Raw genomic sequence first — 57,671 nt, forward strand, 5'->3', positions numbered from 1 at the left:
GCACATCGGCGCCCTGGAAGGAGCGGAATCCGGCGCCCTGTGGATCGCGGGAGAGAAAGACGGCCATCCCGCGCTTGCCCGATGGACCGGCCGTGAATGGAGGCCGGTTCCCCGGCCGCCCATTCCGCGCGTGTACAAGGACCAAGGCGAGACGAGCGTGAGCGACATCGCCGTCGGCGACCAAGGGGAGGTGTGGGTGCTCGGCACGATGTACTGGATCTGCGGTGAAGAGGAGATGACGTGCATCAGACCGGTGCTGATGAAATGGGACGGCGTCCGATGGACGGTCAAGGTCATGCCCGAACGGTCCCCCATTAGAAGCATCGTCTCTGACGGCGCCGGCGGCCTCTGGGCAACCACCCCTCGTAACCTGGCCCACTTCACCGGCGGGGAGTGGGAAAACCACCCGATCACCCGTGGACCCTTGGGCGGCCGGACGGTGGCACAGCTCGCCCGTCGTCCCGGAGCATCGACGGTATGGGCCGTCGGCCAGGACGGGACCGAGGACGAGAAGATGCCGTTCTCAAACGGCGCCATCTGGAAAATGGACCCATAGGCTTTGCTCCCGCGTACCCAACCCCGACGGCTCGCCACCATGTCTCTCGTCGGGCGCCACAGGATTCAGGCTGTCCCCTAAGACTCAGGCAAGCTACTGCGTCACAGCCATGTTCGGCAGTCCGACAGATCCCACTTCAAGATCGAACGTAACTTATCTATTCGCTTTTAAAGGCGATCCGCCTGCGGCGTCTCGCCGCGCGTTGGGCGATCGCTGGCCGCGCTGCGGCTCTTCGGCCGGTCGCGACCAGCGCCACCCACGCGCTAACGACTACCAAGCGCACGAAACAAACGAAGTACCCGGAGCACTGCCACTGCCTTTTGCTTCCCGCGTCGAGCCTTGCCGGCCTTCGAACACTCTCAAGAGGCGTCCAGAAGGCCCTGACGATCGCTCACTTCGCTGCTGTCATATGTGGTTGGGGCGATCGCTGCCGCGGCCTTCGTTCCTCAGGCCTTGCCACCGGGCAAGGGGGTGCGGTTGACGACAATATTCACAAATCCGCGCATCAGGCAGCGTCGACATTCTCTACCCCCAGCTCCCAGGAGTTGGACGGAGAGATAGTCACATCCGAAAAGTGCGAGGTCAGCGGTCGATTTCACCATGGGCCACTTCACCCGGACCGCCGCGAGACAGGGGCGATGCTGGGCCGTGTGCAGGATTTTCCAGACCGTGGAAGCGCCCACGTTCCGACCCAGACCGGCCAGTTCCCCAGCGATTCCGCGGTAACCCAGGTTGGGTTCTCCGCCGCCAGGCGCAGCACCAGCGCGCGGATTGTCGGCCGGGTCGGCGGGCGACCGGGTGTCGTGCGCTTGTAGGTCCAGCGCCGCTTCACCAGATCGGCATGCCAGCGAAGCAACGTGCCAGGTGTGAACAGTAGCCCGATCCGGCGCGGTTTCGGAAGCAGGCGGGCTAGCGCCGAGATCAGGGCCCAGTCGGCCCGCGATGGTTTGGCCCGTGCGACCTGACGACGAAGCACCAGGATCTCGGCTTCCTTGGAGACATCCGAGCGTACGAGGAGAGCAAGGGCACCGAAGAACCGGATGAAGATCAGATAAATCAGTCGCAGAGCCACAAACCCAAATCCTGCCGGTCCCAAAGCCGGGCCTGCACGCCGAACGAAAAACCCCAGGTCACACCCAGCGGCTGAATTCTGGGCACCCACAAGCTCGCGTGGAGGGGCGATCATCTCCTCGTCGGCCACCCCGAAGGGATTCCAGACCGGACGCCTGGGGTCAAGCTGTCGAGTGCGGGCAGGATAACCAGCCGGAGAGGAAGGTCAGCGGGAAGCATGTACACAGTGAACGACGGCTTGACCCCAGGCGTCCGGCCCGGCATGACTGCGTCCGCCCGACGAGGAGATCACCAACGGAACGCACTGGTTGAAGACGGATCAACAAATAGCCATTGCATGCTTACCGACTATTCCATGGGTTCGTAAGCCTTCCAGATCACATGGATATCCTCCAAATGTGGATAGTCCACGTTCATCCTTACCGCCTTCTCCGACTCGATTGCTGCAACCGGGAAGCCTCTTGATATAAATATCTCGGGCCACTTACTTGACTTTCGGATTTTCTCAACCACTTCAAGCTCACATGACAAATAGTTGGTCAGCTTAAAGCCGCAGGCATCCCCAACATGCATGTAGATCTCTCCCTGGCTCTCTACCCATGAGATGATGGAGTGTTTTGCAGTATTGGACACGACTGGAGTCCAAATGATTGCCCTTTTGGTGGCTAGCTTCGTAACATCGACAGTGACCCATTGAAGTCCGAACCCTTGTAACGCGGACTGATTCTGTCCTATCGATGCCAGCCAAAAAGCGGTGTTTCTGGATTCCTTGGCATCGAATTCTTGAAGCGGGATAGGACCTTCATCCCATCCATCTAGAGTCCCAGCCAAATTCAATGCTCTAGCGAAATCGACGCACTTTCCTATGTCTCGGAAGTAGTCAACCTCAATTTCGAATTCAGCAGGCTCTCCGAAGGAGATCCGAGCACCCGGCATACACTTGCTGAGGAATTCAGCGAGTTCCGGCCAGTCTTCGAGATAGCAGGCGGCGTCTGGATCTACAAGAACATCCATCTTGTGAACCCATACACCTTTGCTCTTTTTTCGTCGGGATATAGTAAGGGAAAAGCCCGCTTGGTGGACCAAGCCAAAATGATGAGCATTTGACGTTCTCAAGAACTCACAGCTAGACGCACCTGCCGGACCTTCAACCCTCACGATAATTGGCTCATCAACCGTGAACCCTCGAAGCACGTATGGTCGAGGCAGCTGAGAAAGGCTGCCTAGAAGCTTAGCTTTAACGGCAAGCTTGCTTATCCTCTCCGTACGGAAATCCGGTGCACCAAACGTCGCTAGATAGAGTGCCCTCCGCTCTTCCTTTGTGCCTTGCTCAAAATAGGCGTACAGGTCGATCGCAGTTACTAGTGTAGTCTGCCTTTCGGGCGTTCTTCGTACTTCGATTTGAGCATCACCCAGCAAGGATGAGACCGATCTTTCGGCAACTATAGCTTTGATTCTCTCAACGTAGCCAGGGGCGATAGCGGCCCCTAGGTCATTCTTGAACGACTGTGCTGTTTTAAATCGATCAGACGTAAAAGAGGTCGACGTCTTCTCGGAGGCCAGGAGTTCTGATAACTGAATAGCAAATTCCTGATCAACAAACCTGTAGTAGACATCAGCATTACTGATGCCATCCAGCTTGACCATAATTACAAGCATTGGAAATTGGGCAAGGAGTAACGCTTCAGCATCCGCCCTGGATAGCTTTATTCGGCCATCCGGGTTATCGACCGCTCGCACACAAGCACCAATTATCGAACCTCCAATAATCCCCGTCTCCCTGTAATTTGTGGCATTGTCGACCTGACAAAGGAAGTCGATCCCAAAATCCTCTTCCAGTTTATTGGGAACGATAAGGTTCTGCTGGCAAAATATGCGGAAGGCGTTCTCTCCCGCGGTTCCCAACCTTTGGGAGTAGCTTCTCTTCTTTGGCAATTCCTACTCCTCCCTTGAGCAGCAGCCCGCCATGATGCGTTCTACCTAGGACAACTCCTAGGTTTGATCTCCCGCATTTGTGGGCCGAGCTTCACACAACGCCGGGCGACGGCCTTGCGCTCACCGTGGACCAACAGGTATGAGCCCACTATTGGCACCGTGCCGAATGATTGAGCCCGCCAGCTCTTCCACCGCGGCAAGCAGTTCCGTAGGCGGCAACGTCAGATCGAGAGCGTGCTGCATGATCTCGATCCCGGCTCGGCGCACCACATGCAGGTACGGCTCTGCGTCCCCTTTGGCGTAAACGAGATGGCCGCGCCGCAGGCCTAGCACGGTGCAGTAGGCGAGCATCTGGTAGAGATCGCCGTTGTGCCCGTCCGGCCCGGTAGAGATCTTGTACTTGGCGTCCACTACAGCGGCAGGCCGTTCGACGCCATCGGGGTCGATGGCGTACCAGACTAGGTCAGGCCGGAGCGGCACTCTCTTTCCGTGGTCGAGATGATGGCGCCAGTCCTGCAGAGCCGTTCGCCCGCCGTACGGCTGGAAGGCCTCCGACAGCGCCACGGTGACGAAGCCTTCGAAGATCCGCCACATCTCAATCAGCAATCCGTCCACACGTATCGCCGTGCCGTCGTCAAGCTCGTAGGAGCGGCCGCGCAGTACTAACTCCGCAAGCCGCAGCATTGTGTGGTAGCGCCCGTTCAACCGACTGGCATGCCATACCGGCAGCGGCATGCCCCGCACCAGCGCCGACACTCCGGCCAGCCGCGCCAGCACGTGCCGCAGCATTCTCCGGGTCGAGACGGCAAGGCCGGGGAGGCGCAGCAGACGAGACGCGGCCGCCAGGAGCAACTGGTTCTCCGCGATGTCCACCGTGAACTCGTCATAGCGCACCTCGACCGGGAGCGGCAGGCCGTACCTGCGCCGGACCTGGTCCGCCTCGCGCATCCGCCCCCGGACCACCTGCGACGACTCCTCGATCTCGAGGTATCCCTGCAGGACGCCCTGCCCCAGCGCCTGGTGGGCGGCACGGGCGAAGGCATGCGCGAGCGCGGGCAGCAGGTCCTGATGCTCGCCAGCGTCCACCTCCTCCTGCCGCCAGCCCCGCACCGACCGGCTGTACCCTAAGAGGAAGAGCAGCCGGTCGATCGGCATCTTCGGCCTGATCCGCACCTCGACGCCGCCGATCGTCGCGGCGCCGACATACCCGTTGTCGCGGATCCGCCACAGCCCGGCACGCGGTCCGGGAGAGATCCGTACGGCTCCCGCCGCGACCAGGGCCGCCGCCTGCTCCGCCGTCAACTCGAACTCGCGCGGCGGGCCACCCTCCACGAGAGAAATCACGACAGCCGCCGCCGCAGCGTCTCCAGCCCGTAGCGCTCAGCCACACCGATGCCGTCGCCGTAGTGGTGCTCTTCGAGCAGCGGCAGGATCTGCGTGCGCCACACCCGCGCGAACCCCTTCGGGTCCTGGTAGATCCCCGGGCGCATCAGATACGACGGGCCGATCTTAAAGTCGCGGTCCTCGATCCTGGCGTTCAGCTCGTCTAGCAGCCGCGCCGCCTCATCCGAGAACTCATGGCGGACAAGCCAGCGACGAAGCACGTCCCGGGTCGGGGTCTCCTCCGGGTGAAGCTCAACGAAGGCGAATCGGCGTCGCATGGCCGCGTCGACCAAAGCGATCGACCGGTCGGCCGTGTTCATCGTGCCCAGAATGACCAGGTTTTCTGGCAGCGTGAACGGGGTACCGGTCTCGTCGGCCGAGGAGTAGAGCAGGTCGATGGCCTTCTTCCGGTATTCCAGCAGGAAGTAGAGCTCGCCGAAGATCTTGGCGAGGTTGCCCCGGTTGATCTCGTCGATGATGAGGACGAACGGCTCCTCCGGACGCTGCCGGGCGGCATCCACTAGCCGCAGCAGCGGACCGGGCAACGGCTTGAACATCACCCCCTGCCCATCGGGCGTCTGGACGGGGCGGAAGCCTTCGAAAAAGTCCTCATAGGAGTATGCGGGGTGGAACTGGACCAGTTTCACGTTCTCGCGCTTGCCCATGGAAAGGTGCTGGGCGAGATGCTGCGCGATGTACGTCTTCCCCGTGCCCGGCGGGCCGTACAGGATCAATTGTGGCCGGTCTCGGAGCAGCTCGACGCATTCTTGCAGCCATTCTTGGTCGACCAGCAGCTCGACGGCCAGCTCCGCTGTGACGTCCGGAAGGGCGAACTCTCGAGCCCTGGCTGATCCCGGCCCGATGAGCCGCTCCAGGTCGTCGACGAACTCGGTGAGGTCGAGCACGTCATGCTGGGTGGCCAGCTTGGCGGACATCTCATCCGGCAAATCGCCGAAGTCGAGCGGGGCGTCCGCGTTCAACCAGGTGACCGGCCGCTGCAGGTTCGCCCGGTTTCCCACGCTGGCCCGGAACGCCGGCTCGCCGCGGAGATGTCCGACGTAGATTTTTCCGCCATCGTTGCTGAGGGCCAGGTCGCCGTCGCGCATTCGCGTGAGGAACGCGTAGAACTCAGCGGTCTTCTTCAGCTTGTCGTTATACGACCCGTGCGCGTAGTCCTCATCCACCACCGCTCGGATGACGTCTTGAGAAGACCCTGCCGGCAGCTCCCGCAGCTTCGACGCGGGAAGCGAGCAGTATCTATCCGCAAGCCAATCGCCTATCAAACTCTCGCCGCGCACGTTCGAGCCGCGCACCAGCCAGGCCCTCCGGGGGCGTTCGGGCCCCTCTCCGCCGTCCGGATCGTCTATCACGATCTGCTGCAGGTCCGCCCCCAGAATCTGGCGCGCAGGCGGGACTCGGCCGAGCACAACATGAAGGCCCTCGTCTTCGAGCAGCCGCTGCCACTTCGTCCGCAGTTCTTCATCGGCATGGGCAGCGTCCGGCACGCCACCGTCGGCATCCAGGATTCGGTGCCAGCCCTCGGGACGCTCACCCTGAAGCAACGCCACCAGGCGTGTTTCATCCAACCCGGCCTGCGTCGCGAGATCCCTCGCAGCGACCCAGCTGCCCTCCGGTACGGCTTCCACCAACCGCTTGGCCGTCTCGAACCCCGTCTTGTGCTGGTCCCAGTACTGATAGCCGGCGTGGGAAGCCGCAATGAACGACGGCACACCGGGATGCTTATTGAGTGCGATCCGGCCGAGCGCGGTCAGGTACCAGCGGCCGTGTGACTTGATCACCCAGCCGGACTTGACCAGGCCGCCGCTCTTAAAACGGAGTGCGATCTCAGGGGTGTTGCTGTCGACGCCACCGTGCTTCCACTGCTCCGCCACCTCTGGTAAACGCGCGTTGATCAGGGGCCACAGCTCGGAGACGGGTATGCCTTCGGGATGCTCCGCCAGCACCTGGGCCGCTTCGAACAGGATCTTCCTGGTGAGTTCCGTCCTTGAAGCCATAGGCGCTGTCATGCGTCCCGTCCCTCGTGGCGGGGGCCGTGGCCGGGGGGTGGGTCGAGCAGCGTCTGGTATGGCTTACGTCCGTCGACAGCGTCCTGCATGGCGTCGTAGATCTCAAGGATCAGCCGCTTGGTGCGGTATTCGCCATACGTAGCCTCGTCCTTGCGCTTGACGATTGGGAACGTGTCTATGATGTAGTCCACGTCGTCCCGGCTGACACCGTAGAGGTGAAAGAATGCGGCGTCGAGTTCAGCCCGGAGCAATGCTCGCCGCTCCTCCTCCCAAACGAATGGCGCTCGCTTATCTCCCATATCCCGGGCGAATGATTCCATACCATAAGCCGTATAGGAGAGCTCTAGCACTCGAACTCTTACCCAGTGGTCTAGTCGGGATTCTAGTTGCCATGGGCATTGCTGTTCATACGAGGCGGGCGGTAGTACGGCGAGTTGGGTTACGTAGTTGAAAGTGATGTTGGTTCCAGCCACTTTCTGGCGTGCTACGAAATCCAAGACCAGAGATGCTAGGTTGGCGTAGAGCATCGCTGCCATATCATGACGTGCGAGGGCGAGTAAAAAACTGTCTCCTGCTCCAGCAACGGGAAGTAGGCTGCAAATAAAAGTTCGAATGTTTGCACTTCGAGAAATTTTTCTCCAGCCGAGAAGCCAGCCCTTGTGCCATGACTTAGCGGCAAGTCTGGAAGCAACAGCCTTTTCGGGAACCCAGTATTGCGGGAGTACGGAGTAGGTTGGGTCGCTTTTCTGTTCAGGGGAGGATCGGGGAAGAGTCCCGACGTTGAGCTCTGCCTGAGTGGCATTCAGATAAGTGCTGAACCGATGGTCGAAATGGTGCACCATCTTCGCTTCGTAAAGCGGAAGCAGTCGCTCGCCGTCTCGTATAAGGGAGTTACCTTCAAGCCCCCACCCGTCGGCAAGCATTGACTCTAATGTTTCGCCCTCACCCGCATTAGGGCGGAAGAGATCTGAGTCGCTAGCCATATTGAAAACGCCTTGCATGAACGACAGGTTCCAAGGGTCGCCCCTCTCCCCACTGCTGTGTTCCTGTCGCAGCACCGGAACTCGCCGGTAGATGCCGAGCGTAATGTCAGCGTTCCTCTGATGTTCGAATACCGGACAGGTGCCTGTGTTGGGGTTGATCAGATTGATCTCGTCGGGCGTGAGAGTAAACTGCCGGTTGTCGATATGCGCGATTTTCCGCAGCCGGAATGCCAAGTTGATTCGCTCTTGAGGGGAACGTTTGCCAGCACCGGTCAAAAGGCAGAATCGGAATGAATGGTGGACGTTCGAAAAAAGCTTTTCTTCATTTTCGAAGTCGTACAGCGAGGCAAGCGTATTGGTTGCCACGAGGTTACCGAAGAAGAATTGGGTAGTGGCGTCGGTCGCGATCCCTGTAGGAAGCACCATGCCAATTCGGCCGGTCGGGGAGATCAGTATCCGGCCAGCCTCTGCGAAGACCGCATAGGTGTTGAGGCGGCCCATGCCCGTCAGTGGATAGCGAGCCGATGACTTGAGGAAACTTGTCAATGCTGATGGTGTGCGCAGTTCGCGTAGGAACTCGGCATGAAGTTGCCGGTCTACCTCTTCCTCGCTGGTCGCTAGTTCCGTGATGGCTTTCTTCCTTGCGGCGGCGTTTTTGGCAGTCGCAATCTTTTTGTTACGAGGCGCGAAAAACTCTCGCTCCTTGAACTCGACCTTTTCCCACGGGGGATTACCCAGAATGCAGGTGAAGCCGCCTTCCCAGCCGGTGTCGGGGTTGAGGTCGGGGCCGGAGCCGCCCATGCGGAAGACGTCGGGGAACTCCAGGTGCCAGTGGAAGAAGCGGTACTGCTCGGTCAGCCGCCGCAGTTCCTCGGCCCGCCCCGGCACCAGGGGGGCGCCGGCCTCCAGGCCGCGAACGGTGGCGGTGGTGATGGCTTCAGGAGCCTCGGCATGCTTGCGCCACACGAACGCCGCACACCACGCGTCGGCGGCCAGGCGAGCCCGTCTGAGATCATCCGAATTCTCCAACTCCTGGAAGCGCCGCTCCTGCTCCCTCACATCAGCGACGCTGGAGACCGGCGTGGCGGCCAGCGCGCGTGCCTGTTCCGCGAGCTTCTCGTTGCTGGCGGACTCGTCGAACAGCGCCTCCTGCTCTGCGCGCCGGGCCTGGCCGGACTCCCGTGAAGCGCGCTGAACCTCCCAGGCGTTTTGCTTCTTGAGCTCACTCGCGACGCTTTTGTCGTCGCCCTCGATCGGCTTGAAGGCGCCGTCGGGGATACCGGCGGCGACGAGCCTCGGGGTGGTCCCCAGCAGGGCGTTGCCGACCTTGACGTGGGCGTCGAGGAACGCCAGCGGCTTGCCGGGCTCCAGCGACTCGATCCACAGCGACACTTTGGCCAGTTCGGCGGCGAGGGGGTTGATGTCCACGCCATAGATACATTTCGCGACGACCTTCCGCATGGCCTCGCGCACAGCCGACGGCACCGGCTCGTCCTCTCCGGTCACCATCGCCGTGTAGCGCTTGGCGATCCGCCGGGCGGCGGCGACGAGGAAGTGGCCGGAGCCACAAGCGGGGTCACAGACCGTAATCTTGAGGAGGTCGTCGGCCACGCCGGACCTAGCGTGCTCATCGATGACCGGGTCGAGCGCGGTGTCGAGCAGTGACTCGATGAGCGAGCTGGGCGTGTAGTACGACCCGGTAAGTTTACGGTCGTTGCCGGATACCTTCTCTCGCAGCTCGAACCTCGGCCCCATGCCGTTCGACTCGGCATACGGCACGAGCTCGAGCAGCGACTCATAGATGCTGCCGAGCTCCTCGGCCCCGAGGTGCTGGTAGTCGACGTCGCGCGGGCGGCCGTCCTTGGCCCGGACTGTCGACATCGTCCGCACTGCGGTGAGCAGCGCCTCGTTGGGCAGATCGCACCACAGCAGCTGGTCGGGCAGCGGTTCATCGGTCAAGCTCTGCGATGCGCCGGCCGTACGGAAGAACAGGCCGCCGAGACCGGGAAGGCCGAGCTCAGGTAAGCCATCATCGGCACCCAGGGCCTTGATGACCATGACTGCCGTTTTCCAGAGGTCCCCGTGCCGGTCGCCCGAGCGGCGTACTGCCAGGCGGCGCAGGCGGCGGCTGGAGAAATAGTCGGCGTAGCGGTCCTTGGCGTCCTGTTGCGCGTCCGGGTCGAGCAGGGCGCCGCGGTCCTCGGCGACGAAGATGAAGATGAGCTGGTAGACCAGACGCAGCAGCTCGTGATGGAGTTCTTCCCGGCTGAGCCTGCCGGAGGAGAGCTGCTCCCGGAGCTTGGGGTTGGCGATCAGGAAGCCGGTGCCGAGCGCCTCCAGTGCCTCCTTGACGCCGTCGCGGAGCTGGTCGCGGGCGCGCAGGCCGGTTTCCGCGGCGAACGCGCGCCATTTCTCCAGCCAGCAGTCCGCGTAGGTGGGTGTGGAGTCGTCTCCTGCGATCAGCTCGAAGCGTGAGGCGTGGAGCAGCGTGTAGAGCAGCACGAATTCCGAGTACAGCTCGCCGTCGAAGATTACTTCGAGGTCGAACTCGACGTACGCGGAGCCGACGAGCGCAGTGGAGTCACGGAGGATGCGGAGCTGCCGACCGTTGGAGAGCACGCCCCACAGGTGGTCGTCCGAGAGGTTGAGGAACTCCTGCAGCATCGACTGCGGGGCGCGCTTGGCGACTCCGGTGGTGCCCCGGTCGAGCGGAGTGTTCCACCCGAGCAGGTGCATGGGCACGCTGCGCCAGAGGTGTGAGACGGGGAATTCCTTCTCCCCTGCGCTGATGCTCCCACGGTTGAACGGAACTCGGCCGAAGCCGAATTCGTTCAGGAGGATGAGCAGCCAGCGGTCCCGAGTGACCGACGTGGCGGGGTCGCTCTCGGGGAGCTTGTCCATGCGCTCACGGAAGGCGCGGTAGGCGCCGAGCAGGTACTCCCAGCGGCGGCTGGCGGCATCGCCGAGGCGTTCGGCCGCCGCGAGGTGGTAGTCCTCGGATCGCATACCGGGGAGATCCCGGTCGGCGGCGGCGATGCGGGAGAGCACGTCCTGCGGGATGAGGCTGCCCGCTACGTCGACGGCGAGATAGGCGCTCCTCATCGCGCACCGCCAGCCGGAAGGTAGACGTAGACGCCGAGAACGTCGGCGGGGTGGTTGGCGGTCACCTTCAGTCCTCTCGTGCCCGCGCCGACGGCGCCGCGGACCCGCTGGTGGGATTCTGCGAGTTTTGTGGCGAGCACGTCGCCGCGGGCGCCCAGCTCGGCGGCGAACTCCGGGGACAGTTCCCGGCTGGCCTCGCCGGTTTCCTCGCCCACGGTCTCGGTGACGAGCTCAGCGATGGCCCGTTCGGCTGTGCGCCGGACTAGTTCGGGCAGAGTGTTGGCGGGTCTCGCAGTGAGCAGTTCGGTGACCTCGTCGTCGGTCAGCCACTCCCGTCCATCGGCTCCGGCCCGGTAGCCGACGACCTGGGCATCCTCGGCGACCAGGGTGCGGGTTCCGGTACGGCCGGGCAGTGTGACGTGGAAGCGGTAGCGGACGAGGAGCAGTGTGGTGCGCGCGCTGACAGAGTCCGTACGAATCACTCCGCAGCGGCGGGCCGGCCCTTCCGCGTCAAGTGCCGAGTCCAGGACCGTCCGGGCCAGGTTGCGGACCATGGGGTCGGTGCGGACCAGCGCGTGCGTGCCCACCGGGGCGGGGATATCCAGGTGGAAGTCCAGGTTCGCGGTCTTACCGTTGGCGGTGAGGCCGAGCGCGTGGCGTACCGAGATCGGGAACTGGCGAGTGTCGGCGTGGAAGCCGTCGGCGCGGGGTTCGATGATCGCCCCGAAGCCGGAGAGTGAGTCACGGGCGAAGCGCGAGACGTCTGCGGAGCTGCCGAGGGCCGCGCGGATCTCCACGACCTCCCGTTGGACCTCGTCGAGTTTGACACCGGAGTGGGCGTACTTGGTGAGGGCCTTGGACTCGCGGTCCGCGGCGCTCTCCCAGGCCCGGTGCATCTGATCGCGCGTCTTGGTCACTCCGAAGTCGAGGTCGAGCTGGTCCTGGTTCTCCTCATTCCGTAGAAGCAGGCCCTCGATCAGCGACTTCACAACGTCTTCACTGCCGGTCGGGACGGGTACGGCGACACCGGTGCGGCGGGCGATGGTGCGGTGCTTGCGGATAAGCACGTCGAGCACGACTCCGTCGATGCCGTTGTCCTGGCCGTAGAGAGTGACCGCGCGCACCAGGGGGCTGCGCTGGCCGAACCGGTCGACGCGACCCTCGCGCTGCTCGTGCCGGGTCGGGTTCCACGCCAGGTCGTAGTGGATGACCGCCTGGAAGCTCTCCTGGAGGTTGACCCCCTCAGAGAGGCAGTCGGTCGCGACGAGGACGTGCCTGCCGGGTTCCTCGGCGAGCTCGCTGATGACCTTCTGCCGCGCCTCCGGAGGAAGCTGCCCGGTGACGTGGCGGACGTGGGCCTTCTTGCCGAGCGCCTTGGCCAGGTGTTCGGCGACGTACTGGGCGGTGGGGATGAAGCGGCAGAACACGATCGGGTCGTAGCCGTCGGCGAGCAGCGCCTTGACCTCGTTGATCAGCGCGGCGAGCTTCGCGTCGTCCTGCGGGCCTTCGATCTTGAGGAATGCGCGGGCCATGCGTCGCAAGCGTTCGGTGTCCGGCGACGCCGAGTCGTCCTCGTCCTCGGTCTCGGTGAGCGCGCCGGCGGCGGCGTCGAGGCCCTCGAGGGCCTCCTCGTCGGTGAGGTCGAGGACGCTGGAGCGGCCGAGCTCGTCGGCCTCGGTGTCGTTTTCGGCGGCGACAGTGGCCGAACGGGTCTTCAGGGTCTCGGCGGCGGCCCGAGGGGACGAGGCCACCGAGCGCAGCATGGCCAGTGCCGACCACCAGGAGACCCGCTGGCGCAGACCCGCGCCAGGCTTGCGGACGGTCTCCCGGGCGTAGGCGAGTACCTGGCGGGCGAGCTTGCCGTACTCGCCGGTGAGCGAGTACGAGACGTCGCGGACCTGACGGTCCTGCGGGAAGGGCGTCTCCTCATCCAGGTAACGACGGATGTCGCGGCGACGGCGCTGGACGAAGTGCCGGGCAAGCGCCTCGCGGCCCTTGACGCTGTCAAGGTCCACAGAGGCCAACGCCGGGTCAAGCAGAGCGATGAGGTCGCGGAAGGCTTCCTCCTTGCCGCTGTGCGGCGTCGCGGTGACCAGGAGCAGGTGCCGGAGCGGGTCGGCCGCGAGCTCTTGCAGCAGCCGGTAGCGGAGCTGGCTCTGCTTGCTGGACGACCCCGCGGAGACGCAAGTATGGGCCTCATCCACGATGACCAGGTCCGGGCAGGTTCGGACGAACTGCTGATAGCGCCGGTCGGCCTTGATGAAATCGGTGGAGACCACGGTGATCGGATGCCGGTCGAAGATGGACTCGTCCAGCCGGAGTTCGCGCTCCAGCCGGGTCGCGGTGGAGGCCAGCACGAGTGTCGCCTCAATGGCGAATTTGTCGCGCAGCTCCGCCTGCCACTGCTCCGCCAGCGCGGGCGCGCAGAGCACTGTCAGGCCGGACGCCTCGCCGCGTTCCAGAAGCTCCTTGGCGATCAGGCCTGCTTCGATGGTCTTGCCGATGCCAACGTCGTCGCCAATGAGCAGCCTGACCGTTTCCATGCGTAAAGCGAGCAGCAGCGGGACGAGCTGGTACTGGCGCGGCTCCACGGCAATGGAGGCCAGGGAACGGAACGGCCCTGCGCCCGAGGTGAAACCGATCCGCAGTGCCGTACGGAGCAGGCCCGCCGCGACGCTGTCGCCGACTTCGTCCGCCGTGGGCGGTGGGAAGGTGGCGTCCGTAACCTCGTCCGCGAACAGGCACGCCTCGAAATCTGTGTCGCCGTTGAGTGGACGCACCATAAGGAAGTGGTCGTCGCTGCCGGGCTGGACGACCCATTCACGTCCGCGGGCGGCGACGAGAGACCCTGCGGTGTGGCTCATCGGCTCCTCCTGCCGGTGCCGAAGACGCTCGGGTATCTGCGCACGATCTCGTCCCACTCCTCGTCATGTCTGAATCGGATAACCAACCAGCCCAGATCCATCAGCCGGTCTTCTGCCTGCATGTCGCGCTCGCTCACATTCGGGAAATCGTGGTGCGGCCCATCAACGAAGATCGCGACATTTCCGGCCTGCATGCGGTACAGGAAGTCTGGTTTGGCCCGGGCACCCGCGACGATCTCCTGAGATCCGTCCGGTAGCCGGTAGTCGCGTTCCCGCAGGAAGTCGACGAAGCTCCGCTCCAGCTCGCTGTCGGCGGAGTCACGGAGGGCGCCGACGTGCTCCTCGACAGTCCGGTGGCCGCCCGACGGCTCGGTATCCGATTCGGCGAGATTGCGGAGGATCTTCACGACGCTCTGCCGGTCGATCTTTTCGTGCCACCACTGGTTGGTGTAAGAGAGGAGGCAGTCGTAGCAGCCGCGTTCGCAGCGCTCGCGAGCCCCGGGGGCGTGGCCGCGGTCCTCGCCCGTCTCAGGGTCGATGTGGATGATGTCGAGAGCCTTGGCCGCGACCCTGCGGAGGGCACCGCGCTCGTCGTGGAGTCTGCGGAGGACGCCGGCCCCACCCTCGGCACTCTCGATGAAGAGCATCCGGGCGCGCCCCTGCGGGTCGTCCAGCGGCTCACTGCTGAGTTCGGCATCTTCTAGCTGGAACTCCGCCTCGATGCCGCGCTCCAGCGCGTACCGCAGGGTGGTAGCGAGGGAGTCGTCGACCTGTTCGGCGAGCCGGATGACGCAGATGTTCTTCCGGTCCTCCACGAAGGGGACGACCTTGCTGATCCGTTGTGCCTTCTCCATGGAGATCAGGCCCGCGTCCTCCGGCGCCTGGTTGGCCGCGTCGGAGTCCTTCACCCACCGGCCCTTGACCGGGTCCAGCCAGTAGCCGATGTCATTGCGGTTCTTACGTCCACGGCGGCCCTGGTTGATGATGCGGACGGTCGCGGTGTCACCGTAGATCAGCTCGGCCAGCGGACCGTCCGTCCCCTTGACGGCCGCCTTGAGACGGCCGGAACGACTGCCATGGGTGCTGAAGCGGTAGCTCGTCTTCAGATCGAAGCCGGCCTTGCGCCGCTCCTCCTCGTCTGAGGAGATCCTCTGGCGGCGGATCGTGTGGACGGTCTGCAGGTGCATCAGACCGGAGAGCGACCCGCCCAGTTCAACCCCGCACTCCTCGCACTCCTCGGTGCCCGCTTCGCGGTCGTGCCAGTAGCCACACTCCGCGCAGATCCGCGCCTCGGAGGTCGCGACCTCCCCCGACTCCCCTGCGGGCACCTGGATCTTGGCCACCTCGTAGCGGCGGCCCTCGTGATAGATGAGGGCGCCGGGACCGAACTCGCCGATCGCGATGAACCGGGGGCGCTGAATGTAGCTGGCCTTCTTCCTCTCCCCCGGGATATAGGCGGCCAGCGGGAGCCGCGGGAAGGAGTAGCCGGGCAGGAAGCCCTCGGAGGCAAAGTAGCGGTAGGTATAGAAGTCGCTGAACTGCCGGTCAGTGTCCTCGTTCTTCAGCAGCCGCAGCTGGTTCTCCGCCTGGCGACGCCGCCCCTGGGCCTGATTTCGGGACTGCGGGGTCGCCGCGTGGTCCAGTACCCGGCGGTTCTGTTCAGCTTGCTCGGCGGTGGCCGCGCGGAACAGGTCTCGCCACCGGTCGCAGGCGGCGTCAAATCCGGCGGCCGCGTTGCGGATGGTGTGCTCGACCCAGCCCTCGTACCACCAGGCGCTGTCGCCGAGGCGCTCCTTGGCCAGGAGATCGGCCACCATCTTCTTCACACGAGGCAAGGCACGACGGAACGCCTGCTCGTCCTCCAGCTGGAGCCGCAGGTTGTCGTGGATCGGCAGCTCATCCACCAGGGAGACATCGAGCACCTCAGGCATCCGCGAGTACAGCGAGGCTCCTGTCTCGGCAAGCCAGATGGCGTGCACGTGAGAGCGGACGAGGTCCTCGTTGGTGAGGTCCAGCCGTGGCGGCTGAACGCGGCCGGCGACCATCTGCTCGGAACGCCGGAAGTAGTACTGATCGTGCGGGCTGCCGGTGGAGCAGTATGTGGTGATCAGCGCGGGCTGGCCACTCCGTCCCGCACGGCCCGAACGCTGCGCGTAGTTGGCCGGAGTGGGAGGGACGTTACGCATCGCAACGGAGTTAAGGGTGGCGATGTCGACGCCCAGCTCCATCGTGGGCGAGCAGTACATCAGGGGCAGCGTGCCGTCACGGAAGCGCCTCTCGCGCTCCTGGCGTACATCCGCCTGGACCTGGGCTGTGTGCTCGGCCGCGTGGATGCCGGTCAGGTCCGCCGCGACAGTGGCGTAGAGCTCGCGGAAGAACTCGTTGACCCGGACACCGACTTCGGAGTCGACGGTCTTGCGCAGCGGATCGGAGGCTCCCTCCTTGCCATTGCCCGCCCGCCAGATCAGCTCGGAGGACTTGACCCGGTAGCCTCGTGCACCATCTCGGGTCTGGTCTACCTGGACGAGCAGGCCGTACTTCTCCATGACCCAGAGCAACTGGGTGATGATCAGCTGTGCGTCGTCGACGGAGAGCTTGTGCGGGAAATGCGGGAAGGCACCGGAGCGGCGCAGGTAGCGGCCGAGCGCGGATCGACCGGTGAAATTGACACGTTCCCGGCTCTCTCCGGGACGCCCCGACTGAGCGAAGACGGTAGCGGCCCCGACCCGCCCATCCGGATCGCCGAGCGCCCACACGCCGATCAGATGCTGCTCGGACTGGTTGAAGATCCGCTCGTATCCCTCCAGCGTGAGCACGTCCACGTCGACCGCGAGCGCGCGGCGCATCTCGTCGAGCACGATGCGAGCGAGTTCGGCGCGGTGACTCGGTTCGTCGTCACGCAGGGCCGCGTGAGTCTGCTCCCAGAACTCGGTGTCGGCGGCGATCTCGTCCAGGGCGACGTAGTCGAACTTCAGCAGTCCGGTCTGCTCCAGGTTGGGCATGGTGATACGCCAGCCACGCGCCAGGTCGACGTAGATCAGGTAGGAAAGGGCCCCGCGTAGCGCTTTGAGCACATGCTCGCGCTGGCCGAACTTCACATCGGGGTTCTGTGCGTACGCGGTGAGCGGCAGGTCCAGCGCCTTGGCCACGCGCTGGGCCACGTCGTCGTGACGCAAGCCGTCGTCCCCGACCGTCGCGGCGGCCCGGTAGACGGCGCCGCGCACCTGGGTCACCTGGACGAAGTCGTTGAGATGGCCCGCCTGCAGGCTCGCATCCTGCCGGTTGTCAACGAAGGTGAGCAGCTTGCGCGCCTTCTCGTCGAGGTTCTGCTGTTCACGCAGGTTCCGGACGATGCTCGTGCTGATGATCGACATGGCCGAGCTGCGGCCCTCGCTCGCGAAGGTCGCCAGCTTGGCGAAGTCCTTGCCCCTGACCTGCTCGTAGGAGACCCGGCAGCGCAGACAGAACCTGAAGGGCTCGCGGAAGTGCCAGGCTCGCTGACCTTGGCCGACAGGGCTCTCGCTGCCCCCGGGACCGATCCAAACTTCGCGCGGAAGGTAGTCCCTGTGGGTGACTCGGACCTGGCTGCCACCGTCCGCGGCCGGCTCCAGCCACGAGTCGGGGAGCCTGCCCGCAGCGACGGGGTCAGCGGGCCAGGGGTGGTCGGAGCTGACGTACAGGTAGCCGTTGGCGGCCTCGCCGCCGGCCACGTTGGCCTCCTGGCGGGCACCGTAAGTGCCGTCCTTCCGCCGGGACACCACCAGGTAGTCCTGGCCGCACTCCCGGCAGAAGGCGAGCGGAAGGAGGAGCTTCTCGCGGTGGCCGGGGACGCTCACCTGGTACTGGCTGGTGATGTACCGCTCGTCTTCGGGTTCCAGGCTGACGTAAGCGGTGTCTCCCTTGGAGAGGAACTGGTGCAGCCGGAAGGCGAACAGCGGCCGGGTGGTCTCCGGATGCCTCGCTCGGGCGCCCTCTTGGAGGACCTTCTCGATGACTTCGGCGCATTCGTCCATTGACCGATCGGCGAGCCCGGCCAGGGTCTTGGAAGCCTCGGCGACCTTGGTGGGCTTCTGGCGGATCAGCCGCTCGCTGCCCTGCTCTCGCGTCAGGCCGAACTCCGATTCGATCCAGCTCGCCAGCGGATCCTGCGCCAGCTCCATGTACGACCGGTCGGCACCCGCATCGTTCATCGAGGCCCGAAGCTCGGCTTTGCTGGGCTGCCGGTCGGCCGTCGCACGGACGAGCGTCTCGCCGATCACCCGGTCGGGAGTGACGTCGATGCCGAAGAGCCTGGTGGCCACCCCGGCGATGACATCCTGCGCCTCGGAGAAAGTCTCAGTGGTGGCCATGGTGGCCGAGGTCCCGATGCATTGCAGGTCGGGTGCCATGCAGGCGTCACGCAGGCGCCTCACGAGAAGACTGACGTCAGCACCCTGGCGGCCCCGGTAGGTGTGCATCTCGTCGAGAACGAGGAAGCGCAGCCCCTGTGCGGCACCGATCAGATCCCTGCGCTCGGCGGGCCGGGTCAGCAGGTATTCCAGCATGACGTAGTTGGTGAGCAGGATGTCGGGCTTGCGGGCGAGGATGCGGGCACGCTGCTCCTCGCCTTCCTGTCCGGTGTAGCGCTCGAAGCTCACCTGCCGACTCCCCTTGGGCAATCCCCACTGCAGGTATCGGGTGAGCTCCTCAAGCTGGCTGTTGGCCAACGCGTTCATCGGGTAGACGACGATCGCTTTGACCCGCCCCGGCGCGGGATCACGCAGAATCGAGTCGACGATGGGCACCATGTAGGCGAGGCTCTTACCCGAGCCGGTTCCGGTAGTGAGCACATAGCTACGGCCGTCGCGAGCTGCCTCGACGGCTTCCCGCTGGTGCTGGTGGAGGGTGATCGTCCGCGTGCCGGGGTCGTTCTCGTCCGACTTGGGGCGGAAGTACTGCTCGCAGGCGGGGTGGAGCACGCCTTGCGCGATCAGCTCGGTGATGGTGCCACCACTGGCGAAGCTTGGGTTGAGGGAGACCCACGGATGGGGCCAGCGGACCCGCGCTTCCCGCTCGTCCTGCAGGTAGGCGGCGATACGCGGGTCGCGAACGCTGACCAGCGACGTCGTGAACTCGTCATAGTCGGCGATGAGCCGCTCATGCACCTGGAAGACGTCCATCCCCCGAGCCACCGCTACCTTTCAGTAGAAATGTCGGGGATAACCGTTTAGGCAGGCCGTGAATAACCCGTTTCGCGGCTTAACCCCGATGATCCAACACGTAAAGGTAGACCAACGGAACCGCCTGGTACACGACTGGAATGTTGCATTGCGGTATCAGTGTAAATTTGTCGCGTTGTGCCGATATGATCACGCTCGGCAGCGGCGGGAACGCGAGGGAGATACGGCATGGCGAGGCTCGGCGTCTACCGGGATTTCTTCCGCCACTACCTCAAACTCGAGAAGTCGGTCCAAGATCAGGTCATTGAGGTCTTCTCCAAGTTCGGAAAAGCCACATACGCCGGACTTCACCTGGAACCTGTTAAAAACGCCCGTGACGGGCGAATGCACACTATCCGCATCACGGACTTCTGGCGAGGCGTGGTGCTCGCACCGGAGAAGGGCGACCTCTACGTCCTGCTCAACGTGCTGCAACATGACAAGGCGTATGAGTGGGCCAAGCGGCGCCAGGTGACGGTGAACACGGCCACCGGCGTCATCGAGATGCGCGACCTGGTGACCCTGGAGGAGCAGGCGGCATCCATCACGCCTGAGGAAGTGTCCCCGCTCTTCGCCCAAGTCAAGGATGCCGACTTGGAGCGTCTCGGCATCGACGCCCAAGTGCTCGCCTTCGCCCGCACGTTCACCAGCGAAGACCAGCTGGACAAGGCACAGGCCTTCTTTCCGAAGCAGCAACACGACGTTCTCGTAGGTCTCGCCTCCGGGATGACGGTGGAGGAGGTGTGGGCGAGTCTGCCGGCGTCCATGGAGGCCGCGGAGATCGACGCTGAAGACGTGGCCGCCGCCGTCGAACGCTCGCCTGAGCAGGTTCTGTTGGTCAGCGGACCTGACGAGCTCATGGATGCCTTCGCCAAGCCGTTTGCTTTCTGGCGGATCTACCTGCACCCCTCGCAGCGGGATGCCGCCTATAGCTCCTTCAGCGGACCCGCGCGGGTAACGGGTGGGCCCGGCACCGGAAAGACCGTCGTCGCTCTCCACCGCGCCAAGCACCTCGCGGAACAGTCCGACGAGGCCGAGTCCGTTCTCGTCACAACCTTCATCCGAACACTTCCATCCACCATGGAAGCCGCGCTGCGACAGCTGATCGATGACGACACAGCGCTGGACCGGATCGAGGTACGCCACATCGACGGGGTCGCCTACCGGGTGGTCACCGGCGGCACCGGGAATCTGGCCGTCCTACGGCATGAAGATGAGAAGCAGCGGTGGACCCGGGTGATTCGGACCCTGGGCCTGCCATCGCGATTCGACGAGGCGTTCCTCTCGCACGAGTGGCGCCAGGTAATCCTCACCCAGGGCGTCACCTCATTGGAGGAGTATCAGCAAGCAACGCGGCCCGGCCGAGGAAGGGCACTGGGCCACCTCCAAAAGGGACAGATCTGGGACGCCATCACGGCCTTCACCGACGGCCTGCGGGCCGACAAGGTCTGGACGTACGAGACTATTTGCCAGGAGGCGACGCGCCTGCTCGAAGCCGGCGAGCGCACGCCGTACCGACATGTGATCGTGGACGAGGCGCAGGATCTGAGCCCGTGGCATTGGCGGCTGCTCCGCGCCGCGACCACCCGGGGTCGGGACGACCTGTTCCTGGCCGGCGACACCCACCAGCGGGTCTATGACTATCGCGTCTCGCTGAAGAAGCTGGGCATCGACATCGCGGGCCGGTCCACCCGACTGAAGATCAATTATCGGACGACGGCGGAGATCCTGCGCTGGAGCCTCGAGCTTCTCCGTGGCGAGCGCATCGACGACATGAACGGCGGTCTGGACTCGCTGGCCGGATATCGGTCAGAAATCCACGGCGCGGCACCGCTGCTCGACGGTTACCCGACCCAGGTCAGCGAGTTGGAGGGGCTGGTGACAACCACCAGGCGATGGCTGGACCAAGGAGTCGCACCCGGCCAGGTTGGCGTAGCCGCGCGTTCTAATATTCTCGCCGACCAGGCTGTCGCCAAGCTCAAGGCGTCCGGCATCCCCGCAGCGGCGCTCGCCAAGAAGCACACCGACGCCGAGGTAGGCGTGGGCACAATGCACCGTATGAAGGGGATGGAGTTCCGATGCGTCGCAATCATCGGTGTCGGCGAGCACGCCGTTCCTCCCTCGTCCGCGATCACGCCAGCCGATGAGGATCTGATCGCACACCACCAGGACCTTCAGCAGGAACGCTGTCTGCTGTTCGTTGCCGCTACCCGCGCGCGAGAAGAACTCACTCTTTCCTGGCACGGCGCACCCAGCCGGTTCCTGTCCGCATAAGTACGGTCATCGCACAGAGAACCGTGCGGTAGCCGTATTTCATGCATCAATCGCCGCCACGGTACCCCAGCAGGAACAGGCCAACCTGCTGCCCCTTAATGACCCGGGTCACGGAGTTCGAGCCCCTGGCGGCGCACCCACGGTTTAGGCGAATAACCTGGGCATTCTCCACGATATGGAGGTGCCCATCACTCATTTCAGGGCCTGCGTGGGCATCGTCGTGGGCCCTTGGAGCCGAGTTGGGACGTCGCGGTGATCGTCGATCTCGGGTTCCCGTGAGCGCACAACCCCTCGTCCGGCGGAATCGGTGGCGAACAAGCGGCTGGCCAGGACGTCGAAGTAGCGCTCCTGGGACCACGCGGCACGATCGCCGATGACGTAGAGCCTTCGCTTCGCACGGCTGACGGCGACGTTCAGCAGGTTCGGTCGGGAGGCGGCCCAGCGCTTAGCGCCGGGCCGTTGCGGATCACCGCCGAGAATGACGATGACCACATCGGCCTCCTTGCCCTGAGCGGTGTGCACGGTGCCGTATCGCATGCCAGGGAAGGGACGAAGGACCCACCGGAGTTCTTTGACGACGTCACGGAACGGGCTGATCACGAGGATGTTCCCGTGCGGTATCCCGCCCTGCTCGATCAAGTATCGGACGATGCGTTCGAGGACCACGCCTTCATCGGGGATCCAGTGGCCTTTGGAATTGGTGCCGGGAACGTCGATCCATTTGCTGTGCGGCATGCCGAAGTCGGGAAGCTGGGGCTTGCCATACACCATCAGCCCGCCGTAGGCGATGGCGTTGGAGATGTCGAACATAGGCTGGTCGCAGCGGCGATGCACCCGTAGCGGCGCACCGACCCACACAGGAGCCTCCTCACCGGGCAGAAAGGTGCCGTAGGGGGTGCGCTGATCGGCGAGTTGCTGCACGGAGGTCCTCCCGGGTAACCATCTGGCGTGCTCGACAGAGAAGGTTCGGCGCAACGCTTGCTGGGTGGCGGCCGAGAGGGGAACGACAGGTTCAAGCTGAAGGGGATCGCCGGAGGTGATGACGCGGCGAGCGCGCCAAATGGCGCCGACGGCCAGCTGCGGGGCGGCCTGGCCGGCTTCGTCGATGAAGACCCAGCCCAGGGATTCCCGGGTGAGGTGGGAGAACATCCAGCCGAATGAGGCGAAGGTCGTGGAGATGACGGGGATGACGAAGAACAGGGTTTGCCACGCGGCCCGGACTGCAGCCTCAGGCACGTCGGGAGGAACATCGCCGCTTAAGACGTCCATCATGCCCTGCAGGCTTCTGCGGATCCGAGGTGCTTCAGCGCGGAGGAAAGCGTGATGGAGGCGGAGCGCTTCGAGGAAGAGCTCGCTGCGTGCGGTGTTCCACACCTCGTCGGTCCACGGGGTCTTCAGCTCGCGCAGTGCTTCGTTGATCTCTGACGGTTCTTTGGGGAAGAACGTGTCCAGTTCTTCTTGATGGCGAGCGAGCAAGGAGCGCAGTTCGCCGATGCGAGTGAGAGCCTGGTCCAGTTCGCGTCGTGACTCAACGAATGCCCGCTTCAGGGTATCGATGTGCTTTCGAATGTCCGCTACTTGCCGCCGGGCGGCGAACATCTTCCACATCGCCTGACGGGTACGGTCTACGAGAGCGAGCTCTTCAGTCCGCCACTCCCGCGCTTCGGGATCGGACGCGCCGTCCGGGGAAGTAGAGACAGGCCGGAGACGCCGATGTTCGAGCTGTCTGACCTCCCACGTCTCCATCGTCTGTGTGGCAGCTTCGACTCGCTGGGTCGCCTTGGCGAGGATCGTCTGTGCCTGAGCAATGCGACGCTCTGTCTCCTCGATGTCCAGTTCGACCCTCGCAACGAACTGTTGGAGCTCGGGAAGTTCCTGAAGCGCATCATAGGCGGCGGAACGTTCCTCCTGGAGGAGAAGGACGCGTTGATGGGCGCGAAGGAAGGATGCAACGGCTTCCTCCCAATCGACGTCCTTGTTCTCCCACTCCCTGAGCTGCTGCAGCAGGCCAGGTTGGTCGGCTGAGCCGTACCAGGCGTCGCGGACGAATTCCGCGCGGTTGGATTTGCGGCCAAGCCTGGCGGCTACCAGTCCCCATGCGGGCTGGCCGAGCACGGCTGTGGCGATCTCGTTGAAGTAGGCGGCGGTTTCCCGCCATGGCGAGTCGAGGGCGTTCTTACTGGGGATCTCGTTGGTGACGTTCTCCACGGCACCGTTGTTGGCTGAGGTCATGACCATCTCGAAACCGGTCAGGTCCTCGGACCAGCCGGTGACCAGACGGGTGTATTCCTTGACCTTCCAGCGGTATTCGTCGGTGAACGCAGCTGCCGGCTTCGATAGCCGGGACAGGCGGAGCGCCCGCTCGACCACGTTCGCCGCGATCAGGTCGCGAAGCATGGTGGTCTTACCGGTACCTGGCGGACCGTTCACGGCGAACAGCCCGCCGCAGGTGGCAAGCTCGTCCATGATGGTGTTGACGGCGAACTGCTGACTCAGGGCCAGTGACTTGTCCGGTCTGGCGGGCCAGCGACCCAGAGGGACCCGAGCCGGGGCCACCTGGTAGAAAACGGCCTGCAGTTCATGCCGGATGTCGATCCGATCCAGCTGGTCTGTGGACAGATAATCGTCCAGGGCGGTGCCGTACTCGCCAATCCGGACAAAATTGGCCACCAGGGAAAGATCACGGGCGACGAAGCTGTTGAGGAGATCCACTCCTTCGCCCACGGCATGCTCCCGCTTCCGGGAGACCCGAACGCTCTTCACCTGCACGCCTTGCGGATCCAGGATGTCACCGACGCCCAAGAGGCCCGTTGCGAGCTCCACGAGTCGGACCAGCTCGGCATGTCCAACCGGCCGCCCGGCCCGGTACCCCAGCTTCCTCAACTCCGCCGCGCGTTCATCGTCCTGCCGCGCAGCGACGAGCGCTTCCAGCCTCTCACAGAAGTCGAGATGCTCCTCGTCGAAACCGGTCAGCCAATCCTTCGCCGTGGGACCAGGAGCGTTTGTACGACCCGTGGCCCACGCACCACTCGACACTTGGAAGGAGCTCAGGAGAGGACGGCCTTCGTCCGTGATGACGACTGCGAATAGGGAGCTGAGGCCAGGAGGGGGAGGGTCGGGATTCTCAAGGTCGGGACCGAACACCCGTCGGAGGAGATCTCTGCTCTTTTGGAGGGAGAAGATGCCCCCGTAGAGAATGTGGCGCCAGGCAAGATTCGGCTTCAGCTGACGATTGCGTAGTGGGTGTCCTACCTGCCAGGGCAGCGGTTGACCAGGTTCGATGGAGAAGACGGGCTCGCGCGCGTCTGCGGGGTCGACCTTCGGGATGCTCTGCGGATTGAACAGCTCGCAGGCGCGCCAAAACTCGAGGATCTGCGCACGACTCTCGTCGATGGCGGTCACGGCGCTCCTTGCTGGCATCGCAAGAACTCAAGGGCCGTGCTTGACGTTCCGAGAAGTGCGATTCTAGCCCTCATAGTGTGATTAATGATCAAAAGATAGCCATAGGTGGCCGAAGGGCGCCATGGCTTCACGATGTCTTCGGTTCCGTTGCTGGCATGACGGAATGCATCACACCTGGTCGCGCAGTGCGCCCAGGCTGAGTGGTGAGCAGGTCACGCTGCGGACGGCGGTCTGGAGTGGAGGGCGAGCTGGGCCCAGACGGCATGGCCGATGTCGGAGCTGCCGCGAACACCGCAGCGGTCGGCGAGCAGCCCCTCCCTGGATCCGCCGACCCCCGTCCCGGGTTATTCGCACAATCAGCTTCCTGACCGCCACACCTGTCGGTGGTCAAAACTTTCTGTTCCACCGCCAGCTCCAGGAGACCCTCAACACACCAAGCTCTCCGTCCAAGCCGGACCGCTTCAGTCTCTGGGCGAGGATGCATCATGCGGGCTCATAGGAGCTGCCATGACTGGCAACTCCATGGTTACTCGCTCTCTTTGATGTTACTTTGGCCACGCCAAAAGGCGGATCAAAGGGAGCGGATGCGGATGACATCACGTGCGTGGCTGGTACGACTCGGCGAGATCGGACAGCGGGAAAACATCGCCCTAGATAAGGGGCTAGTGATCCTAGGCTGGTCGAAATTGGGCGACCTTAGCACCTGCGAGAGTCGGACCGAAATCGCAGCGATGGTCAAGGAAAACTACCCCGGTGAGGGGAAAGCGACTCTGTCCAACTGGACGGGGCAGCTATGGCGGTTCCTTCGGGAAATCCGCGAAGGTGACCTTATTGTGTGCCCGTTGAAGACTCGGCCGACCGTTGCCGTGGGACGAGTCACCGGGCCCTACCGCTACCAGAGCGACGCCGATCCCGGTTTCCGCCAGGTACGGCCGGTGGAATGGCTGCGTACGGACATTTCCAAAAGCGCCATCGAGCAAGACCTGCGCAACAGCATGAGTTCCCTGCTGACGGTTTGCGCTCTCAGCCGCTTCGGCGCTCCCCGCCGGATCGCTCATCTCGCTGAGAAAGGCATCGACCCTGGCCCTACGCCGGACGAGATGGCCATGCTGGAAGGCTTCGCCACCCCGCATGAGCTTCTTGACGGAGTGATCGCCAACAGTACGGGCGATCCGATCCGGCTCACCATTCGTGAGTTTCTCAAGCGGTGGGGAGTCACCCGCCGTACATCCGAATCAGTGGCCCGCATCGAAGCAGATCTTGTCGCCAAGGGGGTGACGACGCGGCCATCGTTCACTGAGGGATGGTTCGACAACGTCATCGAACTTCTCCCTGTTGGCGAAGAACCCGACAGCACGGCCCAGGCTCCCAGCCAGTCGCTGCAACCCGATGTCGAGGACGCCCCCGACCTGCCCGCGATCACCTTGCGGGTCGGCGTCCTGGAGTCCGCGAACAAAGGTGTGGCCTCCGTCCGGTTGGAGGACAAACTCAGCATCGCCCACACCAAGATGCTGAGCGGAAAATACTCGCAGCTTGCGGTGCTCGACGAGAACGGGACCCTGCGTGGAGCCGTGAGCTGGGAGTCCATTGGTAAGGCATCCATGCGGAAGCAGGAACTCCTCACCGTCTCTGATGCGGTCGACCGGACCGTCGGCTCTGTCGATCACCACGAAGACCTGTTGAGTCAAGTGACCGAGATCTACGACAAGGGGTACGTCTTCGTCTGCGACTCGGACAAGAAGGTGATCGGCATCATCACCGCGGCCGACCTGACACAGCAGTTCGGCCATTTGGCTCGGCCCTTCGTCCTGGTGGAGGAAGCCGAGCGGCGGCTGAGGAGGCGTGCGAACGAGGTCTTCACCCTCGATGAACTCCGACAGGCCGCGCCTAGACACCTGGCCGCCAAGGTCAGCTCGGCGAACGACTTGATGCTTGGGGCGTACAAGCATCTGCTCGCGTCTTCCGCACACTGGGACCGCCTGGAATGGCCACTCGACCACGAGCTTTTCCTTGGACTGTTGGAACTCATCCGAGAGGTTCGGAACGAGCTCATGCACTTCGCTCCCGACCCATTGGACGGAGAGACTCTCACGAGAGTCGAGGGCTTCATCGAGATGTTGCGCATCGTAGATCCACGTCCTTGACAGACTGACCTCTCGCATCCCATCCGAGTGAACCGCTCCGGCTTCGATGGAGGTGGTGTCCACGAAACCAGGTCAACTCCCAAGGCCAGGTAGTTAAGGCGCTCGTGGCGCTGTCAAGCACGTGAGTTCCCGGGACGTGGGAACGGAGATCCAGTAGACAGGTGATCTTCCACAATCAGCCGTCGAAGAACTCGATCTCCGTTGATCACTGAGTCTGCCAGGACTGCTGTGTCCAGCGCTATCAAGACGAGTAACTCGCCCTGGCCAGCAGCCGAAGGGGTGTTCGCGCCCGGGCATTTGGGCAAGCTGACCGCGCTCGTGCCGTTCGAGCTCGTCGAGGCGGTCCTGCACGAGACACGCAACGTGCAGCGCCGCCTGCGGTGTCTGCCCTCGCGGGTCGGGGTCTACTTCCTGCTGGCCATGTGCCTGTTCCCCGAGGCCGGCTACCAGCTGGTCTGGCAAAAGTTGACGGCCTCGCTGACCGCCCTGCCCGTCGTGATGCCCACCGCCAAAGCCCTACGTGACCTGCGCCGCAGGGTCGGCAGCGCACCGATGCGCAGGCTGTTCGAGGTGCTGTGCGGACCGCTGGCCCAACCCTCAACTCCCGGGGTGCGATTCGGCCCCTACCGCACGGTCTCCTTCGACGGCTGCAGCTCACTCAAGGCCCCCGACACCGCCCGCAACCGGGCCTGGCTCGGCAGCCCAAGCCGCGGCAGCTACCCCCAACTGGAGCTGATGGCCCTCGTCGAGACCGGAACCCGGGCCCTCATCGGTGCGGTCTTCGGCCCCACCAGCGAAGGCGAGAGGAGGCTATGCCCGGCGCCTGCTGCACCTGCTGAAGCCGGACATGCTCGTGTTATGGGACAAAGGCTTCGACAGCAACGCCTTTCTCACCCAGGTCAGTGCCACCGGCGCACAGGTCTTGGGCCGGCTGCGCCGCAACCGGCGCACCCCCGTCTTGACCTTGCTCGCCGACGGCTCGTATCTGTCGATGTTCGGCACCCTGCAGATTCGCATCGTCGAGGCCCGCATAACCGTGACCTGCGCGGACGGCACCACCTTCACCGGCTCCTACCGCCTGGTCACCACCTTGACCGACGCGGCCTGTTATCCGGCCGCGGCCCTGGCCAGGCTCTACCACCAGAGGTGGGAACACGAGTCGGCCTACTACGCGCTGCGTCACACCATCATGCAGGGACGGGTACTGCGTTCAGGCGACCCTGCTGGGCTTGAGCAGGAGATGTGGTCGGTGCTGACGCTTTATCAGCTCCTTCGTACGGTGATGGTCGACGCCGCCGAGTCTCGGCCCGGCACCGATCCGGACCGCTGCGGGTTTTCCATCGCTCTGCACATGGCCCGCGATCTGGTCATCCAAGCCGCTGGCGTCACCGCCTGCGGCATCCCTCTCTGTCAGACTGCCGTGAGGCAAGGGACGAATGACACCTTGTGATGTGAAGTAGGGCGAGACGGGACTTTTGTGACAGTGACGATGAGCCTCTCCGATCAGGCCCCTGCGGTGGGGCAGGATGGTCGAGTGACCCCGCGGGCGAGTCGGCCCAGGCGCCGGACCTTCACTGCCTCCTACAAGCTGAAGATCTTGGAGGAGTACGAAGCGCTGCCCGAAGGGAGCGGAGCGAGGCGCTCTCATGCGCAGGGAAGGGCTCTACCATTCCCACCTTGATAAATGGCGTAAGGACCGGGATGCCGGAGGGTTGAACGCACTGGCGCCGAAACCCGTCAAGAGCGCGGACTCCGCAGAACTCACGCGGTTGCGGGCGGAGAACAAGAAGCTGACGGCCGAACTGGGCAGGGCGAAGTCCGAACTCGGGAAGACGAAGACCGCACTGTCGATCGCGGGAAAAGCCTTCGCACTCTTGGAAGAAATCTCCGAGAGTGCGGATTCCGACGCGAAGCAGAACGGGTAATCGACGAGGTCTTCTCCGAGATGGAAAAGGTCACCGGGATCAAAGGCGCCTGCGAGATCCTCGGAAAGAAACGGGCTACCCTCTACCGGCAGCGCAAGCCGAGTTTGCCGATGCTCGGCCCGCGCAGGCCGTTCCATCACCCGGATGAACTGTCGGAGGAAGAACGCCGCGAAGTGTTGGAGACCTTGAACTCGGCGCGGTTCGCCGACAAGTCACCGGCACAGGTGTGGACCGTCCTGCTCGACGAGGGCACCTACCTGGCCTCGGTCTCCACCATGTACCGGCTGCTGCGCGAGCAGAACCAGACCGGCGAGCGCCGCGCCCAGGCCACCCACCCCGCCAAGATCAAACCCGAACTCGAAGCCGATGGCCCCAACCAAGTATGGAGCTGGGACATCACCAAACTGAAAGGTCCGGTCCGCGGCGTCTACTACGACCTTTATGTCATCATCGACATCTTCTCCCGGAAAGTAATTCACTGGGAAATCTGGCCGACCGAAACAGGTGAACTCGCCAAAGCATTCATCAAACGCGCCATCAAGAACAACGGCGGGAAGAAACCCAGATCGATCCACGCCGACCGCGGCACCTCAATGACATCGAACACCGTCGCCGGCCTCCTCGCGGTCCTGCAAATCGACCAGAGCCACTCGCGACCCCACGTATCCAACGACAACCCGTACTCGGAAGCGGCATTTAAAACACTCAAATATTGCCCGGCGTTCCCGGAACGATTCGGCTGTATCCAAGACGCCAGCGTCTTCTGCCAGCAGTTCTTCACTTACTACAATACCGAGCATCGCCATTCCGGCATCGGAATGCACACCGCCGCCTCGGTCCACGACGGCACCGCCGTACAGATCCAGGCACGACGGATCCGAACCCTGCACACGGCCTACCTCGCCAACCCCGGCAGGTTCCGAGGCCGGCGGCCCTACCCGCCATCTCTGCCCGCCAAGGTATGGATCAACAAACCACCCGCGTCCACTGAAAGCGAGATCACACCACACTCGCAACAAGCAGCCTGATGTCTCACACGGTTTGACAGGTACCGCATCGCTGTGGTCGGGGCTATCGGGCGCCGTGTTCTGGCCAACTTGCTTCCGTCCCGCCGCCTGCGGGTGAGCACCCGCAAGGTCAAGTCACCGATCTCCCGCTACAACGATCGGCTCGACGACGGCCGGCCCGACCGCAGCCGCCCCGTCACCGCTCTGTCCATCGCCATCCTTGCGGCTCCGCCCTCGCAGGCCCCCCTTCCCGCGGTATCCCGAGACGACCGGCTCACCGCACTGACCGATCGCCGCAGACAACGGGTCCTGGCTCTCCTCCGGCAAGATCCCAGCCGCTGCTGGCGGTCCCGCGATATCGCCTACCACCTGGGCGACATCACCCTGGGCACCATGTACCGGCAGCTGTCACGATGGGCCGAAAGCGGCCTCATTCTCAAGATCGGTTCCGGCCTTTACACCGCCACGACGCACTCGCAGACTCCCTTGCCAAGGCCGCGAAAACGCTAACTACCTGGCCTTGGGTCAACTCCACCAACTGGTGACGGCCCTACGGGCTAAAAAAAGCTTGCCATCGGCGACGTGGTAGCGATATTGGCGACCACAAACTCGATGCGAACTGATTTTACACAACACACGGGGCGCATTGAGTGTCCGTGCAGGTCAACCCATACATGCACGCCATGCTGATCAAGGAGTACTGGCGCAATGCATAGCGAAATGTTTTTGAAGCGCCGTTTGCTCAGGAGTCTCGACGAGGCGGATCGACAGTACGAGTTCTCAAGATCTTGCCATCGGGATCCCGGAACAACTCGTCATAAGAAAAGACACTGGCGGTGATGATGTAGATCGTGTTTAATGGCCGTATATCCGTGCGTTTGCTGGTGAATCTTCTGAAAATCGGGCGATAGCCGTACCGGCATGAGTCCGCGCAAGGAGGATGCAGAGTGGCCCATCTGCGATACGGCCTCAATCATTCGCGAGACCTAGCCGCGAAGGGTGCGTCCGCCGAGGGGGACGAGAAGCCGCTCCCGTCTGTGCCCGGGGAACGTATGGCAGAGGCCGAGCGCATTCGAACCCACAACCGAACGGTCGGGACGAAGCGATGGCCGTCCAAGGAAGAGAGGGCCCAGATCGAAGCCGCTGAGCGAGCAAGGCTACGCGCCCAGAGGGAAAGGGAGCGCCGCCGCAACGGCTTGTGACTCCACTTCCAGCATCTCGAACCTTGCCAATCCTGCACTTCGGGTCGATTTGCCACCAAATGACGTGGTGACCCGACTGCGGCGGGCACGGGACATGCGCGGGATGATTATGCAGAAGGCTTGGGTCGTACGAGGCGTTCGCACAGCTCAGGCCGTATAAGCCGCACGTACGATCACCGCTCTCCTAAAGCGGGTGTCGCATGTTCGAATCATGCCGGGGGCACTCTTCTAACCAGCGAAAACACCCAGTGAACTGGGCTTTCGTTTTTCGTTCCTCTACGGTCGTAGGCAGCTCGATGCCACTGTAGGCAGCTGTATGTCAGAGGTCACGGAGCATGCACGTGATGATCTTGACTACGTTTTCCCAGGTCGCGACCGGCGACTCAGACATCTGTGGAGCGAGCCGCCGCCCTCTGAAGTAGATCATTATGCTGGGCGGTTTCGCGTCCAACGGCGCTGGAGCCATCCGATCGTCGCTCGTCGTGAGTACTCGCGCCGGTCGCGCAGGTGCGGGGCATGCGCCAGTCCCGGAAGGAATGCCGTGTGGGTCCAGTAGCTGGCTAACGCGACAAGGAACGCGTCGACCTGTTCCGGTTCGGCGGCCTCGCCGACTGGGTGTCCGACGAAGATCTCCTCGGGATCGACGTCACCTAGATCGGGCTGCAGCAGCAAGCAGACCAGGTCACCCCAGGCAGGGCCGATACAGGCGCGCCTCCAGTCGACGAGATGTGCCGTGCCGCATGGGCTGATGAGGATGTTGTCGAAGCGGGGGTCGAAGTGCATGAGCGTGTCGCCGACCGCGAGCTCGGTCCACATCGCCTCCATGGAGGCGAGCCGTGGCAGGTGGTCGCGTTCCCATTCGCCAATGCCGTCGACGGTCCACCCAGAAGGCGGCCGTCGGATGGCCGCTAACTGCGTTGGTTCTCTCCTCGACAAAGCACCCAGGCCCCGCCGCTCGGAGGACTGGGTCAGATGGAGCTCCCGCAGGCGAAGCCGAGGACGAACGATCTTGCCCCGGGAAGGAGGGGCAACCTCCATTCCGGGGCGAGGAAGAACGGTCCCGCCGGGCCGAAGCCCAGGGGGCACGGCGACGAGACATGGCGGCGTCGTACCTCGCCGGCTTCCCGCCCGTACGGTGAGCGCTCAGTCCCGCAAGCCGGGACGATCGACGATCACCGACGACAGCAGGGCCGTACTCGCCACCGCGCCTTTGCGGAGCATGGGCTCGCTGTCGCCGGGCATGAAGTCGTCGCGCAGCCAGAGGATCTGACGGCCCAGGTAACGGTAGGTGCCCGGGTCGAGGATGTGGTAGTCGCGGTAGGGCGCGCCGCCGGGTAGTTCCCGCCAGACACCCAGACCGCTGCGGCCCGCGGCGTCCCGCACGCCCTGCTCGATCCGGACGCCGGGAATGAGCGCCAGGGCGCGGAACATGGCCGCCTCCAGCCGTGGTGGCATCGAGCCGTACCTGCTCAGGTAGATCATGATCACTCGGTAGGCGCGGGCGTCGGCGGGTTCGGTGCTCTTGGGGACGCCTTCCTCGTATCCCCCCTCGATCCAGTGGCGATCACCTGTGACCTTGGCCAGCAGCTTCCTCGGGTCGGTCGGCAATGCGCGGAGCTTGGCGTCGTACTGTTGCGGCGACAGGTCGTCGTCGCCCGGATCCGGGGGGACGTCACGGACGACCAGCTCGCCGTCCCGGCCGAAGCCGGCGCGCTGTTCGCCGTCGTAGCGAATCCATCTTTCGATGGTCTTGACCGTGTCCGAGTTCGGCTGCTTGTCCAGGGTCTTGGTGTAGTGCCACTGCGTCGGCAGGGGCACATGGGCGCTCTTCCGCCCACCCGCCACCTCGGCGGCGTGGGCCAGCACCACGCTGGAGTCGAGTCGAACGACCGACGGCGGGCTCGTCGGCCCCGGGGCGGGCGGTTCCGGCCGCAGGATGGCCACGGCGAGCACGGCGGCGGCCCCCAACGCTCCAACGACGAGCAGGCGGCGCCTCAGCGCCTGCCCGCGCCCCCGCATCCGCGTCAGCAACCGCCGTCGCTCCGGGATGATCCACTCCCGGCCCGGCTCGGGGACCTCGGCGCGCCACTCGCGCAGTGATCGCAGGTCATCCATCGAAAGACTCCTCTCGGGTCACCGCGGGGTTGGATCCGCCGAGCGCCTGGCGCGTCCTGGCCCTGGCCCGGTGCAGACGGGATCTGACGGTGCCGACCGGGATGTCCAGCGCACGGGCAACGTCCTCATACGCCATGTCGGCCCAGGCCACGAGTAACAGCACCTCCCGGTCACCGGGTGACAGCCCCGCCAGCGCCGCCGCCAGCCCGGCCTGCTGCGCGGCGACCCGGTCGTCGACGCGCTCGGTGTACGGCACGGCGATCTCGTCGACGCCGCTGCGGACCAGCGCCCGGTAGAACCGGACCTCCACCCGCCGATGCCGGCTGATGAGCCGGGCGGCGATGCCGTACAGCCAAGGCCGCGCGTCAGGGTGACTCGCGTCGTAACGGTTGCGGCGCCGAAAGGCGGCCAGAAAGGCGTCGGAGACGATGTCGTCGGCCAGGGAGGGTCCCAGTCGTCGGGCGACATAGCGCCGCAACGCGGGCGCGTGCCGGTCGAAGAGGTCGGCGAAGGCCTCCGGGGTGTGCTCCGAGCGCCGTATCAGCTCGGCGTCGTCGGCCCTGCCGGATTCTTCGGCGATCACATGGTGCTCCCGTCCCTGCGCATTGGTTCGTCAGCTTTCGCCCGCACGGACGTCGTGAGTTCACGTTATAAGGTGTGACCTGCGTCACATAATTTCGCCCGATCGGATCGGGTGCAGGATGTCGGGTGCGGCAGAGTGGCGCCTTCATACCGTGGTGAGCCAATAGGCGGAAGGACTACTCCAGTTCGGCCACCGACGCCTCAGGCCGGAACCAGCGATAGCGGGCCGCTTGCTCACCAGAAACGAAATCTACAGGCATGAGAACGCGCGTTAGGGCCATCAACCAGAGCGAATAGGTGCCGCCACAGAATCGTGGCAAAGATCGCGCTATTGCCGCAAAATCCGATCCGAACACGCGACAATTAAACAAACAAGCCTGCCAATCCCGAAGGCCGAGTGGTTGCTGAGACGCCACACCCGGCACTTTCAATTCTCACCGGCATTTCTGGTGCGCGCTGGCCCCGAGCACTGAGGTGATCTCAGCGACTTTCATGTCGGGTAGCTGTGTTCGAAATGAGTGAGAACGAGTGCGGCTTTGATGATGTCGCCGATTCTGCTGGGGCTGGCGGTGATGCGCTGGAGGGTGCGCCAGCGTTGGGTGAGCAGGGCGAAGCCACGTTCTCCCAGGCAGCGCAGGGCACGCAGAAGCGCGTTACCGGTGCGGGTGTCGAGGTCGAGGACGCGGCCGTCGGCGGGTTGTTTGACCGGGGTGAGAATGCCGATGCCGGCGCCGTCGTAACCGGAGTCGGCCAGGGTGGGCAGGCCGCCGGCGGCGGCTTTGTACAGCGCTCCCAGGACGTGTTCACGGGCCGCGGTCAGGTCGTGAACCGACCCGGGCTCGACGGCCGACACCCATAGCGGCAGGCCGCAGGGTGCCAACAGCGCCTGGATGTTGCCGCCATGGTGGCGGGTCTTTCCGGAATACCACAGGTCGATGGGTTCGCCTTTGACGCTGATGGTCTTTTCGGCGCAGCGGTCGGTGGCGATGATGGTGCCGTCCAAGATGAGATGGGTGAACCGGCGTCGGTGGCGTGCCGCAGAGCCTGGTGCAGGTCGGGCGCCTGGCCGGCCAGGACGTCGATGACCTCGTCGATGTAGCGGTAGGCGGTGGCGCGGGAGATGCCGTGGTCACGGCCGAGGGTGGTTCGGTCGGTGCGGTTGCGAAACCAGCGCAGTCCCATCACCGCCTGTTCGAAGCAGGTCAGCGCCCGAGAGCCCTTGCGGGTGCCCAGGCGGCGGCGTTCGGCCGCCAGGAGCAAGGAGAGGTGGCAAACCAGCTCGCGGGGGACGTCGAGCGTGGCACGATAGGTGATCACGTGGGGCTTTCTGGATTGAAGAAGACTTGTGGTGAGACCTCTTCTACCGAAAGCTCCACGCCTATTTCAGGGGCATCGCGATCCATCCCGGTTCATGTCCGCCAGGGCCCTTCTGGCGGCATCAAGAACTAAATGCCCGAGCCGATCTTGCTGAGATCACCTCACTGATCCGAACAACCGTACTCTCGCCAGCTGCATGGCGAACGGCTCTGAATAAGCGCGGAAGTCGTTTTTGGGGACCTGCGGATCGGAAGGTTGGGGTTTCGAGTACCTCCGGCCGCACACATGCAAGAAGGTCCCTGAACAGGCGTTACGCCATCAGGGGCCTTCTTGGTTTCTTGATCGTTCGGGCTTCTTGCTGACACCTTTGCCAACAGGGCGTCTCTCCCACTCACCGAGAGCATCCACGAAGACATCAGCCGCAGAGGCTTCCGCCGCCCAGATCACATGGGCGTAGACCCGCAGCGTGATGGATGGATCGGCACGATCGAGTCGAGCAACGAGAACGTGGACCGGGATGCAGGCCAGGAGTAGGTCTCCCTACCACCAGAAGGGGAGGTTGGATCGGCGGTTCTCCACGTCGTCGTAAACCGCACGCAGCCATGGCTGGCGAACCTCCGGCAGTCGTGCCAGCGCGTGGAGGAACATCTGCCGGTCGAGCCGGAACGGGCTGGACGGCAGCGGCGGTGGAGGGTCATCGCGGTAGACGCCGTCGGGTAGCCCGCCCGACGCGGGGCGGAACCATCGATTGCCGCTGAAGGCCATATACATCCACACATCGGCAGCCAGCGGCACCGCCGCCTCCGTTCCGGACGACCATGTCTCCCCACTTTGCGGGTGCTGCGGAACCAAAGTGATGTCCGTGACCGTGGCGGGCAGGCCCGGCCCGGCCAGTGCCAGGTTCCTCGTCGGCGGCTCGGCCGGGAGCAGGGCATCGAGCGCTGGACGGAACGCATCGGCGACAGGGCCATTGGGAACCACGACCCGCGCACCGCCCGACGCGGCCAGCAGGTGTGCCAGCGCCATCGAGACCGCCGCCTCCCACACCGGGCTCCACGCTCCGATCGGCTCAATCGGTGGCCTCTCCGGCTGCTCTCGCAGTTCCTCCCAGCTGAGCACTTGGCGGGCGGGCGCATTGATGTCGAGGAGACATACGGCGCGCGGGTCCAGCCACACCACCTGCCAGTACCCGCAGTCGTCGATGAGGGTGGCCACGGCATGCCCGCACTGCGCGCACGCCAGGTTGGGGCCGTCCCTGCCGTCCAGACCACAGCAGAGGCCGTCGCATCGCTCCGGAATCAGAACGGTCCCGCGGACGTCACCCAGCGCGACCGCGACCACTCCCGGCGGCCCATACGACAGGGCGTAGGTCGGCGCGTACACACCGCGGGCTTCCGCCTCCTCCGCGCCGATCTCCTCCCACCGCCGCCACGGAGGTCCGAAGGGTTCCGGATCCACGGCGTAGGTCCCAGGCTCCATGAGAACAGGAAGTAGTTCGTGGCCGTACTTTCGATGGGCGTGGACAGGGAGCGCGACCTGCGACACAGGCAAGGTCAACGAGGCATCACAGCCCGTACACGTGAACACGATCATGCGCCCTCCCACGTCACGGTGCTTGGATCATCTTGGCTCAAAGCCGATCTTGGGGGAATCGTTCGACGTTGATTCAGCGAAAGGCCACGCCGTATCTCACGAGGGATGAGGAATGCTGTACAGCAGCCGATACAGCAACACCGCCTTACACGATCACACGCCACCGACCCGCAACCACCACCTGAGCAGGATGAAACGCTACTGACGAGGCATCTGCCCTTGCCTACGGATCAGAAGGTTGGGGTTTCGAGTACCTCCGGCTGCACAGCGCAAGAAGGCCCCTGAACAGGCGTTATACCATCAGGGGCCTTCTTGGTTTCTAGATCGTTCGGGCTTCTTGCTAACACCCTTGCTAACGGGGCGGTTCTCGCTGTTCTTCTGGCTCCTTCGCTCGCGTTGGAGTTCAGTTGATCGACTCCTCTGGTGGCCACTCGGCTGGGAGCGAACCTCCGTGCTGTCGATCATGGAAGTGTCGGGACCGACTGCTTGGGTTGCCGGAATGAGCAAGGGATGGTCGAGGAGAGAGCATGCGGCAGTCAGAGCGTCTGTGGCACCTTGCCCGGTCCTACGGCATGGGCGAGTGGTTCATGGCCGCTTGGGCGGAGGGCCTGGAGGTATGGGAGGTGGCCCGGCGGCTGGGAGTGTCGGTCGCGGATGTGGATGACGCGGTTGGTTGTACCTGGGGGGATCTCCGGAAGGGGCTGTCTTTCGACGGTGGCCCGGGAGTGATCTGGGCCGGCCGGTTGAATGAGAACTGGACGCAGATCATCCAGGCCCGGGGGTACGACTGCGGCGGGGCTTTGCGGGACCTCTCGTACGGAGGGCGGGCGCTGCTGGTGCGGTGGGACTGGGACGGGCCTCGTGATCTTGAGTACGCGGTCAACGGTGTCCATGCCATGGGGTTCAGTGTCACTGTCCCTGGGGAGCGGTGGGGCCGTCACCCCTCCGCACTCGATTCATACGCGCAGGGGTTGCAGTTCGACCTGGCGGATTCGAGTTGGGAGAGCGACCCCGACCTCACACCGGGATGGCTGGAGTACACCGCATGGGAGGAGGCACGGATGAAGAGCGGGCGAGACTACGGGGAAGGAGACGAGGTCCTGCCATCAGGGTGGGACGACTTCATAGCCTTGCTCACAACGGATACGGCCCGCGATTGGCGACGTGCATCACCTCTGCGCTGACACTGGTTGGCAGGGTGACGGGGCGGGAGTTCGATAGGGAGTGGATCTGCCCGGCGACCAAGCAGTGACAGCAGTGCGCAGCCCCGGCCCCGGGACTGCGCACTGCCACGTCGGGAAGGGTCAGCAGTACAGGTTGGAGCCCGCAGAGACCCCCAGGATCTGGGTGAACCACCGGTACGCGTCGACCCGGCTCTGTACCTGAGCGGGGTACTTGTTGTCACATTCCAGGGCGCCGTTGATGCTGCGGATCGTCTGGCCGAAGCCCGCGCCGCTGACCATGGCGTTGTGCGGAGTCATGTACCCGGCACCGTTCTGGGTGTTCCAGAACCACAGACCGGTCTTCCAGGCCACGGACGCGTCGTTCTGGACGAGCCAGGGGTTGTGCAGGAGGTCGATGCCGAGTGCGTCGCCCGCCGCCTTGTAGTTGAAGTTCCAGCTCAGCTGGATGGGACCACGGCCGTAGTACGCGGACTGGCCTGCCGGGCAGCCGTACCACTGGCTCCAGTCACAGTAGTGCGAGTAGTTCGCGGTGTTCAGCTCCGTCACGTACTTCAGCCCACCGGTCTCGTGATTGACGTTGGCCAGGAAGGCCGCCGCCTCCTGCTTCTTCACGGTGTCGCTGCCCGTAGTGGCAAAGCCGGGGTAGGCCTTCAGTGCGGCCACTAGACCGCTGTAGGTGTAGAAGCCATTGCGGTTCGGAAACATCTGGTTGAACTGCGCCTCGCTGACGACGAAACCGTTCGTCGCTGAGGTTGAGGGTGCGTTCCACTTCTGGTTGGCGGTGCCGGCGCAGGTCCAGATCTGCAACCGGGTGCCGTTGGCGGAGTTGTTGTCGGTGACGTCCAGGCACTTGTTGGCCGCGGGGTTCACGATGTCGTGAGCGGGGGTCACCACCCACTTCTGGTTGGCGCTACCGGCGCAGTCCCAGAGTTGAACCTTGGCGCCGTCGGCCGTGCTCCAGTCGACGATGTCGAGGCACTTGCCGAGCGCCCGCAGAGTTCCGTCTCCGGCGACGCTCCACTGCTGTGCGTTGCCACCGTTGCAGTCTTGGAGTTGGACCGGCGTGCCGTTGGCGGAATTGGCCCAGGCGACGTCCACGCACTTGCCCGCGAGACCGGTGATTCTGCCCACTGGATCGGCGGCCGAGGCGGGCGCCGTGACCAGAGCAGAGAGGAGCACGCCCAGCACCAGGACGACAGCAGTTCGGGGGAGCGTCAAACCTGTGAGAAATTTTCTCATCATTTCTAATTCATTTTCCCTTCATATTTCCTTCATATAGGCAGGGCTCGACAACGAATCCGTGCCGACGGAAGACGGTAACAGTCATCAGCCACCAAAAAAGGTATTTTTACCCATAACGCGGTATACCGGGCAGTAATATGACATTCGCCCATTTCGGACTCGTGTGCACTGATTCCGGACGGCCGGCACCCGGCCCTGGCGTAGCTCCACGCCGGCCGGCCCGGTATCATCCGGCGCCGTGCTGGACCTGCACTCTCGGCGCCCGGCCGGTCGGTCGATCGCCGACCGCATGCGCACCGAGCTGTTCACCGACGCGCCGCGCGCGGCGCCCCCTATACCGCTTCTAAATTCGTCGCATACGCTCTGACCTGGCGTCTCACGGGATCGGCTATGCAGCTCGGTGATACTCGCTGATCAGTCCGCCGAGCACCTTCCGGCTCTTGATCCGGCCTTCCGGTGGTACGACGACCGACTCATCTTGATCAGGTGGTCGTTGCCGGCGGGACTGGTGAGGCCGATGGCCGTTGTAATGATCGGCATACTCGCTGGGCACCGATCGAAGGTGCCGTTCGTCATAGATCGGCATCCGGTCGGTGCACTCGGCTCGTGCGGTGCGGACCCATCGCTCGGCGTAGCAGTTCGCCCAGGGCGTCCGCGGCGGTGTCTTCACTACCGTCACGCCCCCACTGGTGAACACTTCATCGAAGACGCCGGTGAACGTGGCGTCACGGTCCCGGATGAGGAAACGGAACGAGCCGGCTCGGTCCCGAGGTCCATAAGCAGATTGCGAGCCTGCTGGACCGTCCACACGCCGGCCGGGTGAGCGGTCACGCCCAGAATGTGTACGCGCCGCGTGCGCACTTCCATGACGAACAGCACATACAGGCGCTTCAGGAAGATCATGTCGACGTGGAAGAAGTCGCAGGCCAGCAGTCCTCTCACTTGGAGGCGCGGGAACGCGGTCACGTCCAGTGGAGTGGTGTACAGCAACACCGCCTTACACGATCACACTCCGTCGGACCGCATCCACCATCCGATCAGGACGAGGAGCCACCAACAAGGGCTGCGCCCTTGCAATGAGGGGAACAGCGCTGGATGACTCCCCCGCTGCGGAACGTGTACGGAATGATCAAGAACGAGGTGGTCGACAACTGTGTCGTTTCGGCAGGTCGCGATAGCCATGCAGGGCGAGAGGCGATCGCACTCCTAAAGCGGGTGTCGCATGTTCGAATCATGCCGGGGGCACTGTTCTGACCAGCCATTTAGCACTTGACCTGGGGCTTAGCGCGCCGACTCTTAACGATCACATGCAGCTGAGTACCACCGTAGGCAGTCGCATGTCAGTGGTCGCGGGATATACGCGGGATGAATCTTGACGTCTTCGCCCAGGTCGAGGCATGAAACCCTGTACGGCAGAGCCTCATCCCCCAAGGAGCAGCCGTGTGGGACGTCGAGCATGTCCTCTCTCGTCTGGCGGCCATGGCTGGCGCCGACCCGAAGTGCCAGAAGTTCGGTGCCGGTCGACACCGCTACCGGCTGGGGCCGGTTATCTCAGAGGCGGAGGCCGCAGCGTTTGAGGAGCGGCATGGGGTGACGCTCCCCGAGGCGTACCGCACCTCCGTAACCCAGGTCGGTGACGGAGGCGCGGGCCCGTTTTACGGGCTGTTCCGCTTGGAGGAGTCCAGGAGACGGGACGCCGAGTGGGAAGATCGGGAGATCCCAGACTTCCTGGCCACGCCTTTCCCTCACACCGAGGCCTGGACTCCGGACCCGTACAAAGAGTTGGACGGCGACGAGTACGACGATCCACAGTGGATCACTGGATCTCTGAACATCGCCGAGTTCGGCTGCGGCGCATTCCTCCGCCTGGTGATCATAGGCCCAGAGCGGGGACATATATGGTTCGACGATCGCCCCAGCGACGGAGGGCTGACCCGAGAGCGTGGCTTCTACGAGTGGTACATGGATTGGCTGACCAACCCGGAGCAGTACTTCCTCTGACCGTCACCGCCTGGCAGGGCCACGGCACATCGAGGATTCGTCCGGGTTTGATTTCTTTGACACGGCCAAGCGTGAGGTGCAAGCCAGGTACAGCGGTACGGGCTGGGCAATGGCTGGCCCAGTTCGCGCGTGAGGAAGGGCACGGTCCCTAAAGATCAACGGTGTCTTACGCCGTGCGATCCTCGGAGGAAACCATGCCCGTCGCCCTATCATCGCTGATCAGCGCGCCCGGCGAGGGCGAGATGGCTCAGGACATATGATCGGAAATCACAGCAGGCCCGGACTTTTGGCCAGATTCCAGTTGATCGAGGACATCCGCTGCGCGGTCAAGGTCCGGCATACCCTGGAGTCAATCTTGGGGGTGATGGTCTTTGGCTCGGCCGCGGTCGGCGGCGACTCGATCACCGCGATCAGCCACTGGACACACGAGGCGCCCTAGGACGTACTCGCCGCGCTGGGCTGCTGGTGCGATCCCCTCACCGGCCGGTGCCACCCGCCCAGCGAGCGGACCCTGCGCCGGGTCCTGGCCGACATCGACGGCAACGACGTGGACCGGCAAACCGCTGCTTACTTGGCCGAACCGCACCACCAGCGGGACGGAGAACCTGCCGGTGACCTGCCCGGCGAACCGGCCCCTCGCGAGCGCGAGGCGCGCCGGGCTTTCCACCGGCAACAGCAGCGACCGATCCCCGAGGGGATGTTGCCGTCAGCCGCGTTCGACGGCAAGGCCCTGCGCGGCGCGCGCCTGCCCGGCGGTGGGCAGGTCCGCCTGCTGTCGCTGTTCGACGTCGCCTCCGGCACCGTCTGGGCGCAACGGCAGATCGGAGCCAAAACCACCGAAGTCCCCGAGTTGGCGCCGCTGCTGGCCGGACTCGACGTGGCAGGAATGGTTTCAACCGGCGACGCCCTACACACCGTCCGCGCCGGCGCCCGGCATCTGACCGGCGACCACCGCGCTCACTATGTCCTCATTCTCAAAGACAACCAGCCCACCTTGCTGGCCGCCGCGATCGAGGCATTGACCGGGACCGGTCAGCAGTTCGCCACCCGCAGCCACACCATGACCGACCGCGGTCACGGGCGGATCGAGATGCGCACGATCCGGACCGCGCCCGCCACGGGTGTTGACTTCCCCGGCGCCGCCCAACTCTTCCGGATCCTGCGTTGTCGCGGCGGCCTGGACGAAGTCCGCACCAGCAAGGAGATCATGTTCGGGATCACCAGCCTGCCCGCTGACCTGGCCGGCCCTGAGCATCTCAACCATTACGCCCGCTCGCACTGGGCAGTGGAAATTCCGGGCATTACGTCCGCGATGTCACCTTCGGCGAAGACGTCGGCCAGGTCCGCACCAGGCGACTCCCGCACGTCATGGCCGCGATCCGCAACCTCGTGATCGGCGCGTTTTGACAACAAGGCCACACCGACATCGCCCATGCCCGCCGCCACTACGGCTACGCCTCACGCCGCCTACCGACCCTGTTTGCCCCATGACCGACCGGCCCTCAACGGATCAAACCCTCGATACGCCGGGGCCCTGCACCGCCCAGCTCGGGGGTCGCGAGCAACAGGCTTGGATGCCCACAACGGAATATCGGTCAATGGGCATCCAAGCCTTTGTCTCATGCGGTCACCTGGAAATCAACGAATTCGCAAGGCATGCTTCAGAAGCTGCCGTTGAATGATTCCTTGTAAACACCTTGGTGATTACTGGACATGGTCATGATCGAGTAGATGACAGCGCCGGCCACGCTGAGGTAAACAGGCCACGCAGCTCGCAGGAAAACCGGATCCTGAGTCCAGTCACGCAGCGGATACGCATAAGAATTAAATTCGCGGTACCAAACAAAGGAATCCCAGTCCCGACCTGCCACTTGCATATTACCGGTCGAAGAGGCGGCGATGGACGGGGCTCCGTTGACATCGCCGCCGACGCTGAACCAGCCGTGCCAGGTGCCGCCGTACTCCTGCCATTGCAGATAGACATGGTTGTCGGTGCCGGTGTGCGCAGCGTAAAGCCGATGACTCCCCGGGTTCCAGGTCACAGCAGGCCAGGAGTACGTGCTCCCACCCAGGTTCTGGGAGTTCTGCCAGTCTGTGCCGTTGAAGAAGCTGCCCCACATGCCGAAGTCGGATCCACTGCGATAGGCCATGTACAACTCTCGTGAACCCGCACCCAGTTGAGTGACCGATACGGGAGTCGACAACTGCGTCGTCGCACCGGAGGTGTGCCAACCTGACCAGTTGAGGTAGTCATCGTAGATAGCCCAGTAAATGCGACCATTCGTTCCGGTATGGAAGAGGGCGAATCCGCTGTTACCCCAAGGAACGACTGTGGGGGAGGCCCAGGATGTCGCCCCGTCGACTCGGAATGCCGTCCCGTTTTCGCCAAAGGATGCCCATATAGCACTAGTGTTATCGTTGGCTCTCCATACCCTGAGTAGGCGGCCCCCATTCCTTGCTTCAGCGATGGTGCCTGTCGCGTAGAGGTATTGGTTACCGTTTACTCTTTCGTTGCTCCAGTGGTCCCACTCGCCCGGTGCGGTTGCGGCGGACGCCGGAGTCCCGGTAACGATGAGGACCGAGAAAGCAGCCAATAGGGCAATTGCTGCCAACCGCCATTTTTTCCATGAAAACATGAAGTGTCCTTCGAAGAAGAGATGACTAGTCCATACGGCGAGATGATCGCAATGCGTCAGAGATGCGCATCATCTGTGGATCGCCTCGGACGATGCATTGCCGATGCTCAAGTGTCGGCGGGAACGCTCCACTCGCGGAATCCACGCCAGGCGTATGAACCCCGAGTGTCTTCGGTTCGAATTCCGTAACAGCGATGACCGACACGGCAACGCTGACGTATGAGAGGTATTACTGATTGGTTGACGTGGTTTACCCCTTCTCGGGGTGAGGTCGAACAGCTTCCCGCTAGAGGGGCCGCATGTCGGCGAGCTCGGATGCTGCAAGGGGGAAGCGGTGGTGTCGCATGTCGTGCCACGTGTGAAGCAGGATCGGCCGCCAGACACCGACCCCGCTGCCGGTGGCGATATAGCGTGTCGAAGGGCCGGGTCGGCCGTCTGGCGCAGGCAGCGGCTCCAGCACCGCCCACTGCGCATCGGTCAGGTCGAACCGTCCGTCACCTCTGAAGAGGGCGCGAGGTCTCCGGATGTCAGATTCTTGGTCGATGAACCTCTCTACCGGAGACCTCTCTGCTTACCTGGATGACATGCCGCCGCACAACAGGCTTTGAGACGCCGCTCTAGCCTCTGGTGAACGCCTCGAAGTAGGTGTCCGCGTCGTCCTGGTCGACGTCCTCAGGCGTAGGGCCGTCAACGTAGAACGATGCGCCGTTGATCACGGTGCTGGTCCCGTTGCCGCCGACCTTCACGTTCATCGGGGTGGCGAAGGACTTACCCGGCTGGAGCGTAATGTACGGCGTCTCGCAGTTCGCGACGGTCTGACCGTTCACTACTGCCGTGTGGCAGCCGATGGGCTGTTTGGCGAAGGTGACGCCGACCGGCAGGGTGAACCCGTAGCGGATGCTTCCCTCGGCCGGGCGGCTGCCGTAGTTGTAGATCGCCCAGTCGAGGACGGCGCTGTGCCCGGCTTTGACCGGGGTCAGGTCGGTCTCGCCGGTGTCGTCGCGGTCGACCACGACGTCGGCGTACACGTCCTGGGCCCACGGGACCAGGTCGTAGCCTGCCGTGGTGACGGTGACCGGCACCTCGGCGCTGTTGTCGTCCAGGTAGGGGTCGGGGGTCGTGCCGGCCACCTTCACCGACAGCGTGCCGGCCGGGCCCTCCTCACCCAGGCTGTACAGCGGCACCCCGATATTGTGGGTGAAGTCGGGCATGTCGCCCAGCTTGCAGGTGTACCCGGTGGCGTTCGCGATGCAGCCGTTCGGAACGACGTAGCCGACCCGCGTCTTGTCCAGCTTGCTGACATCGACGGTGACGGTGACCGCCCGGGCTTTCGCCCCGCCGAAGTTGACGATTCGGAACTGGAACGGCTTGGCGACGGCCTTCGTGACGCCGTTCGCGAGTCGGGTGCTCAACGGTATGACGGAGAGGTTCGACTCGTCCGCGGCGTACGCCGGCGCCCCGGCTAGGGCAAGGCCGGCGGCGGCGGCAAGCAGAGTCGCGACACCGACACGGGCCAAGCGGGCAGAGTTACGAAAACGCATTAATCCCCCGATGAAATGACAACTAGCGATTAGGAGGTTAACGAGGCTTATAAGGGACTTGCAGCGCATACCATCGTTTAAGCGTTTTTTGTGCAGAGAGATGAGCCGAACGTGCAGCCAGCGATCTGGGTGACACTGATAATCGGCATCCGCTCGACCCCGGCACACCACGGGCGCGTCCGTCCAGGGTCCAGGCGTACCCGCCCGCGTTCGCCGTTGGCCACGTCTGTAGGATCGTCAGCCGGCCGCCGGTCTCGGGTGTAAGGGGGGCGCGAGAATGGGAGAGCTGGGTCTGGGCGATACGTGCGGCATACTCCGGCAGCCTTGGGTCACCTCCTGGCGCAATAGCTCAGGTCTCGGGTGGGAGCGTCTGTACGTCTCCACCCAACGGGAACGGCCGTACCGTGCCGAGTTCGCCCCCGCCGCCACCCACCTGCTGATCCTGCACCTCGACGGTCCCGTCACAGTAAGCCGCCGTCAGGGCAGAGCCTGGCGTTCCCGTCAGGTTCCGCGCGGAGGGTTCTTCCTCCACCCGGCCGGCCACGGTCTGGCGGTGGAGCTCGGCGGCCGGCTCGACACAGTGCATGCGTACCTCACCGATGAGACACTGCGCGAGGCCAACGACGACCGGACGGTGGAACTGACCGAGGAACTGGGCGCCACCGACGCCCTCGTCGAGCAGCTCATGCTGACCCTGCAAGGCGTCATACAGCGCTGGGAACCTTCCGCACGCACCTACGTGGACCACCTCACCGGGATGCTCGCCGCCCAGCTGGTGCACCGGCATCCTGCCGACCGTGAGCGCACCCCGTACAAAACCCCGAAGGGGCTTTCGCCGCGGCAGCTTTCCCGCGTGCGGGAGTTGATGGAGCAGCGGCTCGCCGAGCCGCTGCCGCTCTCCGACCTCGCCGCCGCGGCTTCGCTGAGCGTCAGCCAATTCACCCGGCAGTTCAGAGCGAGCACGAGCGAGTCGCCGCACCAGTACCTGCTGCGGTTGCGCCTGGAGCAGGCATGCCGCCTCCTGCGTACCGGGACCTCCTCCATCGGGGAGGTGGCGGTCAGCTGTGGCTTCTCCCACCAGGAACACCTCACCCGGGTGATGCGCGCCCGGCTGGGCACGACCCCTGCCGTCGTCCGCCGCGCGGGCTGACCTCCCCCGATCCGCCGCCGTCGCGCATCCTATGGTGCGTTTTTCGCGCAGCGAGCGCCGGTTGTTGCAACCACGGGCTCAGCGTCACGGAAATCCGTCAGGATTATTTTGGATCATCTCCGCGCCGCAGAGTGGAGCCATCGCGACGCCATGAACGACCGGGCGAAGTCCAGGAAGCTCAGACCAGCGTCCTTCTCCTGCCTCAGTATCGACTCAGGGAGTCCGGTCGCGATGTCGAAGACTTCTCCCTTCTTCGCCGCCTGGCGGAGTGCAGACAGGAAGTTGTCGGCCAGTGCCTTGGTCCGGAAGGTCTTGGACTTCTGCTTGCCCTCGACCTTCCAGCGGACCTCATAGGACGGCGTCTTACTGGAAGTGTCAATCCCCTCAAATAGAGCTTGGTCATGGTCCTTGACCTGTTCAGTGGCGTAGTTGAACGACCTTGCCCAGCGGAGTCACCGTGGTGTCATGGACCTACAAGCTGTCGAGGCTCTGAACGAGGACCTCACGGAGTTCGCCGCTGACATCTTCACCTACCTCGCCTACCGAGGCCAACGCGACTACGGCCAGCAGTACCTGCGTGGGCTGATGCTCGACGGAAAGCGAAAGTCGGTGGAGCCGATGGCCGGTCGGCTGGGCCTGCCCCGGCAGAATCTCGGTCACTTCGTCGCTCAGTCCACCTGGGAATACACCGAAGTGATGCGGCGTGTCGCCGCGCGAGCGGTCTCGGTGATCGATCCAGCGGCATGGCTGATCGACGATCATCCCTTTGTCCGTTACGGCCACGGCACCGCCGGAGCGATCGTGCAGCACTGCGGGGAACGCGAGCAGCACCTATGCCAGGTCGCGGTCTCGGTCCATGCGGTGTCCGAAACCGGTTCCACCCCACTGCACTGGCGATTGTTCATTCCGCAGGTATGGGCCGACGATCCTGAACGCCGCACGAAGGCAGGGATCCCACCCCCGCTCGCGCATCGGACCAAACAGCAGATCGCGCTGGAGTTACTGGACGAGATCGCCGAATGGGGCTGAGGCCGCCCGTGGTCATCGCCGATAGCGACTACGGCACCAAACGTCGCGTTCCGTAACGAGCTCACTGAGCGCGGGATCCCCTGGCTGGTGGCGGTCAACGCTGACACGACGGTCCTGCCGGTCACGGGAGCGCCGATCACCGCCTGGGCGAAGCGGCGACCGGCCATCGGCGTCGATGCGCTGGCCCGCACCAGCCAGGGCCGGGCTCGCCGGTTCCTCTACCGCGCAAAGACGGCGGATCATCCTGCTCGCTGTGGGTGGTTCGCCGCGATCCCCGTCCATATCGCCGGGATCATCGAACGAGGACACATCGCCACCACCGGACAGCGCCTTCTCCCCGAGCGTACGCTGCTGGTCCAATGGCGACGCAAGCACGACGCTGAACCGTTTCGTGCCTGGATCACCGACCTGCCCGCAGACACTCCTCTGTCCACCTTCGTCCAACACGCGACCAGCCGCTGGTGCATCGAGACCGATTACCGCGAGATGGAACAGGCCCTGGGTCTGGGCGACTACGAAGGCCGGATCTATGCCGGATTCCACCACCACGTCGCCCTCGTTTCCGCAGCGCATCTGTTCTGCCTGGAACGGCGCCTCAACCCAAAAGGAGCGGACACGGTCTGAACCTGTAGTCGAACGCCCCGACGATCAGACTTCATCCGCAGCCGCCTGAAAGATCCTGATCCACAGGTATTGACGATTGCTCGCGGTGAGCAGTGCCCGAGAAGCAGGTCAGCCCATCGGGGCGATGGGTGGCGTCCCTTCCGGAAGCGGAATGGCATCCAGCCGCGCGGGGACCAGGGCGCCTTGCTCGTTGGGCAGCGCGAACCGCCAGTCACCCATAGGGGTGCGTTCTGGTGACACCTCGCGCACCGCGCGGACCAAAGCGGCCGCTCTACGGTGCGGAGTGGTGTCGATCCACCCGGGTGGCACGGGGTGTTCACGAATGGGTGTGAGCTGGGGTGGGTCGGAGCCCTAGAAGATCCCTTCCCGGGATGGAGGTGCTCGTTTCCCGTGACCCCTACACGGAGTTGAGACCTCACCGAGGCCGCTGAGATCCCGGTGTCGGGATCGGTCAGTCGTTGCGAGGTTTGCCGAACTCTTCGATCAGCACGGGATACTGCTCCCCACCGTGTCCGGCGGCGGAGGACTCCGGGGCTCTGTCCCTCGCCGCTCAGGCGGCGGCGTCGATGAGCGCCTGCAGCACGCGCTGGGGGTCCTCGGCCAGCCGGTTGCACACATACAGCCACCACTCGGTGCCGAAGACGACGTACTCGCGGGTGGGATGACCCCGTTCCGCCATCGCGGCGAGCCGGTCGGGCCCGAGGCCGAGCAAGGCCTCGAACTCCCAGGGCACATCGGGACCAGGCGTGCCAAACTGGTGGTCGATCTGGTTGATCAGCTCCCAGTCATGGGTGGCGAACGAGCACAGATGTCCCGACGCGGCCAGCAGCTTGGCATAGCGCAGGTATGCCGTGGCCAGGGCCTGGTCCCCGCGCGCGTAGGCAATCGTCTCCGGCTCCAGGAAGGCCCCCTTGACCAGGCGGATCCGGCCCGGCAGGTCGAGCAGCGCCGGCAGGTCCTCGACGGTACGGTGCAGCCGCGCCTGAACGGTGATCCCGACGTGGTCGAAACATTCGGACAGTTTGCGGTGCACGGACAAGACTGTGTCCGTACGGTCCGAGCCCTCCGCCGAAATCATCATCTCCCGCCCGGTGTCAGCTGTAGCCCGCGCGATGCGTGTGGCGTTTTCCAACGCCAGATCTTCATCGATCGCCAGGCCAATGTGCGACAGGTCGAGCGAGATTGAGCAGCCCGGCGGTAGCAGGCGCGCGGCGTCCACGAACACGTCCGTCTCCGCCCCGGCCCGCTGCGGGTCGCTGCAGCTCTCACCCATGTACTCGACGCTCGTGCGGTGGCCCTTCGCGAGAATCCCCTCGAGCCGGTCCAGCGCGTCCGCGAGGTTGTCACCGGCCACATAGCGCCGCGCCACCCTGCGGACGATGCCGCCGAGCACCGGGTCCGCGGGGACACGCCATTTGAGATCCTCGTCCAGCGCGAGCTTGCGCAGGACTTGGGCCGCCGCGTCGGACGTCTCCTCGATGCCAGGGGTGAACGTGCTCGTCATCGTGCGCCTACCTATGAAGATGAAGAAAAGAGGGAAACGCAGTCGCCGGCCCTCTTGGACCCGATCGCTCTGCTCTGTCAATCTTTCCGGTGCCGCTCCGTGAGCGAGAGTGGCAGAGCAGCCGAATAAGCTGAAATTCCTGCCACCTCATGCGCCTCTCAAGGAGAACCGGATGCTGCACGACGTCGCGGTGCTCGCTCTCGACGGCGGCCACGCCTTCGAGTTGGGAGTGTTCTGTGAGATCTTCGGGATCGACCGCGGGGACGACGGCCTGCCCGTCTACGACTTCGCGGTCGTCTCGCCCACGGGAACGAGCGTGCGGACGAGGCATGGCTTCCGTGTGGAGACTCCTCACGGACTGGAGCGACTGGAGTCGGCCGATCTCATCGGCATTCCGGCTTCGGATCCGGACGTGCGGCACTCGGAGGACCTGTACGAGGCGCTTAGGGCCGCGGTGGCACGGGGCGCGCGCGTGCTCAGCATCTGCTCCGGCGCCTTCCTGCTCGGCGAGGCCGGCCTGCTGGACGGCCGCCGCTGCACCACCCACTGGCGCTATGGCGAGGAACTCGCCCGCCGCTATCCGAAGACCCGGGTGGAGGTGGACGTCCTCTTCGTCGACGAGGACCCGGTCATCACCGGCGCGGGGACCGTTGCGGGCATCGACACCTGCCTGCATCTGGTACGCAAGGAGCAGGGCAGCGCAGTCGCCAACGACATTGCCCGGCGCATGGTGGCGCCTCCACACCGGGACGGAAATCAGGCCCAATACATCAAACGCCCGAACGTCGAGCTCGGCGTCGGGCCCTTCGCATCCCTGCAGGCCTGGCTGCAGGCCAACCTCCACGAGCAACTGACTGTGGAGAGCATGGCGCGCCATGTGAACATGTCGCCGCGCACCTTCGCCCGGCGCTTCCACCAGGAGATGGGCATCACCCCGCTCCAGTGGCTCACCAACCAGCGCATCCTGCTCGCTCAGCAGCATCTCGAGAACACCGACGAGTCGATCACCACGATCGCCGAGCGGGCCGGATTCGGCTCGTCTGCCACGCTGCGCCACCACTTCGCCCAGCGCCTGGGAACCACCCCCCACAGCTACCGACGTACCTTCCGTGGCCGGCGCACGCGCCCGAACAGCGCCTTCCCGTGACGGCAGGCGTGGGTGGTGAGAGTTCTCGGCCATCATCACGATCACGTTCGGGCTCGAGTCAGGCATGATCGCCATACTCGAAGAGCTGTACGTCGCCCCAGCGCAACTGCTCGACGCCGGCCAGGAGGACGGCCACGGCTTCGTCGAGGTCAAGGCCGCCTCCGGTGACACCCTATGGATGCCGAGAACCATGTCACCTCATGCGACCTGCACGTACTCGTGGATCAGGTCACCGAATCGATCTCGCCTAAGTGGTCGACTTCGGACGTTCTTCGGGGTTATGCGGCGGCCTTCGGCGCGGCAGGCTGGTGGTCGCAGTCATCGTGCTGCTGGAGGTTCGACTCTTTCTGTTCGTGTCGCTCGATCCGGGCCAGTAGGTCCTCGAGGTCGGCCGGGGTGAACTTCCATTCGAAGGGTCGGGCGGCCTGGTTGTAGCGCCGCTCGAAGGCGATAAGCCGGTCTTCGACCTGGTCAAGGCTGGTGAAGTCATTGGGTGTGACGACCTTGCGCTGGACGATGGAGAAGATTTCGACGTGGTTGAGCCAGGAGACATGTACGGGTGTGTGCGCCATGACCGCGTTGAGGTAGCGCTTGGCCAGCCGGTCGATGGCGGCCTGGCCGCGGTGGGAGGATGAACCGCGCCGGGATTGCTGGAGGCTTTGATGTACTCCGGCGCGGTTCACTCGTGACCATTGCTCCCACCCGCTGCGGGGGCGAGGGGTCCATCCAGGGCTGCCCATTGCAGGAGCAGGATGGTCTTGCCGTCGGTGATGCGTCCGTCGCGGGTCATGGCGAGGGCCTCAGCGAACGGAAGTTCGAGGACCTCGATGTCCTCGCCGTCTTCCTCGAGTCCGCCGCCGGTCCCTGTGCGGTCGGCCGGGGTGTAGGGGGCTGCGAAGAAGTGCAGGCGCTCGGTGACGGAGCCGGGGCTCATGTAGGCGTCGAAGACGTGGGTGAGCGGGCCGAGCGTGACGCCGAGTTCCTCGGCGCTCTCGCGTCGGACGGCGGTCGGCGGGTCGTCCGCGTCAAGCAGCCCTGCGGCGGCTTCGACGAGCACGCCGTCGGGGTGGTCGTTGACGTAGGCCGGGTAGCGGAACTGGCGGGTGAGCAGGACGCAACCGCGTCCGGTGTCGTAAGGCAGGACGACGGCGCCGTTGCCGCGGTCGTAGGTCTCGCGCTGCTGGGTTTCCCAGCGTCCGTCGCGGCGGCGGTAGTCGAAGGTGGTGCGGCGCAGGACGTGCCAGCCCTGGGAGGTGAGCTCGACGTTGCGGATCACGACATCGGGGTTGCGGTCCAGGCCGCGCCCGGCCTGGTCGAGGCCGGTGCGGCCGTGATGGTCGGGGGTGTCGATGCCGGGGTGGCTTGTCACGCGGTCTCCTGCGGGGTGCGGCGGGGAATCTCGGCCACGTCGTGGTAGACGGGCAGGGCGATCCATTCCCCGATCACGGGGAGGTGGCCGGTGGCGAAGACCGGCCAGGCGGCGGCTTCGAGGCGGGCGAGGTTGGCGGCCATGGCCTGCGGGTCGCCGTTGGTGCCGGAACGGTAGGGGCCGGCGATCAGGATGAGCATGGGCTTGTCGATCACGGACGCTAAGATACATGCAGAAACGTGCAAGAACAGGAGAGAATGTGCATGCTGGCTGCTGAACGGCGCGACCACCTGCTCGGCCTGCTCGCCCGTGAGGGCAAGATCGTCGCCAAGGACGTCGCCGCCGAACTGGGGATCTCCGAGGACAGCGTGCGGCGCGACCTGCGCGATCTCGCCTCCGAGGGACTGTGCCTGCGGGTCTACGGCGGCGCCCTACCTGTTTCACCCGCGGTGGTCGGCTATACCGCCCGGCAGACCGTGGCCCCGGACGGCAAGCGGAAGGTCGCTTCGGTGGCTGCCGGGCTGGTGCGGCCGGGCGGTGCGCTGATTCTCGACGGCGGCACTACCGCCCTCGCCGTCGCCCGCGCGCTCCCGCAGGACCTGGCCTGCACCGTGATCACCCACAGCCCGACCATTGCCGCCGCGCTGCTCGACCATCCGCAGACGGAGCTCTTTATGCTCGGTGGCCGCATCTTCAAGCACTCGGCGGTCGCCTGCGGAGCGGCCGCGGTCGAGGCCGCGCAGAACGTCTCCGCCGACCTCTGTCTGCTCGGCGTCACCGGCGTACATCCTGAGGTGGGACTAACCACTGGCGACGCCGAGGAGGCCGCGATGAAGCGTGCCCTGGCCGCACGCGCGGCGGAGACCTACGTCCTCGCCTCCTCCGAGAAGCTCGGCACAGCTTCGCGGTTCCGCGTCCTGCCCTGGGAAGAGATCAGCGGACTGATCACCGACGCCGACCCCCACGACGCAGTCGTCGAACGGCTGACGGCGCGCGGCGTGGAGATCCTCACAACCGGCTGACGGCCACGAGCCGAACGCTCGCTGGTCGGCAGGTCATCTAAAGCACCACCGCCACCACGACCCAGCCATCCACAGGAATTGACAATTGCTCAGAGCCGGGACCTTTCAGTTCCTGGTTGATCAAACGTCGAGCGCGTCAGATATTTGCTGGTTAGCTCGTGGTCGCTGTCCCTCAATGCACTTGGCGTAGACACGCAGAAGAACATCAACACCATGACCAGCGCGCTGAGCCTGTGGGTGCCCAGAATTCGGCCACCCAGTGTGACCTGGGGTTTCCCGTTCGCCGGGCAGACTCGGCCTGAGACCGGCAGGCTTCGGGTTCGTGGCTTTACGACTGATCTATCTGATCTTCATTCGGCTTCTCGATGCCCCTGCCCTATTCCTACGCTCGGACGTCTCCAAGGACGCCGAGATCCTGGTGCTTCGCCACCAACTCGCGGTATTGCGTCGTCAGGTCACCCGGCCCAAGCCGTCGTGGGCCGACAGTGCCCTCATCTCGGCACTGGTCCGGCTGCTCCCGAAACCGCGCCGGATCGGGCTGCTGATCACGCCCGACACCCTGCTGCGCTGGCACGCCGATCTGGTTAAACGGCGCTGGACCTACAAGCGCACGACACCCGGCCGGCCGCCGACACGGCCGACGATCCGCGCGCTGGTGCTGCGCCTGGCAGCCGAGAATCCGACCTGGGGATACCGCAGAATCGCCGGGGAACTGGCTGGCCTGGGCCGGAAAGTGGGCGCTTCCACGGTCTGGAGGATCCTGCACGAAACCGGCATCGACCCTGCCCCGGATAAGTCCGGCCCAAGCTGGGAGGAGTTCCTGCGCGCTCAGGCGTCCGGGATCCTGGCCTGCGACTTTTTCCACGCCGATACGATCACGCTGGCCCGGCTGTACTGCTTCGCGGTCGTGGAACATGCCAACCGCCGCGTTCACGTCCTGGGTGTCACTCCGAATCCGACCGCGGGCCGGGTCGCCCAGCAGGCCCGGAACCTGATGCTCAACCTGGGTGACCGCGCCGCCGACGTCACGTTCTTGATTCGTGACCGCGACGCGAAGTTCACCGCGATGTTCGATGAGGTGTTCCGCGCCGCGGGAATCCGGATCGTGCTCACCGCGCCGCAGGTTCCGCGGATGAACGCGATCATGGAACGCTGGGTGGGCAGCGTACGCCGTGAACTCCTGGACCGGATCCTCATCATGAACGCCCGCCACCTGCGTAAGGTCATCGCCGAATACGCGGCCTATTTCAATGGGCACCGCCCGCACCGGGCCCTGGACCACGCCAGCCCGCTCCGGGCACTCCCGGACCCCGTCGACGCCGATATCAAGGTCATCCGACGAGACCGGCTCGGTGGCCTCCTACACGAATACTCCGAGGTCGCATAGGGGTGGCCGAGTTACGGGCACCCACAGGCATCCTCAACGAGTACCAACATGCCGCCTGACCTGTGCGGATGGGGTTTTCGGCAAGGGCACCGTCCGAGCGGGTGGTGCGGCCGTCGGGGTGCGCCTCCGGACACCTGACTCCCCGGTCATCGTACTGGAGCATGGGTTGCACGGCGCTGGCCGTGCCACCATGCCACCCGCATCGGCGGCACCTTTCCCCTGTAGTGCTGGGCGCGGTTACTTGCTCGTCTGGCTCCGCCCACACGGGTGATCATTCATCGAACTTCGGCGGGCTCTCGGAGCGACTGTTCCGCCGTCGCAGGCCGAGTCGTCGCCTCCAATGCGAAGCTGGTGCCCGCGAGCGCGAATCCCAGCAGGCCGAAGCCGACTCCGACCCAGCTGGGCGCGATGTAGCCCAGGCCATGCGCGATGACGATGCCGCCGAGCAACGCGCCGAGGCTGTTGGCGACGTTCATCGCGGACTGGTTGAGGGCGGCGCCCATCATCTGCGCTCCGGGCGCCACCGCGATCAGGCGGGACTGCAAGGCCGGGCCCAGGAACACGCCGGTCGCACCGACCAGGAACACGCCGAGGAACAGCCCGATGGGTGACCGCGCGATGAGCGCGAACACGGCCATCGAGACGATGAACGCCGGGAACCCGGCCATTATGGCGAGGCGCATGTTGCGGTCCGCCGCCCACCCCCCGGCGGCGTTTCCGACGGTCATGCCGAGCCCGACCACGGCGAGCACCCACGGAACCGTTGACGCCGACAGCCCGGCCACATGTGTGGTGACCGGCGTGATGTAGCTGTCGATCGCGAAGAATCCGCCGAAGCCGAGCGACGCGATGCCCGCGGTGAGCCAGACCTGAGGCCTGCGAAAGGCTCGCAGCTCACTGCGAGCCGTGCCGTTCGGATGCGCGGCGACGGACGGCACGGTCGCAAGCACGGCGAAGAGTGTCAGCGCGAACACGACCGCGATGGCGAGATAGGCGACTCGCCAGCCGGCCGCCTGGCCGATCCAGGTGATTGCGGGTACGCCGATGACGTTGGCCACGGTCAGGCCGCCGAGCGTGACCGCGAATCCCTTGCCGTGACTGCCCGGGCCCATGATCGACGCCGCGACGAGGCCGGCGGCACCGAAGTAGGCCCCGTGCGGTAGCGCGGCCACGAACCGGGCGACCAGGACGAGGCCGAATGTCGGGGCGACCGCGGAGGCGACGGTGCCGGCGATGAAGATGGCCAGGAGGATGAGCAGCATCTTCTTACGGGGGACCCGGGCGGTGCCGGCCGCGAAGAGCGGCGCGCCGACGACGACGCCGGCCGCGTAGATGCTGATCACCCAACCGGCGTGCGCGACGGCCTGCGAGGCGGACTGCTCGTACATCGCGGGAAACAGGCTTCGTGCGATGTCCGGCAGCAGACCCATCGCGACGAACTCCGTCAGACCGATGGCGAAGCCCCCGAGGGCAAGGGCAAGGAGCGCAGCCCAACGCTGCGCCGGGGTGAGGGGGCTCATGCGAAACTTTCGTGATCAGTGGAGCACGACTCCGCCGTGTGTCTTGGGGAGGCGGTCAGTGCGCTCGTGGTAGCTGTTCGCCTAGTTTAGCAACGCTGCTGCGTAATACCCCGGCGGGTGGACAAGGCGGCGAACCTGGACTACCTGCGCGAATACAACGACGCGTTGGTGTCGCGATCGCACGCCGCATCGGCGAGTTCGACCGTGCGATGATCGCCGAAGACACCGGTCTCACCCCGCCGGCGGTCTCCAAGGTGATCGCACGCCTCGTGGCGGCCGGTCTGGTGGCGCGGGGCCACGTCCAGTGGAGTGGTGTACAGCAACACCGCCTTGCACGATGGCCTTGAATCGCTGGTCACGGTCTATTCAAGGGATGATCTTGAGGGCGTTTGACCAGCTCATACCTCAGGACGAAGCTGTCAAATCATCAAAGAACGCCCTATCGCCGGTCATTCGATCATCATTTGCACTCCCGAAGTTCCATATAAGGGCAACACGGGCCGATCACCGTGCGGCATCGCATCCGCGGGGCTGCGCGGTCATACCGAGGCGGCTTGTGATAGGCACTGGTGCCCGCCCCCTGCTGAGGACAAGGATCCTGGCATGAGACTTACCGCCCGACAGCTCAACCGAGCCACGCTCGGCCGACAGATGCTGTTGGAGCGCGAATCGCTGGCAGTGGCCGATGCCGTCCGCCGCATCGTCGCTCTGCAGGCGCAGGAGGCCCCGTCACCGTATCTCGCCCTGTGGAACCGGCTCACCGACTTCGAACCGGAAGACCTGGACGCCGCATTCGCCGACCGCGAGGTGGTCAAGGCCTCACTGATGCGCCTCACGTTGCACGCGGTGCACGCCGAGGACTACCCGGGGTTCCACAACGCGATGCGGCGCAACCTACGGGCTGCGCGTCTGGGCGACTCCCGCTTCACCTCGAGCGGGCTGTCCATCGCCGACGCCGATGCCCTCCTTCCCCATCTCGCGGAGTTCGTGGCTCATCCGCGCACCGGCGCCGAGATCGAAGGCTTTTTCAAGGCCAGGTTCGGTGAGCCCAAGCGGGGCGTGTGGTGGGCGCTGCGGACGTTCGCTCCTTTGCATCACGCGCCGACCGGTGGGCCCTGGTCGTTCGGTGCGCGGTCGTCGTTCGTCGCCGCGCGGGCCACGTCAGGTCCGGAGTCCGAGGACGACTCCGTGCGGCGACTGGTCCTGCGTTACCTACGGGCCTTCGGTCCCGCCTCGGTGCCGGACATGGCGCAGTTCACCATGCTCAGGCGGACGGTGCTGCTGCAGGCCGTACGGGCTTTGGCCGGCAAGGTCGAGGAGTTGGAGGGGCCGGATGGAGCAACGCTGTTCGACGTGCCTGGGGCACCGCTTCCGGCGGAGGACACCGCTGCCCCACCGCGGCTGCTGCCCATGTGGGACAGCGTCCTGCTCGCCTACTCCGATCGCAGCCGCATCATTCCACCGGAATATCGCTCGCTCGTCATCCGGCGCAACGGCGATGTCCTGCCGGCCCTGCTCGTCGACGGCTACGTCGCCGGTGTGTGGCGCCCAGTCGAGGGAGGCATCGAAGCGACGGCTTTCCACCGCCTGAACAAGGAGGTCTGGAAGGGACTCACGGCGGAGGCCGGTGCGCTG

General features: G+C 64.6%; 38 protein-coding genes, 1 tRNA gene and 4 pseudogenes (1 of these 43 running past the window's edge). 19 read left to right on the plus strand and 24 right to left on the minus strand.

Features of this window, described 5'->3' with window-relative positions; genetic code table 11:
* Positions 1-556 (plus strand): annotated as a pseudogene (locus CHC08_RS34345) (hypothetical protein); the annotation flags it as partial.
* Positions 557-1,166: 610 nt separating this feature from the next.
* Here the strand turns inward: CHC08_RS34345 and CHC08_RS34350 are convergent.
* The 7 genes from CHC08_RS34350 to CHC08_RS34375 form a co-directional block, all read right to left on the minus strand.
* On the minus strand, positions 1,167-1,628 hold the full coding sequence (locus CHC08_RS34350) for an integrase (RefSeq protein WP_179282374.1): 462 nt from the start codon (positions 1,626-1,628) through the stop codon (positions 1,167-1,169).
* Between the two features lie 347 nt (positions 1,629-1,975).
* Complete coding sequence (locus CHC08_RS48685) at positions 1,976-3,562, minus strand: hypothetical protein (protein ID WP_143653446.1); 1,587 nt, start codon at positions 3,560-3,562, stop codon at positions 1,976-1,978.
* A 120-nt stretch (positions 3,563-3,682) separates the two neighbouring features.
* A complete protein-coding gene (locus CHC08_RS34355) occupies positions 3,683-4,906 on the minus strand; it encodes an McrC family protein (RefSeq protein WP_089211550.1) in 1,224 nt (407 codons plus the stop codon).
* Complete coding sequence (locus CHC08_RS34360) at positions 4,903-6,960, minus strand: McrB family protein (protein WP_179282375.1); 2,058 nt, start codon at positions 6,958-6,960, stop codon at positions 4,903-4,905. The genes CHC08_RS34355 and CHC08_RS34360 overlap by 4 nt, the downstream gene beginning before the upstream one ends.
* 8 nt (positions 6,961-6,968) lie before the next feature.
* Positions 6,969-11,057: an Eco57I restriction-modification methylase domain-containing protein gene (locus CHC08_RS34365; protein ID WP_089211552.1), complete on the minus strand. Its 4,089-nt coding sequence runs from the start codon at positions 11,055-11,057 to the stop codon at positions 6,969-6,971.
* A complete protein-coding gene (locus tag CHC08_RS34370; RefSeq protein ID WP_089211553.1) occupies positions 11,054-13,921 on the minus strand; it encodes a helicase-related protein in 2,868 nt (955 codons plus the stop codon). The genes CHC08_RS34365 and CHC08_RS34370 overlap by 4 nt, the downstream gene beginning before the upstream one ends.
* Complete coding sequence (locus CHC08_RS34375) at positions 13,918-19,092, minus strand: DEAD/DEAH box helicase (RefSeq protein WP_245878736.1); 5,175 nt, start codon at positions 19,090-19,092, stop codon at positions 13,918-13,920. The genes CHC08_RS34370 and CHC08_RS34375 overlap by 4 nt, the downstream gene beginning before the upstream one ends.
* A gap of 216 nt (positions 19,093-19,308) precedes the next feature.
* On the opposite strand from CHC08_RS34375, the gene CHC08_RS34380 reads away from it, so the two are divergent.
* Positions 19,309-21,393: a UvrD-helicase domain-containing protein gene (locus CHC08_RS34380; RefSeq protein ID WP_089211555.1), complete on the plus strand. Its 2,085-nt coding sequence runs from the start codon at positions 19,309-19,311 to the stop codon at positions 21,391-21,393.
* Positions 21,394-21,585: 192 nt separating this feature from the next.
* Here CHC08_RS34380 and CHC08_RS34385 read toward each other — a convergent pair whose 3' ends face one another.
* Positions 21,586-24,795, minus strand: a complete 3,210-nt coding sequence (locus tag CHC08_RS34385; protein WP_179282376.1) for a DEAD/DEAH box helicase — start codon at positions 24,793-24,795, stop codon at positions 21,586-21,588.
* 590 nt (positions 24,796-25,385) lie between these two features.
* Between CHC08_RS34385 and CHC08_RS34390 the strand changes: the two genes are divergently transcribed.
* From CHC08_RS34390 to CHC08_RS49945, 7 genes and pseudogenes are all read left to right on the plus strand, one after another.
* Positions 25,386-26,939 (plus strand): CBS domain-containing protein, encoded by a 1,554-nt coding sequence (locus CHC08_RS34390; RefSeq protein WP_179282377.1) that lies wholly within the window; start codon positions 25,386-25,388, stop codon positions 26,937-26,939.
* Between the two features lie 279 nt (positions 26,940-27,218).
* Positions 27,219-27,497, plus strand: a pseudogene (locus CHC08_RS53030) (transposase domain-containing protein); the annotation flags it as partial.
* A gap of 214 nt (positions 27,498-27,711) precedes the next feature.
* Positions 27,712-28,389 (plus strand): transposase, encoded by a 678-nt coding sequence (locus tag CHC08_RS50900; RefSeq protein ID WP_275937228.1) that lies wholly within the window; start codon positions 27,712-27,714, stop codon positions 28,387-28,389.
* A 196-nt stretch (positions 28,390-28,585) separates the two neighbouring features.
* A complete protein-coding gene (locus CHC08_RS34405) occupies positions 28,586-28,864 on the plus strand; it encodes a hypothetical protein (RefSeq protein WP_143653448.1) in 279 nt (92 codons plus the stop codon).
* Between the two features lie 20 nt (positions 28,865-28,884).
* On the plus strand, positions 28,885-29,892 hold the full coding sequence (locus tag CHC08_RS34410; protein ID WP_089211561.1) for an IS3 family transposase: 1,008 nt from the start codon (positions 28,885-28,887) through the stop codon (positions 29,890-29,892).
* Positions 29,893-29,961: 69 nt separating this feature from the next.
* Positions 29,962-30,381, plus strand: a complete 420-nt coding sequence (locus CHC08_RS34415; RefSeq protein ID WP_143653450.1) for a helix-turn-helix transcriptional regulator — start codon at positions 29,962-29,964, stop codon at positions 30,379-30,381.
* A gap of 843 nt (positions 30,382-31,224) precedes the next feature.
* Positions 31,225-31,296 (plus strand) — tRNA-Ser (locus tag CHC08_RS49945).
* 203 nt (positions 31,297-31,499) lie between these two features.
* Here the strand turns inward: CHC08_RS49945 and CHC08_RS52560 are convergent.
* The 5 genes and pseudogenes from CHC08_RS52560 to CHC08_RS34440 all read right to left on the minus strand — a co-directional run bounded on the left by CHC08_RS52560 (position 31,500) and on the right by CHC08_RS34440 (position 36,566).
* On the minus strand, positions 31,500-32,111 hold the full coding sequence (locus CHC08_RS52560; RefSeq protein ID WP_143653451.1) for a phosphotransferase: 612 nt from the start codon (positions 32,109-32,111) through the stop codon (positions 31,500-31,502).
* A gap of 105 nt (positions 32,112-32,216) precedes the next feature.
* Positions 32,217-33,188, minus strand: a complete 972-nt coding sequence (locus CHC08_RS34425) for a CU044_5270 family protein (protein ID WP_089211564.1) — start codon at positions 33,186-33,188, stop codon at positions 32,217-32,219.
* Positions 33,181-33,771 (minus strand): RNA polymerase sigma factor, encoded by a 591-nt coding sequence (locus CHC08_RS34430; protein ID WP_089211565.1) that lies wholly within the window; start codon positions 33,769-33,771, stop codon positions 33,181-33,183. The genes CHC08_RS34425 and CHC08_RS34430 overlap by 8 nt, the downstream gene beginning before the upstream one ends.
* A gap of 489 nt (positions 33,772-34,260) precedes the next feature.
* Positions 34,261-35,087, minus strand: a pseudogene (locus CHC08_RS34435) (transposase family protein).
* 540 nt (positions 35,088-35,627) lie between these two features.
* A complete protein-coding gene (locus tag CHC08_RS34440) occupies positions 35,628-36,566 on the minus strand; it encodes a hypothetical protein (protein WP_245878738.1) in 939 nt (312 codons plus the stop codon).
* 641 nt (positions 36,567-37,207) lie between these two features.
* Between CHC08_RS34440 and CHC08_RS34445 the strand changes: the two genes are divergently transcribed.
* Complete coding sequence (locus tag CHC08_RS34445) at positions 37,208-37,864, plus strand: hypothetical protein (RefSeq protein WP_089211567.1); 657 nt, start codon at positions 37,208-37,210, stop codon at positions 37,862-37,864.
* Positions 37,865-37,984: 120 nt separating this feature from the next.
* Here the strand turns inward: CHC08_RS34445 and CHC08_RS34450 are convergent, their stop codons facing one another.
* From CHC08_RS34450 to CHC08_RS50905, 3 genes are all read right to left on the minus strand, one after another.
* On the minus strand, positions 37,985-39,082 hold the full coding sequence (locus tag CHC08_RS34450) for a glycoside hydrolase family 19 protein (protein ID WP_245878739.1): 1,098 nt from the start codon (positions 39,080-39,082) through the stop codon (positions 37,985-37,987).
* Positions 39,083-39,494: 412 nt separating this feature from the next.
* Positions 39,495-39,803, minus strand: a complete 309-nt coding sequence (locus tag CHC08_RS53035; protein ID WP_420823597.1) for an integrase core domain-containing protein — start codon at positions 39,801-39,803, stop codon at positions 39,495-39,497.
* Positions 39,782-40,099: a hypothetical protein gene (locus CHC08_RS50905; protein WP_218825630.1), complete on the minus strand. Its 318-nt coding sequence runs from the start codon at positions 40,097-40,099 to the stop codon at positions 39,782-39,784. Before CHC08_RS50905 ends, CHC08_RS53035 begins: the two co-directional genes overlap by 22 nt.
* Before the next feature lie 447 nt (positions 40,100-40,546).
* On the opposite strand from CHC08_RS50905, the gene CHC08_RS34460 reads away from it, so the two are divergent.
* The 3 genes from CHC08_RS34460 to CHC08_RS51880 all read left to right on the plus strand — a co-directional run bounded on the left by CHC08_RS34460 (position 40,547) and on the right by CHC08_RS51880 (position 42,500).
* On the plus strand, positions 40,547-41,107 hold the full coding sequence (locus CHC08_RS34460) for an SMI1/KNR4 family protein (protein ID WP_089211569.1): 561 nt from the start codon (positions 40,547-40,549) through the stop codon (positions 41,105-41,107).
* 286 nt (positions 41,108-41,393) lie between these two features.
* Positions 41,394-41,546 (plus strand): transposase family protein, encoded by a 153-nt coding sequence (locus CHC08_RS51875; RefSeq protein ID WP_245878740.1) that lies wholly within the window; start codon positions 41,394-41,396, stop codon positions 41,544-41,546.
* A gap of 132 nt (positions 41,547-41,678) precedes the next feature.
* Positions 41,679-42,500 (plus strand): ISAs1 family transposase, encoded by an 822-nt coding sequence (locus CHC08_RS51880; protein WP_245878741.1) that lies wholly within the window; start codon positions 41,679-41,681, stop codon positions 42,498-42,500.
* A gap of 268 nt (positions 42,501-42,768) precedes the next feature.
* On the opposite strand, the gene CHC08_RS48695 is transcribed toward CHC08_RS51880, so the two are convergent.
* Both CHC08_RS48695 and CHC08_RS34475 read right to left on the minus strand, forming a co-directional pair.
* Positions 42,769-43,743 (minus strand): PLL family lectin, encoded by a 975-nt coding sequence (locus tag CHC08_RS48695; RefSeq protein ID WP_143653452.1) that lies wholly within the window; start codon positions 43,741-43,743, stop codon positions 42,769-42,771.
* A gap of 617 nt (positions 43,744-44,360) precedes the next feature.
* Positions 44,361-45,155: a hypothetical protein gene (locus CHC08_RS34475; RefSeq protein WP_143653453.1), complete on the minus strand. Its 795-nt coding sequence runs from the start codon at positions 45,153-45,155 to the stop codon at positions 44,361-44,363.
* A gap of 406 nt (positions 45,156-45,561) precedes the next feature.
* Here CHC08_RS34475 and CHC08_RS34480 point away from each other — a divergent pair, with 406 nt between their 5' ends.
* The gene (locus CHC08_RS34480; protein ID WP_089211572.1) at positions 45,562-46,434 is read left to right on the plus strand and encodes a helix-turn-helix domain-containing protein; all 873 of its coding nucleotides are present in this window, start codon (positions 45,562-45,564) and stop codon (positions 46,432-46,434) included.
* A gap of 465 nt (positions 46,435-46,899) precedes the next feature.
* Positions 46,900-48,087: pseudogene (locus CHC08_RS53040) on the plus strand (IS701 family transposase).
* A gap of 550 nt (positions 48,088-48,637) precedes the next feature.
* Here the strand turns inward: CHC08_RS53040 and CHC08_RS34500 are convergent.
* Positions 48,638-49,591, minus strand: coding sequence for a proline dehydrogenase family protein (locus CHC08_RS34500; protein WP_089211576.1), 954 nt, complete (start codon positions 49,589-49,591; stop codon positions 48,638-48,640).
* 172 nt (positions 49,592-49,763) lie between these two features.
* On the opposite strand from CHC08_RS34500, the gene CHC08_RS34505 reads away from it, so the two are divergent.
* On the plus strand, positions 49,764-50,738 hold the full coding sequence (locus CHC08_RS34505; protein ID WP_089211577.1) for a helix-turn-helix domain-containing protein: 975 nt from the start codon (positions 49,764-49,766) through the stop codon (positions 50,736-50,738).
* 278 nt (positions 50,739-51,016) lie between these two features.
* Here the strand turns inward: CHC08_RS34505 and CHC08_RS34510 are convergent, their stop codons facing one another.
* The 3 genes from CHC08_RS34510 to CHC08_RS34520 are packed head-to-tail and all read right to left on the minus strand — an operon-like array spanning position 51,017 to position 52,322.
* Positions 51,017-51,421 carry a hypothetical protein gene (locus CHC08_RS34510; RefSeq protein WP_089211578.1) on the minus strand — a complete coding sequence of 135 codons (405 nt, stop codon included), beginning with the start codon at positions 51,419-51,421 and terminating at the stop codon, positions 51,017-51,019.
* Positions 51,418-52,107, minus strand: coding sequence for an NUDIX domain-containing protein (locus CHC08_RS34515; protein ID WP_089211579.1), 690 nt, complete (start codon positions 52,105-52,107; stop codon positions 51,418-51,420). Before CHC08_RS34515 ends, CHC08_RS34510 begins: the two co-directional genes overlap by 4 nt.
* Positions 52,104-52,322 carry a hypothetical protein gene (locus tag CHC08_RS34520; RefSeq protein ID WP_089211580.1) on the minus strand — a complete coding sequence of 73 codons (219 nt, stop codon included), beginning with the start codon at positions 52,320-52,322 and terminating at the stop codon, positions 52,104-52,106. Before CHC08_RS34520 ends, CHC08_RS34515 begins: the two co-directional genes overlap by 4 nt.
* A 48-nt stretch (positions 52,323-52,370) precedes the next feature.
* Here CHC08_RS34520 and CHC08_RS34525 point away from each other — a divergent pair, with 48 nt between their 5' ends.
* Together CHC08_RS34525 and CHC08_RS34535 are read left to right on the plus strand one after the other, a co-directional pair.
* On the plus strand, positions 52,371-53,129 hold the full coding sequence (locus tag CHC08_RS34525; RefSeq protein WP_179282379.1) for a DeoR/GlpR family DNA-binding transcription regulator: 759 nt from the start codon (positions 52,371-52,373) through the stop codon (positions 53,127-53,129).
* A 322-nt stretch (positions 53,130-53,451) separates the two neighbouring features.
* Entirely contained in the window at positions 53,452-54,516 is a 1,065-nt protein-coding gene (locus tag CHC08_RS34535) for an integrase core domain-containing protein (RefSeq protein WP_089211582.1), read from the plus strand.
* Between the two features lie 275 nt (positions 54,517-54,791).
* On the opposite strand, the gene CHC08_RS34540 is transcribed toward CHC08_RS34535, so the two are convergent.
* Both CHC08_RS34540 and CHC08_RS51890 read right to left on the minus strand, forming a co-directional pair.
* The gene (locus CHC08_RS34540; protein ID WP_089211583.1) at positions 54,792-56,036 is read right to left on the minus strand and encodes an MFS transporter; all 1,245 of its coding nucleotides are present in this window, start codon (positions 56,034-56,036) and stop codon (positions 54,792-54,794) included.
* Between the two features lie 140 nt (positions 56,037-56,176).
* On the minus strand, positions 56,177-56,362 hold the full coding sequence (locus CHC08_RS51890) for a hypothetical protein (protein ID WP_089211584.1): 186 nt from the start codon (positions 56,360-56,362) through the stop codon (positions 56,177-56,179).
* 277 nt (positions 56,363-56,639) lie between these two features.
* On the opposite strand from CHC08_RS51890, the gene CHC08_RS34550 reads away from it, so the two are divergent.
* On the plus strand, positions 56,640-57,671 hold the 5' portion of the coding sequence (locus CHC08_RS34550; RefSeq protein WP_089211585.1) for a winged helix DNA-binding domain-containing protein. The gene runs 102 nt beyond the window's last position; 1,032 of the gene's 1,134 nt are visible here — the first part of the coding sequence; its start codon is at positions 56,640-56,642; its stop codon lies beyond the right edge, outside the window.

This window comes from Streptosporangium subroseum (genome assembly GCF_900188345.1).
GTDB lineage: Bacteria > Actinomycetota > Actinomycetes > Streptosporangiales > Streptosporangiaceae > Streptosporangium > Streptosporangium subroseum.

Coding starts and splice junctions, on each gene's coding strand:
- CHC08_RS34360 (WP_179282375.1), bottom strand. CDS start 6,960: ATGGCTTCAAGGACGGAACTCACCAGGAAGATCCTGTTCGAAGCGGCC.
- CHC08_RS34365 (WP_089211552.1), bottom strand. CDS start 11,057: ATGAGGAGCGCCTATCTCGCCGTCGACGTAGCGGGCAGCCTCATCCCG.
- CHC08_RS34370 (WP_089211553.1), bottom strand. CDS start 13,921: ATGAGCCACACCGCAGGGTCTCTCGTCGCCGCCCGCGGACGTGAATGG.
- CHC08_RS34380 (WP_089211555.1), top strand. CDS start 19,309: ATGGCGAGGCTCGGCGTCTACCGGGATTTCTTCCGCCACTACCTCAAA.
- CHC08_RS34390 (WP_179282377.1), top strand. CDS start 25,386: ATGACATCACGTGCGTGGCTGGTACGACTCGGCGAGATCGGACAGCGG.
- CHC08_RS34405 (WP_143653448.1), top strand. CDS start 28,586: ATGCGCAGGGAAGGGCTCTACCATTCCCACCTTGATAAATGGCGTAAG.
- CHC08_RS34410 (WP_089211561.1), top strand. CDS start 28,885: ATGGAAAAGGTCACCGGGATCAAAGGCGCCTGCGAGATCCTCGGAAAG.
- CHC08_RS52560 (WP_143653451.1), bottom strand. CDS start 32,111: ATGGAGGTTGCCCCTCCTTCCCGGGGCAAGATCGTTCGTCCTCGGCTT.
- CHC08_RS34425 (WP_089211564.1), bottom strand. CDS start 33,188: ATGGATGACCTGCGATCACTGCGCGAGTGGCGCGCCGAGGTCCCCGAG.
- CHC08_RS34440 (WP_245878738.1), bottom strand. CDS start 36,566: ATGGAGCCTGGGACCTACGCCGTGGATCCGGAACCCTTCGGACCTCCG.
- CHC08_RS34445 (WP_089211567.1), top strand. CDS start 37,208: ATGCGGCAGTCAGAGCGTCTGTGGCACCTTGCCCGGTCCTACGGCATG.
- CHC08_RS48695 (WP_143653452.1), bottom strand. CDS start 43,743: ATGTTTTCATGGAAAAAATGGCGGTTGGCAGCAATTGCCCTATTGGCT.
- CHC08_RS34480 (WP_089211572.1), top strand. CDS start 45,562: ATGGGAGAGCTGGGTCTGGGCGATACGTGCGGCATACTCCGGCAGCCT.
- CHC08_RS34500 (WP_089211576.1), bottom strand. CDS start 49,591: ATGACGAGCACGTTCACCCCTGGCATCGAGGAGACGTCCGACGCGGCG.
- CHC08_RS34505 (WP_089211577.1), top strand. CDS start 49,764: ATGCTGCACGACGTCGCGGTGCTCGCTCTCGACGGCGGCCACGCCTTC.
- CHC08_RS34525 (WP_179282379.1), top strand. CDS start 52,371: ATGCTGGCTGCTGAACGGCGCGACCACCTGCTCGGCCTGCTCGCCCGT.
- CHC08_RS34540 (WP_089211583.1), bottom strand. CDS start 56,036: ATGAGCCCCCTCACCCCGGCGCAGCGTTGGGCTGCGCTCCTTGCCCTT.